Genomic DNA, 57,409 nt, shown 5'->3' with positions numbered 1-57,409 from the left:
GCTTCAATAGGGGCCCTCTAAATCAGAGGGCGATACGGCTCGCTCGACACGCGGGCAAGCACTAGCGATTTTAGCAGCTGTTGCGAGGGGTCGCGCGCCAGTACCCACAAGTGTTGCCGATGCATCGGCTGTATGTGCCTCGTATCCCCGCGTGGCAAGGGGGTCGAGCGCTCCCGCGTAGCACTCGCAGCAGTGGAGACCTCGCATCACACGATCACCGCTCCCGAACTGGGCAGATGTCGTGGGGTGCCAATAGTCTCCACCGGACGAAACCCGGGAGGTCCGAGATCGATGAGAACCACAGAATCTTCCACTTGTACGAGCTCGGGCACAATCTCGCTGCGCCACGAAAGAAGTTCAGACTGACTCAAATCACACAAGAAAACTGAGTACTGCAATCTTTGCCCGTATGCTTCCATGATTTTAACAACCCGGCGGAGCCTGCGTGGGTTGCAGATGTCGTAAGCAATCAGATAACGAGTTCTGCTCATCGGTCACCTCGTCACCACGGGAGGATAATCCTGCAGTTCACCGACGAACATCGCAGCCATGATACGGGCCTGTACCTCCAATGCTCTACGATAACTAATGCGATACCCGAATGTGGGATGCTTGAACTCCTGCTGCACTCGTCGCTCATAGGCCTCGAGAACTGCCTTGCGTCCCGCTGAGGTCAACTGGACACCAGCATTGCGTTCAATGAATGATTTCTCGTCGACCTCGTGATTGTTGAGCACCTGGATCACCACGGAGTCAGCGATGATCGGGCGAAACTCTTCCGCAAGATCAAGAGCCATTGCAGGACGACCATAGCGTGAACGGTGCAGCACTCCCAGGTAAGGATCAAGACCCACGGCCAAGCAGGCCACCACAAGATCTTTGACCAGTAGCGAGTAGCAGAAACTGAGCAGGGCATTGACTGGATCGGTGGGTGGACGCCGGGTCCGGCCAGCCTGCCGGAACGAATCCCGCCAGTGCTGGTCAGACAACATCATCGCGAAATACTCGAAATACATCCTGGCTGCTGTGCCCTCGTAACCCAAAAGCGATGCCGTATCGTCGCAGGCCGACGCATCCATCGCCAACTGTTTCAGGCTGGCAAGCACGTGGGTACTCACGCACTGTTTCGCATTGCGCATGAGCATCGTCCGCTGGTTGCGGATCTTTCCGGCGATGATCGCCGACGCGATCTGAGCTCCCCCTGAGGTGGCTCGTGCAACCTGCTGACGTCTTAGATCAACGTATTTTCCGGGATGAGCTTGCGACCACCCATTGAGCCATCCGCCGTAGCTCAGCCAGATCACCGTCGCACCCACGGCCCAAAGCCTCGTCAATGCCTCCGTCGTGATCTGCACATGACCGACGACGCACACATGCTGCACATCAATCAGGCGCAGATCGGCCACAACCTCATCCTTGAGAGTCACCTGGATGCGCCCGCCCTTCACCCGGACCACCGATCCCTGCTCCACCACGTACAACGGCCTGGCATTTGGGTTACGAGGAAGAATGCGGTGAAGCTCCGCCTGACTGCGATGCAGCAACGCGTTCATCTCATCCGGTAGACACAGACCTGCCAATGAGCACCTCGGACACCGGGGATCATCCAATAATGGAGCGGGTGCCTCCGTGCGGCCCATGGCCACTCGCATCTCCGACAGCATCGCACGCAAGCTCACCCGGGCCGTGTCATCCCACACCACCGGAATTCTGGTGTGCCCCTCGTCGTAAGAGACATGACCCTCATCGACGAGGAATCCTGCGGCCTCCAGCAGCGCCGCGTAGCACCATATCTGCGCCTGGTCTGCTGGCCACGCGGTGCCATCCATCCGTGGATGGCCCTTCTTCAAATCCACGGGTATCGCGCGGCCACCAGTGTGATCGACACGATCGATCACACCGCTCAACCCCCATTCAGGATCAGACAATGCAACCGAAAAGGTCGCATCCGGTGGAGATTCTTCTCCCGGGGCAGGCATTCGCCCGCCCTTCCCGTCGACGCTGTGGTGGCGGAAGGCGCCGAGGGCGGTGTCATCGTTGTGCTCCCAGCGTTGCTGGACCCACTGCAGGTAGCACAGGCGCGGACAATAGACATACTCGTTGACCATCCGCGCCGGTACGAGGTCGATCTGCTCATTCATACGGCATCAACCTGCCAAAGCCGAAATGACTCAACGCACCCAGGCACACGATGCCTGGTATTGGATTATCCAATACCAACCGATCCACCCAAAACGCTTTGTGAGCAGGCATTGCAGGGTCCCATCTTCGGGTGAAATAGCCCTTCTCCTCGGTCAGTTCAAGATCGACCAGGTGCGGCGCATCGTCACCGAAACGGTGCGCCAACTCCCTGGTGAGATACGCAGCGATCAACTCCCCCCAATCCTGGTGAGGCTTGCAATGCCAGGTGGTGAGCAGGGGAGTCGCTGATTCCCAGCAACTGCTCACGACCGAGTGCCCCATGTCCATCAGCACCATCTTGCCGGGCCCGACTTGGTACAGATGCAACTCACCTCCCACATACCCATCAGGTTCCTCCGGCCAGCGAGGTAGCTTGCTGACCGACAGCACCCTGCGTACCTGGGCATTCGGCAAACCAGTGGGTGACCACAGCACCAAATCTTTGATCCGACCGCGGTCCTCGGTCCATAACCAGTGGGCGTGCGCATGCCGCCCCCACCGTCGCCGGGTTCGCTCGTCGGCGTTATGCCCGCCCAGAAGGAAATCGTTCGGGTCAGTGGAGGTATCGAGCCCGTGCACCACCGCCTGTCTCAATCGGTCGGTGGCCAACACCGCATATTTCGCGCGGAAACCGCGGGGTGTGACCAAGCGCCAGCGGAACGCCTCGACACCCGATGGTCTGTGTTCTTCATGCAGATTGCTCATGCGATACCTCCGAGACATGGTGGAATCCCACGCCATAAGCGTAGGAGAGAACGAACCCTGGTCTTTTGGTCTCTGCGGCGTATGTGGCGCAATGAATCAGGTGCTCACCAATTGCACCTGCCAACCGAGGAGGGTGAAGCCTCGTACTTGATGGAAGAAGGCAGCGAAATCGCAATGCGACGTCACTCATGGCATCTCTCCGTGGGAGCCATCAGCCCAAAACCGAGGGTGCGCTGGCCTCCGACCAGCAACGGGCCTGCGACCGGATCAGCGAACTCGATACGCGCATGCACGAGCCTGCGTGGGCGCCCGGCTTGAACGACCTTCGGGAAACCACCGACCGGTCGTGCCCCCACGAGCAGCGGTTGGCCGGTGGTCTCAACGCTCACAGGGGCGGGCAACCCGGCCCGAGTACACGATCGGGTAAGCCATTCGGTGAGCCAGATGTCGTAATCGGCCGGGGACAGTTTGTGATCAGGCGATCCTGCGATCACCAGCGGAATGGCCGAATACCAGTATCGGGAGGGCTTCGACCACCTGGTTTTCTGCAAAGTTGCCGGGGTCTGCTCACCTGCCCGGGTGATGCGCGGCATACTCGCGCCGGTGACCGGCGACACCCCGTCGAGGGTTGCGAACAGTGCCCGCAGCAGGGGCGTGCGCTCCGTGGGGGTGAGGTCGCGAGGAAGAATCACCGCACCACCCAGCAGGTCGCCGGTTGCGTGGGGATTCCCGACATTAGGCAGCCCCAGCACGAACACATCGCGCCCCCGCGTCGCCCCGGTCACGGCACACGCCTTGAGGAGAGTCTGACGGATGGTACCGGTCAGGTTGGCAAGCCCATGGGCGCCGATGCGGGGCCGGATCTCGAAACCGAACCAGTGACCTCCAAGATCGCGATTGGTTGGAGGCTTGGGCGGCGTGGTCGTCGGCGTATACGGCGTGGAGACCGCTGGCAGTGCACGGGGCAGGTAGCCCTGATGACGCCGGAAATGTTCGATGAGCGCGTCGAGTTGGCCCGCCCCGGCGGTACGCAGCAGCTCGGTGGCACCTGAGGGCCAGTGGGTCGCTGCGACGGGATTGTCCAGGAGCCGACAGCTCACCAGCGACGACGAGTGCCCGAGCCTGGTGACCCGCATCAACAATGCGTCAAGAACATGGCGTTGGGCGTCGCTCAGTTCGGTGTCTGCCCACGTGTAGGTGACGATGCATCGCCCGTCGCGGTCAGGGATCAGGGTTATTGACCAGAACATACGAGATTGCCTGGGTCTGCCCTGCGGCATCACTTCCGGTACTAGGTTGGGCACGGCTGGGGTCTTCTCAGCCTGTTTGGCATCAACAAGGCAAAAAACCTCTCGTGCCTCGCCGACGCCGATCCGTGGGGCACCGCAGTGCTCAAGGTGACGCAGCAAGGCTTCTTCCTCGTCGGATACCGCGGGCGCTGTGGCCCACGCCGAGACCAATGCCGAGAACAGCCGTGCAGGGTGGGGCGGCCATTCGGGTTCATCCCGGTCATCGTGGGCCGAGGCAACATAGCGTCCGGTCAAGAAGTTGACTTCGATGGTCAGCATCATTCGCCTTGGCCGCTGGTGGGGGACTGGCGAGACTGGGCACGACTTCGTTTGATCAGTTCGCACAGCTTGGGCGCCGGAACCAACCGGATCTCATCAACCGGCCAAGCCATCCCAGCTTCGGCGCATTCCAGCGCGGCCTCCTCCAAGACCTTATTGGCGGCCTTCCGGTCAATGGTGAACACCGGCGGAGTCGAGCCATCACGTGGCACCAGTTCCATGTGTGCCTCCTGGGTAGGAACCAGCAGGCACCGGGAGCCGAGGTCATAGCCGAAGTCGCGTTGATGAGCGATTGCCGCCACCCCGAGTGCTGCGATGGCGGTGCGGGCAGCGATCTCGGCGCGGATGCGTGCCGAGCCCGTGAGTGCCGCACCAGATGCATCGGTGGGGAAGTGGAGTTTGCGAAGCGCAGCCAAGGAGATAACCGTGGTCTGGATGGCTGTTTCGATGGTGATCTCGCCCACCTGGTGGTTGATCGACGAGGCGATGCTTTCGTGATGGGCCCCCGATGGGTTGCTTGAATCCGCGACCTTGGCCCCCAGCCGTGCCCCCAATCCGACGATCTCGGAGACGAAAGCCCGTTCAAATTTCGAGCCCACCCCACCTTTGGGGTCTGTGGAATCCCACATGCCCATGAGCAACGCGACCGGATTGGCGAGGAATAAGGCGGTGGCGGAGTTCGGTGTGGCGTCGGTGATGCGATGGCCCAGCTCACTGAACCGGAACAGGGTGCCGTCGAGCATCGAGTCACCGAAGATGGCATCGGCGAGCCCGTATGGTGCCTGCAATGCGGTGACCCTGCCGATGTCCACGAGTTCCTCGTCGACGGTGAAATCGACATAGGGGTTCGGGAAAGTGATTTCTCTTGAGGCCAAGCCTTCTTGGAGCGCCAGATGATGACGGCTGGTGCTGGAGGCCACCGAATCAAGCAGGACACTGAGCTTTTCCACGCCATCCTCGACGTAGGCCTCCATCGCATACCCGGTGGGGGAGCCGACAGAAGGTGTGAAGGAAGAAGGGAAGACCTTGTCGTTGACTCCGTCGGCGGGCCGCAATTCTATGCGGCAGCGAATCGCCACATGGCTGGCCCGGACCGCTTCACGCAAGGTGCCGAAATCAAGGGTTTTCATCGTTTGTCCTCCTCTCGTGGTGCGGGCTGAGCAGTAGACATAGTGGCGAGGATGGTGCCACCTTGATCACCCACGACTCCGGATGCATGGTCAAAGCTTCGCAGAAGGCACCGGCAATTTTGGGGCTGTGGGGTCACGGGTCCCGAGGAGTATCTAATCTGCTTGTTAGCGCCCACATGGGGACACCGAGGCATTGCACACCGGGTTGGGCATCGTCAGCAGTTGCCTAACTTCGGGCGCATCCGCTAGGCCATGTACCGAGCCACACTCGCCGAAATAGACCAGGTCGGTCTTCTCCAGCATCGTCGTGTCCGTGCTATCTGGCACCACGATGTAGCCAGTGAAGGCGGTTTTGCTCTCGGTCATCTGCCGGGCGAACAGGTTTTTCTTGTTGGCGGTGTTCGTCTTCGGTATCAGCGTCGTGGTCACCGTGCCGCGAGCCGGGTATCGGGCAGGTTCTGCTGACTTGCCGCTGGGAGCGGACACGGCGACATCGTGCGGTGTCAAGTTGATGAGCTTGCGAACGTGCACGGCGCCCCCCGAAGTGGTTGTGCTCCGACGGCGGACGCTGCTCGTCGGGTCAACAACCGGCTTGGGATGACATTATCGCCATGGCTCGCCCGCGTGTGCTGATACCAACATCGTTATCGTTCCGATGTGTGCACTGCTGCTGGGCGCAGCCCCGGTGGGAAGATCAGCGTCTCCTTCTTCTCACTACAGAGTCGATCAGCCGTGACACCGGGTTGCGAGTAGCAAGCCGTGTTGGACGCGGATACGCCATCAGCCGCGACACCGGGCTGCAGCCCAACATCATCCAAAAGAAAATTAGTGGGCTCAGTAGCTTCAGTGTTTTCGGTGGTTCCTCGAACATCTCGTTGGTGGTCGACTCGAAGTCGAGCATGAAGGCCACCTCGTCAAGGGGCGGCTGGGCAGGATGAGCCCGGACGATGATCCAGCCTCTGCCTGGGTCTGGTTTCTCGAACTGTACGGTGATCAGGTTCTTCCATGGATTCCACGGCACGCGCTGGGGTCCAGGTCTGTCGAGTTTCTGAGCCAGACGCCAGCCGATGGCAAGTTGAACTGACTTCGGCAATCGAGTGCACAAGACGATGGGAGAATCAGGATGTTTTTGTGAGACCTCCCACAGGGAACGTGCGCAGCAGGCGGCGAATTCGTTGATCTGCCTGTTGCTCTTGGGTGATTGATCCTTCGGTATCGTGCATCCACTGTCTTCTGCCCATTCCAGCACGTAATGGTTAGATTCCGGGATGTTCCAGCACTCCGGGAGAGGGTGAAGGGGTTCTTTGGGTTTCGTTGTCCATGTGAGGGCCACGGGGGCGTCGCCAGTTGGCTGCGGTGGTGCATACCAGCCTTTCACGGGTGGCCAGCTGATAATGCCGTCGTCTTCATCATCATTGGTGGACACGGTCGGGGCGTCCTCGAAGACGGCCCACGGTTGCAATTCCCACTGTCCCAGATCCTTATTCTCCCTGCCGTCGGGTAGCTCGACGAAGGTAGTGTTGCCCATGAAATAGGTTTGATAACCAATCGCCAGCCCTGCAGGGAAGATCGCATTGGGGGCATAGGTGAACTGCGTGTCCAACGTGTCGTTGCTCATCGCCTGCTCAAGGGCATGAGCGCAACCAGTGACGCCAGTGGATATGTCCCGCATCTGCGGCCGGTAACTGGTTTCCTCATACATCTCGTCAAATGGCGGGAAGCTCCACGTGATGGTGCGAAGATCCATGTACTTATCCTTCGCTTCGCGAAGGGTCGACTCATGGACATCAGACATGGAACTGTCGAGGAAACGCAGATAGTACAGGGTTCCGCGTTTTTTCTGACGTTCATTGAGAAGATTTCTGATCATAAAGAAGAATGCAAGTGCGAATAGGACAATCCATAGGCTCATCCAGCTCGAGTACCACCTGCCGGGCGGAATGAGGATGCCGAGCAGTGCGGTGACAAGGGTGCCGGAGATGATGAGAAGAATAGAGATGAAACTTTCCCAGGAATGAAGCGAATTCCGTGATCGCTGCTTGGCGCGTGGTTGACCAGTTGTACCCATGTTGTCCTCCCAAGGGCCCTGCGAAGCAGGAGTGATATTCGGCTATGCCGGTAAAAACGCAGCACGGCCTCGGGAGGTGATGAGTGGTGCTGACTCATCGTGGGTGAGCGAGGCTGCGCCGCTACACCATCATCCACCATGCTCGTGCGCCACGCCACTGCTCAGCGGGTTTACTCGCCACGCAGTGAGCTCCCGCGACCGGTGGGGTGTCCTACAGCGACCAGCGCACTCCACCGGGGGTGTCCTCAATGGTCAGGCCTAGGGCGGTCAGCTGGTCGCGGATCGCGTCGGCCGCGGCCCAATCCTTGCGGGCCCGGGCGGCTGCGCGTTGGTCGAGCAGCGTATGCACCAGGCCATCAACGACATCGGTGAGACCGGCTGATGGGGCAGTCGCCCATTCGGGCGCGAAGGGGTCCAGGCCAAGTACATCCAACATGGCCCTGACCTGCTTCAGCACCCGGGCTACCTGGTCGGTATCACCCGCATCCAGGGCCCGGTTCCCCTGCTTGACGTGATCGAAGATGACCGCGACGGCGGCTGGGGTGCCCAAATCATCATCCATCGCAGTCACGAAAGTGTCGGGGAGATCCTCGAAACGAAAGTCCACCGCATCGGTGGCGCCTGCGCGTTCCAGGAATGAATCGATGCGCTCCAGTTGGGCCGTCGCCTCCACCAGCGAGGTGGGGGAGTACTCGATCGCCGAACGGTAGTGCGGTTGGGCCAGATACAGCCGCACGGCTCGTGCCGGATGCTGCTTGGTGATCTCGGTGACTGCCGTGCTATTGCCCAGTGATTTCGACATCTTCTCACCGGCCATTGTCACAAAGGCATTGTGCATCCAGTAGGTTGCGAAACCGTACCCGGCCGCTCGTGACTGGGCCAGCTCGTTCTCGTGGTGCGGGAAACGAAGATCCAATCCGCCGCCGTGGATGTCGAAGGACTCCCCGAGGTATTTCAAGCTCATCGCCGAGCACTCCAGGTGCCACCCCGGGCGTCCGGGACCCCATGGCGAGGGCCACGACGCAGTGAGCGGTTCCCCCGGCTTGGTTGCCTTCCACAGGGCGAAGTCGCGCGGGTCCTTTTTGCCACTCATGTCCGAATCGGCCGCAGGGACCATGTCGTCGACCCGCTGGTTGGACAGTTCACCGTAGTCCGGCCAGGAGCGTACGTCGAAATAGACGTCGGCCGAGCCGTCGGTGGCCTGGTAAGCGTGTCCCCGCTCGATGAGAGATTGCACCAGCGCCACCATCTCGGGAATGTGGCCGGTTGCCCGCGGCTCATAGCTGGGCGGCTGGCATCCCAGCGCCGTGTAGGCGCGATGGAGTTCGAGCTCGACCGCATAGGCAAGTTCGTACCATTCGATGCCCTGGGCTGCGGATTTGGCCAGGATTTTGTCGTCGATGTCGGTGACATTGGCCACCACCTTCACGTCGAAGCCTTGTACGCTCAGCCAGCGGCGCAGCACATCAAAGACGACCTCCTTGCGGATATGGCCCAAGTGCGGAGCGGCCTGCACGGTCATCCCGCAGTGGTAGATGGACACCTTGCCGGGCATCAGGGGAACGAACTCGGTCACGGTGCCGCTGCGCTCGTCGTAGAGATGGAAGCTCACGGACCGTGAGTCTACTGTGTACAGGTCGCCTGCTTCCGAAGCGGCATCATCAAGCATGGATATCCCGGTTGTGCAGATTTCATGAAGCTTGAGAGAAATTGGCCCGATGACGTCGTGGCGCAGGGCAGAACGATCACGATTTTGCCGATCGCTGTGGAGGCTTTGTCAAGCAATGCCAGGCATCCGAGGCCGGGTGGGCACGTGTCCACGAACCGGCGAGGGCTGCGGTTTTCACGGGCAGGCTCCACTTGGCCCATAATGATCCAATCAGGAATAGCGTTCCTGCTGTGACAAGCTACCCAGGGAGGGGAGCAGGTGAAAATAAGCGTCATCGGCCTCGGCTATGTAGGCATGGCAAATGCCGTGCTTCTCGCACAGCGTCACCCTGTCGTAGCAGTCGATACCGACCCACACCGAGTTGCTGAGGTGAACGCCCGCCGTTCGACGGTACGCGATCCGGAGATCGAACAGCACTTGGCTACCGGCTCTCTCGACCTGCGCGCCACCACGGATATCACCGAAGGACTTGATGGTGCCGAGTTCGTTGTCGTCGCCACCCCCACCAACTACGACGAGACCCGCGACTACTTCGACACCTCCAGTGTCGACGAGATCATCGACCGGATCGCCGCCACCAACCCACGAGCCGCCGCGGTCATCAAGTCGACGGTGCCGGTAGGCCACACCGAGGTGTTGCTCAAGCGCTACCCAGATCTCGAAATCATCTTCTCCCCGGAGTTCCTGCGTGAGGGCCGGGCCCTGTACGACAATCTGCACCCGTCGCGAATCGTTGCCGGCGGCAGCGGCCCCCGGGCCGGGGTCTTCGCCCAGCTGTTGCTAGAAGGATCCCTCGAACCGCAGACGCCGGTGCTCATCACCGGGCCTACCGAGGCCGAGGCGATCAAGCTGTTCGCCAACACCTATCTGGCCATGCGGGTGGCCTATTTCAACGAACTCGACACCTATGCGGCCCAGCGCGGACTGGATGCCCGCCAGATCGTCGAAGGGGTCGGGCTTGATCCTCGGATCGGGGGGCACTACAACAATCCCTCCTTCGGTTACGGCGGATACTGCCTGCCCAAGGACACCAGGCAATTGCTTGCGAATTACCGCGACGTACCGCAGACCCTCATCAAGGCAATCGTTGAATCCAATGAGACTCGCATGCAGTTCATCGCAGACGACGTTTTATCTCGGAAGCCCAAAATCGTCGGGGTACACCGGCTGACCATGAAGACCGGCTCCGACAATTTTCGTTCCTCATCTATCCAAGGCGTCATGATGCGCATCAAGGCGGTCGGGGTCGAGGTATTGGTCTATGAACCGACCTTGGAGGCATCCACCTTCCTCGGGTCGCGGGTCACCCATGACATGGCGGAATTGAAGTCCGCCTGCGATGTGATCCTCGCCAACCGGCTGTCGCCGGAGCTCGCCGACGTCGCCGACAAGGTCTACACCCGCGATCTGTTCGGGGCGGACTGACCTTCGTTCCCGCCGGGTGTGGCATCATCCAATTCGACCCCTTCGACAGGAGAAACAATGGCCGAGGTCCGCAAGCACCGTCCTCACAGCGCCGGTTCGATCGGCGACCAGGTTCGCGCCGTCGTGCCCACCGGTCCGAACGCAGTCGAGCCGGGCTCGGTCCCGGGTCCCGTCTTCGACCCCTATGTGGACGCGGAGGCTGACCAGGGGGTCAGCGTGGCAGACAGTGGATTCGCAGCCACCTCGTTCAATACCCACGGCTGGTTCTCCCTGGGTGACGATGCCGTCGAGGTGCTCAAAGCGGCCAACCGGAAACCGGTCCCGATGCCCAGCGCCGATGAAGACGAGGCGGACTTCGACGACTACGAGGAGAACGACGAGGACTGAATCCTGTCCAGGATGCCTTGATCGCTCATGGTTCACATCGGGGCCGTGACAGCCTCGCATTGAATCCCGCAGACCGCTTCTGGGCGGGAATCCCAGAACAACCGCACGGTTCGGGGTGCCAAGCACCCCCGGGAACTGTTCTTGACCGGAGTTGGCGTTCAGAATTCCTTGTTGCGCAGCGTCTCGAAAAAATCCGTTGCCGATTCATCGGCCTCTTCCCCGGGATCTTCCTCGGTATTCTCCTGATCACCTGAGGATGGATCACCTGTATCGACTGGAAGCCGGTCTGCGTAGGGGGATTCATCGATCGAACTCATCACTTCGTCAGGCAGATTGCGCAGCACATCCGCGACATAACCGGTGGTGGCTTCGGCCAGCGGTACTTCCCGACATTCGCGTTGCGAGGCATACCACCGGTAATCCAATACCTCGTGGTAGATCTGGGCCGGATCACGTTTCCCGTGTAGCTCGTGGGGCACATTGCGTATCACGGTCTCGAAGCACTCGGTGAGCCACCGGTGCGCCGCAATAGATTCCTCGAGCCATCCGAAATCACCTCGGGCGATGAAGGCATCCATGTCATTCAGCAGCCGCCGGGCTTGGTTCTCCTCGGTGTCTAAACCAGTCAACCGCAACAATCGCCGGGAATGGTGCCCGGCATCGACGACCTTCGGGCGGATGCGGACGGTCGTTCCGTCACTGGAGGTGTCGATGTCGAATTCGGCAACGTCGAAGCCCAGGGCATTCAACCGCCGCACCCGGGACTCGATACGATGCAATTCGGTGCCCGAGAACTCTTCGACGCCGGTCAGTTCGTGCCACAACTCGGCATAGCGCGCCTCAATGGTATCCACCAGGTGCATCGGATCTAGAGACTCGTCGAGTAGCCCACCGGCCTCCAAATCGCAGAAGTCCCCGAAGATATTCAACCGGGCGATGTCCAGGTCTTGGGCCCGTTGGCCGTCGGAGAGCGCATCGTGCAGTTCTCCGGTCTCGGCGTCCACCAGATAGGCGGCGAATTCACCGGCATCCCGCCGGAACAAGAGGTTGGACAGCGATGCGTCGCCCCACATGAAGCCGGCCAGATGCAGCCGGGCCAGCAGCACGACCATCGCGTCGAGCAGCCGCCACACCGTCTCCGCGCGCACACCAGGGGTGAACAACGAACGATAGGGAAGAGCGAAGTGCAGGTGCTTGGTGAGCAGGATCGGGTCCAGCGGATTGCCATTAGCGTCCATTCGACCGCTGACCACCGAGATCGGGACGACGGCCGGGGTATGCAGTCGCTTGAGATCATGCAGCATCCGGTACTCGTGCACGGCCAAGATCTCGTTGACCTCCTTGGCCGCGTAGACCTCATCGCCGACGCGGATGAAGCGCACGACGTGGCGGGAGATGCCCCGTGGCAGGGCGACCAGGTGCTCCTCCGGCCACTGCGCCAGGGGAGTGCTCCACGGCATCGGCAGCAGCTGGGCGTTCGGGCTTGTGGAAAGGAAACGGGGCATGGTTCAGTTCCCGGATACGGCGACCGCTCGGTCAAGAGCCGCGGTGAGATCGGTCACCAAGTCATCAATCGGTTCGATGCCCACCGACAACCGCAACAGTGACTCGCTGATCCCAGCCGCCAACTGGGCCTCGGGAGTCATCGACGTGTGGGTCATCGTCACCGGATGCGCCACCAGGGATTCCACCCCGCCCAGCGATTCGGCCAGGATGAACAACTCCAGCCCGCCGACGAAGGCCTCGACGGCAGGAAGCCCACCGATCAACTCGAAGGAAACCATGGAGCCGTAGCTACGCTGCTGGCGCGTGGCCAACTCGTGCTGCGGATGGCTGGTCAAGCCAGGCCAGTACACCACTGACACTGCGGGGTGGGACTGGAGAACCTCTGCTATCCGGGCAGTATTCGCATCGTTCACCCGCACCCGGGCATCAAGGGTACGCAGCCCGCGCAGCGCGAACCACGAATCGAAGGACGAGGCCGTGGTGCCGATCACATTGGCCCAGTGGGCCATGTGCTCGTGGGTTTCTCCAGTGGCCGAGACCACCGCCCCACCCACCACGTCGGAATGACCGTTGATGAATTTAGTGGTGGAATGAATCACCACATCGGCACCGAAATCCATGGGACGCTGCCGGACTGGGGAACAGAAGGTGTTGTCAACGACGGCGATCACCCCACGGTCATGGGCCGCGGCGATGCTGGCCTCCAGGTCGACCAGCCGCAGCAGGGGATTGGTCGGGGTCTCGATCAGCACCACAGCAGCCTGGTCAAGAGCAGCTTCCAGCGCGGCGAAGTCCCGCTGCTCGACGTAGACGACCTCCAACACCCTGCGGCTCGCCAATTCGTTGAGCAACCGCCAAGTGCCGCCGTAGCAGTCCTTCGGAGCCACCACGGTGCCGCCGTCGGTCACCAAAGCCAGCATAGCTACGGTGATCGCGGCCATCCCCGAGGAGGTGATCACCGCGCCTGCACCTCCTTCGAGGGTGGCGATCGCATCACCCAGCACATCCCTGGTCGGATTGCCGCATCGTGAGTAGTCATAGGGGGGTTTGGGGCCGATTCCGTCGGGGAAAGAGAAGGTCGTGCTCGGATAGATCGGGGGGACCACCGCCGCGTGGCGCGGGTCGGCGTTCAAACCGGTGCGCAGGCCACGTGCCAAGGCGGAGAAATCAGGGCTCATGGCCCCAAACTACCGCAGCGCCTCGTAGTGATCATGCTGTGACGCAGGGAAACCGTCGCATGCATCCGGTAGGCAGCGACCGCGTCCGCTGCTCATCGGATGTCTGTTCAGGGGATTCGCTGTTGGGTGGCTGCATCGAAGACGTGCAGTTTCGCAGGATCAGCTGTCAGACGGATCTGCGCGCCACGAGGTGGGGGGGTCTGGTTGGTCAGCCGGGCCACCACCTGCTGGTCGCTGGAGCCAGGAAGGGTGGCGTGGACGAAGGCATCGGCACCTGTCTGTTCCACCGTGGTGACATTGACGACCACCCCATCATCCTCGGTCACCGCCAGGTGTTCGGGACGCACACCCAGCACCACCTTGGCGGTGCTGGCCTTTGACAGCACGTCGCGGGCCACTGGGATCAGGGTGTCACCGATCTGCACCCCGCCGTCGACGGCGGTTCCTTTCAGCAGGGTCATGGCCGGGGAGCCGATGAACCCGGCGACGAAGAGGTTCGCGGGTTCCTCGTAGAGCGACAGCGGGGAGGCCACTTGCTGCAGCAGGCCGTCCTTCATCACCGCCACCCGATCGCCCATGGTCATTGCTTCCACCTGGTCATGGGTGACGTAGACGGTGGTGACCCCGAGCCGGGATTGCAGGGCAGCGATCTGGGTGCGGGTCTGCACACGCAGTTTTGCGTCGAGATTCGACAATGGCTCATCCATCAGGAAGACCTGCGGGTTGCGCACGATGGCGCGGCCCATGGCCACCCGCTGGCGCTGACCGCCAGAGAGATTCTTGGGCTTGCGGGCAAGCAGATCGGTGAGGCCCAGCAACTCTGCTGCCTCCTTGACTCTACGGTCGCGTTGGTCCTTGTTGAGCCCGGCCATCTTGAGTGCGAAGCCCATGTTCTCTGAGACCGTCATGTGTGGGTAAAGGGCGTAGTTCTGGAAAACCATCGCGATGTCGCGATCCTTAGGGGGCAGGTCGGTGACGTCGCGGTCACCGATCCACACCGAGCCGGAGTTCACGTCCTCAAGCCCGGCCAGCATCCGCAATGATGTGGACTTGCCGCAACCCGATGGGCCGACGAGCACCATGAACTCCCCGTCGCCGATTTCGAGATGGAGCTTGTTGACCGCCGGATGGTCCGCGCCGGGGTAAACGCGGGTGGCGTCCATGTAGGTGACAGAGGCCATGTGCCGATCCTCTCCATGGGCAGGAACGTGCCCAACGATCCATTGTGGCGGGACGAACGTCGTCCCTCCCCATCCTGCCACGTGAATGAGGCGGGTGGTTGATCTTGGAGTAAGGCGTGTTCTTAGCCGAGCGGTCCGGCGAACCAGGAGAGTAACTGCCAGCGGTCGTCGGTGAAGACGAAGAACCGTAGATTGTCGAAGTAGACGACCTTCTCAGAGGCAGGCCAGGTCACATTTGCGGGTGATGATGAGGCGGTGGCCATGAACTGGCCTCCACACGGATTGATTCGATGACGGTCTCGCGCTCGGCAGCGGTGTGCAGGGGCGATGAACCCGGGCTTGGTGGCCATTTCACCATTCGGCTTGCGCATGGTGAAGCGCTCGTGCGACAGCCGGGCGAGATACTTGGCGCCGGTGTTCTCTACTTCCCCGATCTCTATGGGGATCCGGGTCAGGGTCTCGAAGACCTCGGTCGCGACCAGAGTTTATGGGCTGGGTGCCCGGCACTGTGGCTGGTGTGATGCTCTAAGGGATGTGGAGGGCTCCGCCTGGCAGCTTCATCTGCTGACGAGTTCTTCCCGTGGCAGGAAGACTGTGGTTGGTTATTCGCCAGGGAGAAAGTGGACTGCGGAAGTACCATCGATGTGAACCTAACGGGTAATATAATTGAGCATAAAGTGACTCAGATATCGGGGGCCTCTTTCGTTTGAGTTGCTTATTCTTTCGAGCCTGCGTGCTGTACCTCAGCCACCCCAACACATGAGGAGAAGAAGATGCCATCTTTTTCAGTAGACATTGACGCACTGCGTGACGCCAGAGACGGCGTCTACGCGACCATGAACTCGATGAAGACGCGTTCGGTTGAAGATATGGCGCCATCCAGTGGTGATGTGGGGCACGACGATCTGGCTGCGGCCGTCAAAGATTTCTGCGACCGCTGGCAGATCGGTGTAGAGAACTTGGAAAAAACCACCGATGAGGTTGCCTCCAGACTGGATTTCTCCTACCGCGCCTACGCCGCGACAGAAGAAGTCAACGAACTCGCGGCAGGTCAACTTTTGACCGGCTCCTCGGATCCGGCGGCCTGATATGGCTGAGCTAGGAGAGACAACTGATCCTAAGCAGCTCGTGCCAGGAGACCCTGCCAAGTGCGCGGGCCTGTACTGGGATCTGTCGGCTATGTCCACCGATCTGGAGACCGCTGGCAGAGGATTGTCGAAAATTGATACCTCAGCTGGCTGGGCTGGGCCGGCGGCTGAGGCATTCCAAAAGGTGTATGAGGGGCACCCCCAGGAGTGGCTGAAGGCGGCAGATTCCTTTTCAACAAGTTCCACGGAGATCAACAGTTATGCCGACATGCTCCGGTGGGCGCAATCCAAGGCTCAGCAAGCGATCGATGAATACCAGCGGGGCAATGATCTCACGACACAGGCGAGGAACAAATACGACGAGGATGTCAAACGGAACAAGCAGAGTGGCGGTACGAACCCCATCCCGCCCTTCACCGACCCGGGAGAATCGGTTCGCCAGGCAGCCAGGGAAGACTTGGCCGATGCCCGCCGACAGCTGAAAGAGGCTGGGGACAAGGCTGCGAGCGTGTTCCGTGCCCAGACCGAAGGCGCGCCGCAGAAACCCGGACTGCTCGAACAGATCGGCTCTGGTCTATTGAACGGTCTGCAAACAGTTGGTGCTGCACTGGCCAACGGAGCTATGCAACTCGGAGCCGGTATCATAAACGGGACCTTGTCATACCTGAATGCACTGGCTCACCACCCTGAAGATGTCGTCATGATGGCGATGGGTGTCGCTGGGATATTGGTGTCCGGTGGAGGTGAAGCCGGAGGGCTTGCACTCAGTGCAACCGGACTGGGCGCAGTGGCGGGAGTCCCGGTAACCGCCGCGAGTGGTGCAGGTCTTGCGGCTTCTGGGGGGCTCCTGATGGCTGCTCTCGCTGACGCAGGTCACCATGCTGCGGGTGAGGATGCCGTGGAGGCGGTCGAGCCCGGTCACGTTTCTGGTCCCTCCGAGCCCGGCGCTTCCGGAAGAGCAGGCAGACCGACCGATCGGCTCAAGGAACACTTGACTGAAAAAGATCTCGATGCTGCTCGCAGAGAACTGGATGGTGAAGTCGTGGCGCGTAAGCCAGATGGGACTCCGTGGAATCACGTGCACGAGGTTCGAGATGCGCAGAATGGTCTGCGCAATCGAATCGAGGTACTCAAGCGCAGAATCGGCGACACCCGGTTGACTGAAGCCCAGCGTAACGAAGCACAAGCCGAACTCAGCGAAGCAAGCAGGCTACTGGATCATTCGAAGGGGTATGTCCCATGACGGGAGGCAAACCATGACCGACGAAGCGACGATGGCATCGCTGGAGGCGATGCGTGCTGCGAGTCTGGACGAACTGGAGGAGACCACCTGGCCCCCACCACCCGATGGTGCGGGGCATCTGCAGCGGCGCTGCCATGAGTTGCGACGCGTGCCGTTGGGGCAATTCGGGGTCGAGGATGTCCGGATCATGCTCAGCCAGCAGATCGGTACCCAGTTCTTGCTGCCGATGGCCGTCGGCATGCTGGCGGTGAGCCCGCTGGCCGAAGGCGACTACTACCCGGGCGACCTGTTGATGGCTGTGCTCCAGCTACCGAAATCGGCTTGGAACGGTCATGAGGCTGCCGCCGGGGTGCTGGGCCAGGTGCTCGCCCACATCGACTTGTCCAATCCCGATTTAGGCGAGGTCGCCGACGCCATCCGGGGCTGGTTAGCCAACCGTCCGGTGTGAGAACCGTGCCGCATGGCAAGGGCCTCCGCAAGATGAGGGGCCGATTGTGGGGTCAGGGTAGGCTCATCGCGTGACTCCAGGCCTTAATGACGCGGTGAGCCCACACCATGGTGACGACCAGACCGGCATCGCACCCACCGACGAGAGCGCCGTTGACCGCACAGAGGCCAATGGGGACACCGCCGGGGCCTTGATCGCCGATGAAACGCAGACAACCGAAATCGGTGGGGTGCGCAGCACCACCGAGGACTCCGCGGCCGATGGCAAGGAGTGGTGGGATGACCCGTCGATGCCTTGGAAACGCAAACCGGGCCGCAGCGACTACCTGTGCATGGGCTGGTTTGCCTTCGCCGGGCTGTTTTCCCTAGGGATGATGCCGGTGCGGGCCTGGCTGCTGGGTGCCCCCGAGCGGCTCCCGTGGCTGGTTACCTTCATCGGCTCCCGGTCCGGAACTGCGGCGCTGGGCTCCAACATCGCCGTCGGCACCGGCCTGCCTTGGGTCTGGCCGATCCTGGTGGGGGCCCTGTTGTCGGTGAAACTCGACTGGGTCTACTGGTGGGCTGGAAAGCTGTGGGGACGCGGGATGATTGATGTCTGGGCCTCCCAATCGGAACGTGCCAGACGCAACTACACCCGCGTTGAGCGCTGGGCTGACAAGATGGGATGGGTTGGCATGTTCGTCGCCTACGTGCCCATTCCGCTGCCCATCATGGCGGTGGTCTTCGTGCTGGCCGGGGCCCAGGGAATGAAGATCACCCGCTTCCTGGTGCTCGATTTCCTGGCCTCGCTCACCTGGTTGATCGGCTACTTCATATGCGGGTACATGATCGGTGAACCAGCCGTTCGGGTGCTGGAAATCTACGCGAAATTCGCCAACTACGTCGCGATCGGGTTGGTCGTGGTGATCATCGTTGTCTCGTTCATGCGTGGCAGCAAGAAGACGACGCCAGCAGCCAAGTAATCGCCATCGGCTGAATCAGTGTTCGATACGGAATCTGTCGTGAATCCATCGCAGAGGGGCCGGTGCCCACCAGTTCCACCTGCCGAGAACCTCCATGGTCGCTGGAACCAGCAGTAACCGCACCAAGGTGGCGTCGACGGTGACCATGATCGCTAAGGCAACTCCGATCTGTTTGATGGCGATCATCTGTCCGGAGATGAAACCGATGAATACTGCGACGATGATCGCTGCCGCTGAGGTGATGATGCGCCCGGAGCGTTGCAGCCCCTGCGCGACGGCCCGGTCATTGGGCAGCCCGGCATCCCAGTACTCCTTCATTCGGGCGACGAGGAAGACCTCGTAGTCCATCGACAGACCGAACCCGAAGGCGATCATGATAGCGACAATATAGGTCTCCAGGCCGTTGGTCGGGGTCATTCCCAGATGGCCTCCCTCGAAGATCCATACCGTTGCACCCAGCGAGGCCATCAGTGACAAGGAGTTGACGATCAATGCCTTAAGCGGGATAGCCAGGGAGCCTGTCATCAGGAACAACAAGATGAACACGGCCACCGCGACGACGAGTAGGGCCAGCGGTGCTCCGTCGGCCAAGGATGCGGCAAAGTCTTCCTGCATGGCTGCCGCACCGCCGACCAGGATCTCATACCCCGGATCGTGGTCACGCAGTTCGTGGACCAGGGATGAGACCTCGGCACCGGTGGGGTCACTGGTATCCATGTGGACACCAAACTCAGTCATGCCATCGGCCAGCGGTCTCTCGGCGGGAAGGACATGGGCGACGTGGTCCTGCGCGGTCAGGTACTGGACCAGCTGTGCGGATTGAGCCTGGTTCACCTTTGCGGCCACGATGATCTGTGGCGTGGCGAGGGCGGGATAGCCGTCCTGGAGTTGGTAATGGGCGATCAACGCCGGGGAATCGTCGGGGAGGTATTCGATGAATGACGACCTCATCCGCAATCCACTCAGTGGGGAGGCCATGACGGCGAGCATCATCCCGATGAGCAGGATCATCGCCCATGGAATGCGGTGCACCCAGCGGGCAACCGAGGAGAAGAAACCCTCTTCGGCCGAGGAATCCCCGACCAACCGGGTGAGCTGGGCGAGACCGGGGACCCGTGAGGTGCGGGAGGGCCGGATCAGCACGACACCGAGCAGGGTGATTAATGCTGGTACGACGCTGATCGAGGTGAGCACGGCCAAGATGGTGACCAACATTCCGCCGATGGTGATGCCGCGCAGGGTGGGGGAGTCAAAGACCAGAAGACCGGAGATGGAACAGGCGATGGTCAGGGCGGAGAAGAAGACGGTACGTCCGGCGGTACGCACGGTGCGTTCCACGGCGGCACGTACCAGGGTGTGTGTACTGGCACGATCCGGCAACGAGGAACCGTCGGCAGGAAGGCCGCGCCGGGTCAATTCGATGGCGAATTCCTCGCGGCAGCGGCTGACCACGAGCAGGCCGTAGTCGATGGACAGGGCCAGGCCGATGATGGAGACGACGTTCAAGATGAACGAGTTGAAATCCATGAAAAAGGTCGAGGCCCAGATGCCAGCCATCCCGAGCAGGATCGATATGACCGCTCCACCCAGCGGCAGCCCGGCGGCCACCAGCCCGCCAAACACCACAAGCATCAGCACCAGTGCGACCGGCAGCCCGATCGTTTCGCCCCGGACCAAGTCGGACTGGATGAGGGCAATGATGCCATCGGAGACCAAGGCCTGGGAAATGGCGTTTACCTGGGCATCTGGAAATTTCTCGGTGAGAGCAGCGGTGAATGTGCTGATTGCCTCATCGATCTTGGTCTTGGTGGCCTTGGCATCGGCATCGCTCGTCTGTTTCTCGGCCGTGATAACTACGGCGAACCCATCCCCGCTAGTCGATAGCAGGGCCTGGTTGTGCGGATCGGTGAGGTCGGGAACCGGATGAGCCGGGCTAGTAATGAACGGATCGATGACTGAGACCACATGGTCGATTTCAGAGAAGTTGCTTCGGTGCTCGGCGGTGAAGGCGACGAGATCGGGGAGGTTGTGCTGAATGGGGATGCCGGAGACGACGACCGTGGTCACCGGGCCGGTGTCCTCGTCGGCGATGAGCTGAGCGACGCGGTCGGATTGGCTGCCCGGAGTGGATGGGGCGGTGACGGCTAGCCGGGAGAACAGGTCGCCGTGCCCGAAGCCCCAGAAACTCGCCATCAATCCGAGAGCCGTGATCAGGGCCCATGTAGACAGCACCGCCCACGGATGGTGGGTGGTGATGCGACCCAACCGGTTGAACATGGTTTCCTCTCGCCGATGTGGACGGATACGCTGCTACACCGATCCCAGAACCTAATCCCTTTGCTTCTAAAGTTCTAGTTTGTCTAATCCGGGCTCGCCCTGGCGCGCTGGTCAGATGCTCGTGCGCGGGTATCGGATGACCGCATTGTTCGGAAGATCCGGCACAAACTTCCATTGCTTTTCTCTGAAGGGCTAGGAGAAAAGACCCGATCCGTACCCGAAAGGACATTCCTATGGTCTTCCGGGTACGGATCGTGGTATGTGTCACAGTCACTTATACCGTGACTGGTGGGTAGTTTAGATGAGGTTGTCGTTTTTAAGTGCGTCGAGGCCTGTGTCGAATCCGAGTTCTTCGAAGACGTCGGTACCATCAAGCATGTAGGCGCTCATGAGTGCATCGAGTGCCTGGGGCTTGCGACCGCCTTGATCTTTGAGGGCCATGCCCAATACGCACCATATCATGGGGTTGTCGGTTCCTCCGGGGCATGTGAGTGCTTCGCGCGAAGCTCGCTCGGCTTCTTCGAGCTGGCCTTCGCGATAGCAAGCTTCTGCGAGTAGCCCATACAGTTGTGTGGCGACTTCCCAGTGGGAGAGCGGTTGTGGCAGGAGGTTGAGTGCTTCGATCGCCAATGGAATGACATCCACGTACACTTCTTGGTCGGCGAGGGCTTCCATCCGGTCCCACAAGGCGGTGATGCGCTGGTACAGATCGTCTGGTAATTCATCGGGCAGTGCTGTGTCAGATCCGGAGTTCACTACCGGTATGCGTGGATGAGCGGGCCCCGATGGGGAGTAGTTACGGAACCACTTTTCGTATTTTTCCTCGAATTCGTCGCCATGGAACAGTGCTGCGCCGTGAATGTCGTAGAGTTCCTTGGCGCGTTGGTAGGCCCCTTCGAGGTCACCGGATTCATAGGACAATGCGATGTCGTAGATCGCTGATGTCGGGTCCATTGGCCGGTCGGTGCCCAACACCTGGTGGTAGCGTTCCACCCACACCCGGGCACGGGCAGGCTGACCATTTGTGAGGAAGTACTCGGCCAAGTCACGGCACCCGACTTCGAGGTAGAAGCGGGCGTCTTCCTCGCCTCGGCGTGGCCATGCCGCCTGCCACAACCGCTCGAACAACTCCAGGCCACGATCGATATCTCCATCGACGATCGCGGTCCTGGCATCGTCGTCGAGTGCTTTCAGGTCAACATCACCAAAATCGATCATGACACCATCCTTGCCTTGTTGTGGATCCTTGTCTTGTTGAGAATCTTGTCAGCCTGCTCAGACATCATCAATCCCCGCCCGCGCTGCCTCAGGGCTTGTGCTGGTTGGGTCGGTACTTGTCGAAAGGGTTCAAATTCGGAGTTGAAGTTGCCCCGGTGGGGGTGGTAGTGGGTCTGATCTTCCGATTTCCGTCACCAAAGATCTTGTCCAGTGTATCTGGGTCGACACCGCTTGCATCGGGCTGGTACCGGGCGCCAGAATTGCCGAGGTCTCTTCCTTCTGCTTGGTTATACCACTTGGGTTGCATCTCGTAGTTGTCAGGGTTGTTCATCCAATCCCTGACGTGCTGGGACCGTGCGCCATAGAAACGTCCCTCGTTATTCCAGAAATCGACCGCATCCACCGGATGATGCCCAAAATCGCATTTCTTAGAGTTCACCCATTCGGTTTTGAATTTCGAGTCGGTTGATGTTGGATCGTAGGCAGGATTTTTTACTTCCCACACCTCTTTGCCGTTCAATTTCTTGACTCTTCTGGCTTTGCCTTCGCTTTCCATCCGCTTAAGGATGTCCTGCTCTATCTTTTTGCCTTTCGCGCTGCTTCGCGAAGGATTTGCCCCAAGGTATTTCCGCCTGGCTCGCTTTGGGCGCAATTTCTTCGGCACGCCGTCAAGCTTGGTCGCCGCCTTTTGGGTTAATTCGTTTAGGTCCTTCGCGTCGATCTTCGGGAAATGAAGCTTATCTGCAATGAATCTCCGAAAAAGCCCGCCATTAACATCGCTAATGAATTTACTCGACTTTGCCACCCAGGTACTCCATTCGTGATCGACTTAACTGCGTAATTGCCAATCGCGCAATCAGCTAATAATACAGTACGCAACGAACCTGACACGTCAAACCCATCTCGCTGCTCTCGCAAGACCTATGAATGATCGATGAAATCCGGCGCTGCCAGCCTTCATCGCTTCGTGCATGCCGCCGGTGGCCTGATGTATCTGCCCTTGTCTACCAACTATCTGGTAGATATCCCACAAGACTGAAGCACCATCAGCGCAACCACGCGCGCCTACATCAAACACCCAAGTCGGCAGGGGAAAAATCTCCATACTCCTCAAGATCGAACCAACAACAAAAGCACTAACATTCACAATGTTACGTCACCCAAACGGCAACAACCACCCCACCAGACCCCGGAGTTTGTTCCGGTCTTCTAGACAGCGGATGCCGTGTGGTGATCACACCGTGGTCTTGGAAGGTGTGACAAGGCTTTACTTCTTGCAAGGACGAGTGGTCGGTCTCTGAGCGGGCGCAGCAGCCCTCGATCCACGCGCAATAGTGTTGCAGTAGTGCCGAGGCCAGTACCTTCCTGAGGTCCACGACCTGTGGCCGAGGAGCTTGCGGTCTATGGAGAGCCACAATGATTCCACGACCTCGGTGTCTTGGCTGGAGATGATCCTGCCTGCCGACCTCAACTACCTGGCATCTGGATGGTGCGCCGGACAAGCAGCTGGCCACTGGCTGCCTTTTCGCACTCATGCTCGTCTCCATCGAGCCAATGAGTTGCCAGGCAGTCACGTATAACCAATCTGTGGTAGCGAGATCGTCTGGGGTACGCCAATGAGCAATTCCTTGCCTCCGGTGTGAGTCCGCACGGGCATCCTGGAAGGAGTCAACGCGCCGGTTTCCGGAATCGGGGGTACTCCAGGCAGAATGGGGTTGTCGCGTGCCTCCATAGCTCAGCGGCCAGAGCATCCGCCTTGTAAGCGGAGGGTCCAGGGTTCGACTCCCTGTGGAGGCTCCACCTAGTTGGCTACCTCGACTGTGGTAGCCAAGGCCACTGGGACATCGCCAAGAGGTCCTGTATACCTGCTCAAGATGCCAAGCCCTCAGTACAGAACCTCAGGCAGGTAATGAGTCTGCGCCAATGGATTTCTCAGCTGTCGATGGCAGTGCTGCGGCCGCTGAGTTGATCGACGGCATACCGTGCACCTCACATGCAGCGGCACCCATCCCCGGATGGGAAAGGGTGCCGCTGCATTGTGCATGGGATCACAGATCTGCGAGAGCATCCATCATGTCGATCTGGAACTCAACTTCCTCGCTCTCCAGCCTGCGCCAGCCGTTCGGGGCGCCGAGAGCCTCGTTGAGGTCCTGGTCCACCGGGCTGGTGTTCATCGCCTCGAGCCCACGCCATAGTGGTTCCACCAAGTGCGCGATCTTGGGGCTTGCCAAGAAGTTGTGGTGGATGACGTAGATATGGCTGGCGATCAGCACGCGAAGCTCGCGAGACACCAGCTTCGAGAGATTCTCGAAGGCGTCCTGCGGGAAGAAGCCCACCTGGGTCTCTCCATTGATAACCGCCTTGGCAACGAGAACCGGGTTGGGCCGGTGCTCCACCTTGATCGCCTCGGGAGACAGATCGGTGGGTTCGAGCAGGATACGTCCGATGCGTTCCACATCGGGAGCATCGGTGGCTGCGACGGTGAGGCTGTCACCAATGTCATTCACCGAACTCAACGGGCTATCGTTGGCGACAGCGATGGTCATCTCCGTCGAGATGCCCGCAGCAGCTGCCACCGGGATGAAACCCCTCTTACGTACCAGCCAAGAGGTATCGGCCGCATTCGCGTAGACGAGATCGACTCCGTCAGTCTCGAAGGCGGCATGCATGTCGGCGAAGTCAGAGTAGGACGTCGCATGGAAGCCCTCCCCCGTGATCCGCTGAATGCGGGTGTTGAAGACATACCACTCGGAGATGTCCTGGACGTTGACGTCCGGCCCAATGGCCAACTGGTACACCATCAGTCCATCCCTCTCTTCGCGCGCAACTCGGCATATGCGGCTGCGGCCTCAGCGATCTTCTCACGTGAGGGTTCGCGGCGAACCGATGTGTGCCCGATAATCACCCCATCGCGAATCTTCGGGATGACAACGGCATGCACCCAGTAGAAGCCCCCGTCCTTGCGGAGGTTCTTCACATAACCATGCCAGCGCTTGCCTGCTTGAACGGTCTCCCATAGATCCGCGAAGGCCACGGCCGGCATGTCCGGGTGACGCAGGATCGAGTGCGGTGCCCCGATCAGTTCCTCCTTCGAATACCCCGACATCAAGACGAATGCATCATTGCAAGTGGTGATGATTCCTCGTGCGTCGGTCTGTGAGACGATCAACTCGCCCCGTGGGAACACGGTCTCCTGATCGGTGACCAGAGCTTCCCTGGAACTACCATCGTAGTAATGAATCGTCGTGGTGTAGCTTCTCGCTGCACCCTCGGAACTCATGTTCATTGAGCTGTCCTCCACGCTCATTCGGGCCCGGACGGCACTACCTCCCCGACACGGTTGTCATGCAGTCCGGGCACAGTGATCAATCGCCGAGAATCCGCTTGATCTCGACGGCGGCCAAACGTGCCTCGATCCGCATGAGTCCCAGGTTCGAGTTGATCGGCCCAGAGAGAACCAGCACGGCCTCGTCGCCGGCGGAGTACACCACCAAGTAGCCACGGTCACCGCGGATGACCGATTCGGCGAGCTGCCCGAGATTGGTGCGCTCAGTGATCCTGGTGCCCAGGCCCAATGCGGTGGCTGCCATTGCGGCGACGCGGTCGGCGTCGCCCTCCGAGAAGTCGTGGGCGATGGCGAGGCCGTCCACGGAGGCGATCATCATGCCGTGCAGTTCCGGGATGGCCCGGCGCATGTTGGCGATGACTTGGTCAAGCTGCGCGGATTTACTCAGCTGGTTGTCGCCGATTGTCATTATTTCCCCCAGTGTTCATCGTGATTGTGCGAGCCGTCCGTGAGCGGAATCGCGGTGGGCTGCGCGGGACCAAGATAGCTATCGGTTGCCCATCAGTTCAACGAGATGGATGCAGTTGTGCACTGACTGTGTCAGTATTGACCCTGCTCCGAGAGAACTCACTAGTGGGATGAAATATGGGGACAAAACTCGCTGGGCTGTGTTCGGGGATGGTCGTGGTTGCATGTGTGGGGCCAGGTGCCGTATGGCTCACACAGCAACAGGATCAAGCTCTGCTCAGCCAGATTAATCAGGCTTTGACAAGCAGAAACGTCGATGCGACGGTTACTGTTCGTGGTCGCGTTGCGACCATTGAAGAGGTCGATTCCGCCAACGCGGAGAAGGCCTCGTCGGTGGTTAGTGGGGTTCCGGGGGTGGCTGGGGTGACCACTTCGCAGGCTGCCGAGAAACCCTCTTCCGAATCGTCGGGCAGCGTTTCGCCAACCCCTGAGGTCGCATCAACCTCAACTTCACCCTTGCCTTCGGCGACCCCCACTCCTTCTGTGCAACCAGTTCCGCAACTCGACCCCATCTTCTTCGAAGGAGGTTCCTCACGGGTCCCTGCCTCGGCCGCTTCCAGGATTGACGAACTGGTGGCGATCCTCACCTCGCGACCGGAACTCGTTGCGACCTTGACCGGTCATACCGACAACGGTCTCACCCAGCAACGACGCGATGCTCTTGGGCTCGCGCGTGCCCAGTCTGTGAAGGACCAACTGGTTTCCCGAGGAATATCGGCTGATCGACTCACGGCCGAGAACCGCGGTGATCGGGATCCTCTGGGTGACAATGCAACTGAGGAAGGCCTCGCGCTCAACCGGCGTGTGTCGATTCGTTTGGAGGTTGCAGGTAGATGAGGGATGCCCTGAATTTGGTCATTGTCCAGTTTGCCATCGTCATCACGGTAGCGGCTCTTGCTGGGGGCGTGCTCGGTTGGGTCATCGGGAGGGGCCGCCGCAGACGTTCCCTGGCCGTGAATGAGACCGGGGATCAGCAGACTGCTGCCCCGGCGGCTGGCGTAGCGGATAATCAGGCCGAAGATCAAGGTACAGACCTCAGGGTCAGGATGGTCGCTCCCATGCAGTCCCCGGAGCATGAGGTCGTGCCTGTGCCGCTGGCTCCGGTGGAACCGTCGGGGGATGCGATCGAAGCCACGCTGACGGATGCCCGGGAGGTACCGCATGAGGGCATTGAGTCCATGGCAGTGGGTACTGCGGAGGCTTCGTATGAGTCCGCCGAGTCTGCCTTGGCGGGGGGCTCGGAGCTGTCGCCGGAGGTTTCGTATGAGTCCGCCGAGTCTGCCTTGATGGGTGCATCGGAGTTGTCGTCGGAGGTTTCGTATGAGGTCATTGAGTCTGCCTTGATGGGGGGCTCGGAGCTGTCGCCGGAGACCATCGAGCCCACGGGCATTGCGACGCGCTCGGAATTCACCGATCTCGGGGCTACGCATCTGCTCCCGGATTCTGGCGATGCGGTGGTCCCTCAGTCGGATGCCGGTCTGGCACCCGAGGTGCAGAACCTGTGGCCTTCGCTGCCCGCTGAGGCCAATACCCCGGTCATTGCTCCGGCCACCTATGGGATCGATGAGCCCGGCGTTTCTGCGGTGCGCTTGGGTGCGGAAGACGACCGGTCAACGGATGAGTTGTTGGGGCCGGATTCCCTGGCTGAGTACAACAACGAGTTCGATACACATGTGGATCTGAATTCGCATTTCACCGGAACTGGCGAGCTCTTCGAGGCAACTGCCGTGGTGGGAAGCGGTCCGGAGGGACTAGGCGGGGATGTCCCGGATTCAGTGTTGGATTTTGATGGGGGCGAAACCCCTGATTCCGACACCCTTGCTCCCTACACTAGCGGGAAGGTCGCCTCCGCGACTTGGCCGTCCCCCCTCGACATGGCTGCCGATGCGCAGTCCGAGGCCGATCCCGCAACGAATGTTGAGCACATGACGAATACTGATGCACAGGTCGATCCCGCAACTTGGCCATCCCCCATCGACACGGGTTCCATGCAGCCCGTCGTCCGGTTCCCCACAGCCAATGCTGTTGCCGAGTTCGATGAGGCTCGTAGCCAGGATCTCTTCCCATCAACCACGCCTGACCAGGAGAGCGACGACCGCTTCGGTCACCTTTCCAAGGCAGGGATTTCCGAACCTGAGCAGGACGGCCCCTTCGCTTCCGAGCCTTTTGCGGCGCCGGTCGATGACGTGGCGACGGTTGCTGTAGATCCGGGCGGGGTCCCGGAGCCCGAGCCGGACCCCGGTGCCTTCGAATCAGGGTCCGACACTTTTACAGCTACCAGTGAGAAACCCTTTGATGCGACGGCTTCTGTCGCAGACAAGCACTTTGACGAGAGCGAAGGAGCGACTCCTGCAGATCATCAATCGGTGACGGAAGAGGGCCTTGCGCCGAGTGAGATGCCCACCATTGAGCCCGGGAATGAGATTTCTGGTCCTGAGACGTCGGCTGCTATCGAGGCTGATGACCCGCCTGTTGATTTCCTGACCGGGGACCTCGGATCCGAGGCGCACGAAACGGATTCCCCGGTCACCGGAAGTGCCGGTGAACGACTCAATGATCCCGGCGCAGAGGCCAGCGTGCTCGCCGGATCCGGGGAAATCGCCTCGGGTCTGGCAGCTCCCGCCGCCGTAGTTGCGGCTGGACTTGTTGCTGCCGCATCGGCAGATCAACCCATCAATGCCGAAGCTTCGAGCGACGGGATCCCGGGCGTCGGGATGGAGGACACCGAGGCTGCAACTGAGCAGGCTGGGGATCCTGATCGCTTGGAGATGGAGAACTCTGAGATCATTCCTGCTGTGACGGACACCGCCGATGCCTCTGATGAACGAGACGGGCAGGGCGCCGAGATCTCCGTAGAGGAGGCTCTTGACGAATCGGTAGAAGCTGTCGGCGTCGCCGATGCCGAGGTGGTCGAGCCCGGGCTTGCGTCTGATGAGACCGAACCTCAGACCGAGCTCAATAGCACCAAGGCAACTGTTAAGCGGCTCGTCACCTATGAACAGCTCTACGACGAATGGGGAACCGAGACCATCGCGGCGGTCAGGGACCCGGAACAATCTGCTGATTCCGACATTGGGCACCTGCGTGCGCAGGTCGCCGCGCTGAAGGAACAGATCGTCCAGAAGGACGTGGAAATGATGAGGCTGGAGACCGGCGCCACTGCCGCTTGGGACACCACGGTGCCCAGTCTCCAGCAGACCATCACCGAGCTTCGTGAGGACAACGGTCGTCTGGCCACTGCCCTCCGCGAGGCGCGGAACAATTTGGAAAGCATGGCGCTGGAACTGGATCGGATGCAGAAGCCGCGTGGGCCTCTGCTGCCACCCGAGCAGTCCAACTGAACAATATAGGAGATGACTGAAGTGAGTGCAGCGCCTCTGCTGTCCATGCGCGGTCTGTGCAAGTCCTTCGGGGACCTGGAGGTTTTGCAGGGCCTTGATCTCGATCTCAAGGCGGGTGAGGTTCTGGGCCTGGTCGGTCGCAATGGCGTCGGCAAGTCGACGCTAGCGGCCCTGCTCGCCGGCGAGTCGGAATTTGAGAGCGGCGAACTGTCGATGGAGGGTGGACCGTGGGACCCGGATCGCGTCATGCTGATCGATCCGGAGGCCACCTTGGATCCGGACCTGACTGTGGTCAGGGCCATGTTTCGCCATGCTTTGGTGGAGCCCAATATCGGCGAGATGATGAAGAAGGCTCGCAAGGTGCTCGCCGAATCCGGTGTCGCCCTCATGGCGGCTGATCGCCTCGGTGATCTCACGGGCTCCGAGCAGCGCATGGTCGAGGTCGTGCGCATGCTGGCGGATCCTCGTGATGTCATCGTCATTGACGAGTTGAGTAACACGCTGAACGCTCGCGAAGTCGAGGACCTGCGGTTCACACTCAACCGCAGTATCGAAGCCGGACGTGGTGTGCTCTACGTGACCCACCGTCTTGGTGAGGCGCTGTCTTTGTGCGATCGGATCGCGGTCATGCGCGAGGGCCGGATCGTCGAGATCTTCAATGCCAAGGAATCCACCGTCGATGACCTCAGCGAGGCGATGTTCGGTCAGGCAGTCGAGTCCACGCCGCGTGTCGTGAATACCACCGAGGACGCACTGTTCGAGGTCGAGGGGTTGCGCTGTGACGACTGCAAACCGATCTCCTTCACCCTGCACAAGGGTGAGATCCTGGCGGTGTGCGGGGCTCGCAACTCTGGGGTGAAGCAGCTCATGGCTGCTTTCACCGGCGAGAGCCCATGCCCGGCCGATGCGATGCGCATGCTCGGTATCCCGATGGCCATCAATGGGGTATCGGATCTGCCGCGCAACCGCATCGCAGTGCTGTCCAGTTCGACCATCCCCACCGGTGACACCCATGCTGCTTGGAACCTTTCCATGCTCAACGAGGAACAGGAGGACGACGAGTCGGAGATTGAGGAGACTATCCACATTCTCAAGACCCTGCGTTTTCTGGAAGAGAAGGGCAACCGAATTCTCAAGCGCCCGGTGCGTTCCACCGGCCAGCGCAGGTGGCTCCAGCTTCAAGAACTGGCCGCCGAGAATGCCCGGATGATGGTTCTCGTGGAGCCGATGCAGGGTTTGGATGCCTCCGCCCGGGAGCGTTTCGTGCGCATCATGGAGGCTGCCACTCAGCGCGGCGCCGGGGTGCTGTTGTTCTCCGGTGACGAAACCGAGATCGAAGCCCTTGCCGACCGAGCCTTGGTGGTGCGCGACGGTGCAGTCGTCATCGAGATGCAGCGCGCAGACCTCAACCTCGAACAGCTCAAGCGGATCAGCTTGGAGACCGAGCTGGCGAGCAAGGGCCCAGTGATTCGTACTCGCAAGAAGCGTAGGCTAGAAGAGCCCGCGGAGGATGGGGTCGGGGAGACCTCGGAGAAGGCCGCTAGGACCGCCAAGGCCGAGCAGAACTCCGATGCGAAGAAGGCGGACAAGGCTTCTGCTGAGCAGAAAGACGAGGAGGCCGCCGAGCAGGCGAAGGCTCCGAAAGCTGAACAAGCTGCAAAGACTGAATCGGACAACTCGGAAAAGACCACTGCGAAGCAGGAGAAGACTCCGAAGGCCAGACCAGGCAAGGCTGTCGCCAAGCAGGAGACCAAGGCTGAGCAGACCTCTGCCAAACCAGGCAAGGCTGTCGCTAAACAGGAGACCAAGGCTGAGCAGAGCCCTGCCAAGCAGGAGGAATCGGAGGCCAAACCGCAGCAAGCGGCAGCCGAGCAGCCGGATAAGCGTCCCGCCGAGCAGAACGACCAGGAGGCCGCCGAGGTTCAGGTCGTGGCTGATCAAGATAACCAGACCAACATGGAGCAGGAGAAAACCTCGAAGGCTGAGCAGCAGGCGCAGGATTCCGTCAAGCAGGATAAACCTTCGTCAGGGCAGGGTGACCAGGCCGTCGTGGAGCAGGTCAACCAGGCCGAGTCTGACGAAGCTGAGGCCGAGAAGACCGACAAGGCTTCTGCTGACCAGCAGGAGCAGCCCAGGGCCGGGCAGCCAGAACAGGGCGGTGGCGCATGGCATGCGAACCCGGAGACCATCATCCACGGCCCCGAGAAGTCGCGGGTCCACGGTGGTCACCGTCCCAAGGTCGGGGCGGGTGGCGCTTTCGGCGCTTTCAGCACCGCTGAATGACAGCACATGGCCGGGCCTAGATGGATCATCGTCTGGGCCCGGCCATGTGCCTGCGTATCGTGCTCTCATTGTTCGTGACGGATCAGTGTTGGAGCCCATTTGCCACTCGGGAATGGTGGTGCTCTGGTGCGGATGGATAGAATCCCTCCATGGATGCTGCTGATTTCTCGGCACTCGCCGCCGCCAGACATTCGGTGCGTAGCTTTCTCCCAGATCCGATTCCCCAGGACGTGTTGGTGAAGATCCTCGTCGACGCGACCTCGGCCCCATCGTGGTCGAACACCAGGGCCTTCAAACTGGCTCTGGCTGCTGGGGATCGTGCGGAGCGTCTGCGGGCTGCCTATGGTGTTGCTTTTGACAGAACCCTGACAGGTGATGGCGCGGGCGTTGACGGTGACTTTGATGTCCAGGCTCGTTACCCGGACGCACAACGAGCCCACCAGATCGCCATCGGCAAGGCTTTGTACAAGCACCTGGGTATTGAGCGTCAGGACCGGGAGGCCCGGTCCGCGCACGCTCGTCGCAATGCGGAGGCCTTCGGCGCCCCGGTCATCGGCCTGGTTTTCGTGCAGGAGGGGATGCTGCCATTCTCGGCCATGGACGCTGGACTCATGCTGCAGACCCTGTTCTTGTCGGCCAAGGCCAATGGTGTCGACTCCTGCCCGATCGGTAATCTTGCGGTGTGGCGTAGCCCAGCGGACCAGGAATTTGAGGTGCCTCAGGATTACAAGCTGATCACTGGATTCGCCTTGGGATACGCCTCCGACGAGCGGATCAATGACTTCCGGGCGGAGCGTCGGCCGATAGAGATGCTCACCCCCAAATAGCGCTGACCCTGAGTAGTACTGGGCAGGCTTCCCAAGTTGCACATGGTTGTCGATGCCCTTGACCGATCACGGTGGGAACCGGTTGCATATGGCTCATCGTGGCCGTTCACGTCCGCAAGGAAGCGGAGTTCCCCTCGTGTCGGTCCTGCCCCTCGGAGGAATGCATGCGCAACCCACGCAGAACTGTGCTGGGGGCCGTGGTCATCGGCATGGCCATGGTCGCCCCCGGCGCGCTGATTGCCCCGGCCGTCGCCCAGGAACAGCCGGCTCTCGGTACCCGGACTAAGGCCGTGATCAATGCCGACGGACTCCGCTTCCGTGATCTCAATGCCAACGGTCAGCTTGATCCTTACGAGGATTGGCGTCGCGACGTCACCGAGCGTGCCGCTGATCTAGTCGACCAGATGACCCTGGAGGAGAAGGCTGGGCTGATGCTCATCGACACCCTCAACGCTGGGTGCCAGGGATCATTGCTGCCAGCGGCGAACGACTATGTCAACACCCAGAAGATGCATCGGTTCATCTTCCGCAATACGGTGACCGGAAATCCCACCTGCGGACCCGACACGGGTTTCCGTGCCGGCTCCTCGGTGACCCCTTCCGAGGCAGCGAAATTCATGAACTCCATGCAGGAACTGGGGGAATCGACCCGGCTGGGCATCCCGGTGCTCTACAAGTCGAATGCCCGCAACCATATTGACCCCGATGCGCGGGCGGGAATCAACGAATCGGCTGGTGCCATGACTGCCTTTCCCAAGGAGGCAGGCATCGCTGCGGCTGCCTTGGGCGATGCCGCCCGTAACGGTGGCGACGGCATGAATGTGGTGCGTGATTTCGCCGGGGTGATGGGTGAGGAATGGTCTTCCTACGGGCTGCGCGGCATGTATGGCTACATGGCCGATCTGTCTACCGAGCCTCGCTGGTACCGTGACCACGAGACCTTCACCGAGAACTCCGGCCTCAACGCCGACATCATGACCACTTTGGTGCAGACCTTGCAGGGTCCGGTCGATGCCAACGGGGTATCGCTGAGTCCCAACACCGACGTTGCCCTGACGATGAAGCACTTCCCGGGAGGCGGGCCCCAAGAACTCGGCCTCGACCCGCACTACTCCTTCGGCAAGACACAGGTCTACCCGGAACACGATGGTGACAACCACTTTGGCTATCACCTCAAACCTTTTGCCGCGGCCATCGACGCGGGCGTTGCCTCGATCATGCCCTACTACGGTGTCCCGATGAACGTCACCCATAACGGCACCACCTACAAGCAGACCGGGATGGCCTTCTCCGACGAAATCGTCAATGGTCTGCTGCGCGATGACCTGGGCTTCAAGGGCTATGTGAACTCCGACACCGGCATCATCAACGACCGGGCTTGGGGGCTGGAAACGCTGACTGTCCCACAGCGAGTGGCGGCGGCCGTCAATGCGGGAACCGACACCTTGTCCGGATTCCACGACGTTGCGACGATCACCAGTTTGGTCAATGATGGACTGCTCACCACCGAACGCATCAATCTGGCCGCGACCCGCCTGCTCACCCCGATGTTCCAGATGGGATTGTTCGAGAACCCCTATGTCGACGAGGCCGCTGCCGATGCCGTTGTCGGCTCTGCGGACAATCGGGCCGTCGGCCTGGATGTGCAGCGCAAGTCTGCGGTGCTGCTGCAGAACCGGGATACCACCAATCCCGATGACTGTGACAAGGTGCTCCCGCTGAAAGCCAACAGCACCCTGTACTTGCTGGGTGATTTCAATCTCGACACCATCCGCGCCTATGACAACGCCGGATTCACCGTCATCGACGGTAATCAAACCCCGCGCCCATCCGCTGCCGGCGCCGACTACGTCCTGGTGTCGATGACCGCCAAGACGAAGAATACCCGGGCTTACGGCTCGAAGGATCCGGCCACTGGGGCTAATCCGGCGCATACCTCACCGATCGTCTTCCCCGGGGTGAACGGGCTTGATGGCAAGTCGCCTTACGGTGCTGCGGATGCTTGCAATGCCTACGGAGCCGCCGAATGCACAGATGACGGGCTGATCTTTGGTGGGTCCTATCCGTGGGAGTCGTCAACCTTGGATTTTTCCGGCATGGAATCTTCGGAATCCTGGCAGGTTGTTCCTTCACTGGGTACCGTCCAGCAGGCGATGGCCGAGGTGGGCGATCCGAACAAGGTCGTGCTGAATGTCTACTTCCGTCAGCCCTTTGTCCTTGACCAAGCTTCCGGGTTGCTGGATGCCGGTGCCATCATGGCCACCTTCGGCATTTCCGATACCGCGTTGATGGACGTGCTCACCGGCAAATTCGCCCCCCAGGGCAAGATGCCCTTCGCACTGGCTTCCAGTCGGCAGGCGATCGAGAACAATCTTTCCAACGTCCCGGGCTATCCGGAAACCCCGGGTGGGGAGCTCTTCGGCTACGGGTACGGGTTGACCTATCAGAACGCGATCTGCACCCCGAGCTCGGTCCCCTCCGAGCGACCGAGGAAACCCGGGAAGCTGCCCGCGACCGGAGTGAAGCTGCCCCTAGCGACCACCCCGGCCCAAGCGGAGGAACTGGGATGAGATGCGTCGGGGGACCGCGCCGATGGTGCGGCCCCCGACGGTTTGTCTGCAGCGAGGCATGCCCCAGCGTCCGGTACCGGCCATCGGTTTGATACCTGCGGAGGGAGACATATGACTGATCTGAACCCCGTCGAGTCAACCCTGTTCGTGCCGCTGCAAGGACGTGTGTACGCGACCCGTCGATTCCCGCACATCCTGGAGGATGAGAAGGCAGTCAGGATCGCCGACGAACTCGACCCCTTCCTCATGGACATGTCCCGGCAGAGTCAGTACACCTTGATGGCGTCGGCAATCAGATCGGTGAACATTGATCGCTGTGTGCGAAGGTTCTTGGCCGAGCACCCAGCCGGCTCGATTGTGAACCTGGGTTGTGGCCTCGACACCACCTCGAACCGGACCGACAACGGGATGGCCACCTTCTTTGAGATCGATCTTCCCGAGATCATCGAGATGCGTGGAAAATACCTGCCAGCCGGGGAGCGGGAGGTGTATCTCGCCAGATCGATGTTTGACCCTGCGTGGATTGACGAGGTAAGGAACCATGCCAGTGATCCATTTCTGGTAGTCGCGTCCGGACTGTTCCACTACTTCCATGAACCGAAGGTCGTCGAGCTGATGAATCGGTTGGGTGAGCTCGGTGGGTGCGAACTGATCTTCGACGCGGTGAGTTCGGCAGGCCTGAGGCGTATGCACGCCTATATGAAGCGACTCGGTCACGAGGACGCATCAATGTTTTTTCATGTCGATGACGCGTACGAACTTGTTACGCGTCTCGACGTGTCTGCCTCGGTGATCGAGGAACGGGATTTCTTCGACGTACCGGGTTCCCGGAAGGGATTGAGGGCAGCGACCCGGCTGAGCATGTGGGTGTCGGACAGGTTCCACATGGTCAAGATGATCCATCTAGCAATACCTGCGTGGTGACGTAGAACATGTGGCGGATGTGTGGGCACCATCATCACCAGCGGCTCTACTGACCACTGACCGTTGGTATGCAGCCGATACCGGGACGCCGGTCAGCTCAGGCATCCAGGCCGGTGGCAGCCAGGAAACCGGTGCCTTCACCGGTTATCTTCACCTGTTCACCGGCCGCCAGCCAGGCGGCCTGCCCGCGGGCCAGGGTGAGGTGCCCGGTGCCATCGGTCAGGGTGAGCCCGCCCTCGGTGACCAACAGGATCCTCGCCGAGGTGTATGCCGGACAGGTGACCTCACGGCCGGGCATCAGGTCGAGACGCCAAGCAGCGAAGGCAGCTTCTTCGGCAGGGTAATACCACAGGCCATCGCCGCGGGGCACTGGGCTCATTGGATGCATCTCGACAGCGGTGAAGTCAACCACTTGGACCAGCCCGGGGGCGTCGATGTACTTGCTGGTGAGCCCACCGCGCAGCACGTTGTCGGAATTGCCCAGCACTTCCACCCCGGTGCCGCTGAGATATGCGTGCATCGTGCCGGGCTCCAGGTGAACTGCCTCGCCCGGTTCCAGATGCACCCGGTTGAGCAACAGGGCCGCCAAGAGCGAGGTGTCATTGGGGAAGTGCTCATCGAGTTCGACGGCGGTGCGGGCGAACAGGCCTACCTCGCCCTCGTCATCTACGTGGGTCACCGCAGCGGAGACCACCTCCACTAGCGCATCTTGACGCTGTTCGTCAGGGACAAGCAGATTGAGGAAGAGTTCTGCCATCGCCGCCGAACCGCTGCGTAGTCGCAGGGCGTCCAGCAACGACAGCGTTGCCGAGCTGACTCCCAACGCCTCGAATAACTCGATGCTGTGGGCCGGATCCCGGAAGCCGACCAGGGCATCGAAGGGAGTGACTGCGATGAGCAGTTCGGGTTTGTCCCACGGATCCCGGTAGGTACGGTCTGGGGCGTCGAGAGCGATCCCGGCGACGTTCTCCGCATCGTAACCCGCCTGGGCCTGGGGAAGTGTGGGATGGGCCTGCAGCGATAGAGGGCGTGCTGCGGACAACAGCTTTATCAGGAAGGACAGTCGTCCCTCGAAGTGGGTGCGTGCGTTATCGCCGACCACCGAGGGGTCATTGGTGATGAGCTCGTCTAGGCAGAGGTCGTCTAGGGTCGACGGAGACGAGGGATGAGCCCCAAGCCAGTACTCGGCGACCGGCTCCCCGGTGGGTTCCAACCCTAGGATCCTGGGGATCGTATCGCGCGATCCCCAGTCGTAGTGCCGGAATTTTCCCATCAGCGGACGCATGCAGGGTTCCCCTCGGTTCGGAATCGATGCCGAACAAGCATAGCCGTTCCACCGTGCCAACTAGCGGGTCCGCAGCAACCGCAACGGAGCCGTTGTTGCGGTCTGCCTAAGGGTTCGCAGAAGGCTGGGTACTACCGGGGGACCGGTACTGCCGCCGTCGTGGCCTTCCTGACCACTGCATCGCGTGGCAGGGCACTTGATAACCGGAGTTGCGCACAGGGCGAGGCGTCACAATGACGTTGCCGTGATGCGCCGAGTAGGCTGCGGGTTATGGCTCAGGCACTTCAGTCCACGACGACCCCCCCATCCACTCCGCTCACTGAACAGGAGATGGCCATTCTGGATTTCGAGAAGTGCTGGTGGCAGGCGAAGGTCTCCAAGGAGACCGAGATACGTGACCGCTTCGGCATTACCATCGCCCGTTACTACCAGATTCTTAACTCTCTGCTCGATCGCCCTGAGGCGCTGTGTCACGATCCGCTGTTGGTGAAGCGGCTTCGCCGATTGCGCGAGCAGCGTCAGCGCGAGCGCTCCGCATCGCGGCTCACCTCCCGCTGATCAGCAACTTCAACAACGTGGTCACTGCTGTGGGCCCCGCTTGCCAGGGCGCAGATGTTTGCACTCGTTTTGGGTGAGTGCTAATAATTGATCTGGCACTCCGAGCCAACGAGTGCCAACGTTCACTGGCAGCCGGTGAGACCCAAGGGTCGTCCGTCGCGGGCATCAGCCGCCGAGTGGGCGGGCCCGAGCGGCCACAACCACAAGACAATCCAACGGGGCCTGGCCCCTGAATGCCAAAGGATTTTCCAAGAACCATGGCAAAACTCATTGAATTCGACAGTGAGGCCCGCAAGGGTCTCGAGAAGGGCATGAACACCCTGGCCGACGCGGTCAAGGTGACCCTCGGCCCCAAGGGTCGCAACGTCGTGCTCGAAAAGTCCTGGGGTGCCCCGACGATCACCAACGACGGCGTGTCCATCGCCAAGGAGATCGAACTCGAGGATCCCTTCGAGAAGATCGGTGCCGAGCTCGTCAAGGAGGTCGCCAAGAAGACCGACGATATCGCTGGCGACGGCACCACCACCGCGACCGTCATCGCCCAGGCGATGGTTCGCGAGGGTCTGCGCAATGTTGCCGCAGGGGCCAACCCGATGGAACTCAAGCGCGGCATTGAGGCGGCTGTGGCCGCTGTCTCCGATCAGCTGGCCGCCATGTCCACCGAGGTGGAGACCAAGGAGCAGATCGCCCAGACCGCGTCCATCTCCGCTGGTGACCACCAGGTTGGCGAGATTATCGCCGAGGCCATGGACAAGGTTGGCAAGGAAGGTGTCATCACCGTCGACGAGTCCAATACCTTCGGCATGGAGTTGGAGCTCACCGAGGGCATGAACTTCGACAAGGGTTACATCTCCGGCTACTTCGTCACCGATGCTGAGCGGATGGAGGCCGTCCTGGACGACCCCTACATCCTGATCGTCGACGGCAAGGTGTCTTCCCTCAAGGAGCTCCTGCCGGTGCTCGAGAAGGTGCAGCAGACCGGTCATCCGCTGATGGTGATTGCCGAGGACGTCGACGGTGAGGCCTTGGCAGGCCTGGTCGTCAACAAGATCCGCGGCACCTTCAAGTCGGTTGCGGTGAAGGCCCCCGGCTTCGGCGACCGTCGTAAGGCGATCCTGGCTGACATCGCCATCCTTACTGGTGGCCAGGTCATCTCCGAGACCGTCGGACTGTCTCTGGAGACCGCCGAGCTTGACCTGCTGGGTCGTGCCCGCACCGTCACCGTCACCAAGGATGACACCACAATCGTCGAGGGCGCGGGCGAGAAGGAGCAGATCGACGCACGGATCAAGCAGATCCGCACCGAGATTGACAATTCCGACTCCGACTACGACCGGGAGAAACTCCAGGAGCGTCTCGCCAAGCTCGTTGGTGGCGTGGCCGTCATCAAGGTCGGTGCCGCCACCGAGGTCGAGATGAAGGAGCGCAAGCACCGCATTGAGGACGCCGTGCGCAATGCCAAGGCGGCTGTCGAGGAGGGCGTGCTGCCTGGTGGCGGTGTAGCTCTGCTCCAGGCTGCAGGGAAGGCCGACATCTCCGGCCTGAGCGCCGAGGAACTCGTTGGTGCTCAGATCGTGCTGGCTGCTGTGGAGGCCCCGCTGAAGCAGATCGCCACCAATGCTGGGCTCGAGGGTGGCGTCGTGGCCGAGAAGGTTAAGTCCCTGCCCGTGGGTGAGGGCCTGAATGCGGCCACCGGTGAGTACGCCAACATGGTCGCATCCGGTATTCTCGATCCGACCAAGGTGACCCGTTCCGCGCTGGCCAACGCGGCCTCCATCGCCGCACTGTTCCTCACCACCGAGGCGGTCATCGCCGACAAGCCTGAGAAGGCTCCCGCGATGCCGGGTGGTGCCGAAGGCATGGACGGCATGTACTGATCCGAAGCACTGTAAGCCCGCGGGGCGGGGAGCCGATTGGTTCCCCGCCCCGCGGCATGTTGGGCTTGTGGCGTACGTGCGTTCTCGCAGCAGTTCTTCTCATATCGGGGACATCCGTCGCGATCGTTTCGATGCATTGCGGGTGCCCTCATGATGTCTGGTGACAGGGCAGCGATAGGTTTGGATCATGGTTGATGCAGCAGCGATTCGTGAACGTCTTACCGCGGTTCTCCCCAAGGTCACCGACGAGTTGGTCGAGTTGGTTGCGATCCCCTCGATCAGCGCCCAGCCCCAGTACGCCGCCGAGGTGGCCCGGGCTATCGACGTCATCGCTGCTCACCTTGACGAACTGGGTGCCACTCGGCTGGATGTCGTCTCCGCCGGTGGGCATCCTGCGTTGATTGCCCACTTCGACGTTGATCCCGCACTGCCCACCGTCTGTCTGTACGCGCATACCGACGTCCAGCCCACCGGCGAGGTCTCCCAATGGACTTCCGCGCCCTTCGAAGCCACTCGGCGCGGGGACCGGCTGTATGGCCGCGGAACCGCCGACGACAAGGCCGGTGTGGCGGCCCACTTGGCTGCCTTGGGAGCCTTTGACGGTAAGCCGCCGGTCAATGTGATCGTCTTGGTCGAGGGTGAGGAGGAGATGGGCTCACCCACCTTGGGCAAGATTCTCGCCGAGCACCGTGACGAACTTACGGCCGACCTCTACATCATTGCCGATTGTGGTAACTGGGCCATCGGCCAGCCCGCTTTCACAACGTCGTTGCGTGGTGTTGTCGATTGTGTTGTCGAGGTGCGCACGTTGGAGCACGCGGTGCATTCCGGCCAGTTCGGTGGGATCGTCCCCGATGCTCTCACCACCCTGTGCCGCCTGCTCGCCACCTTGCACGACGAACAGGGCAACGTTGCCGTCGAAGGCTTAGTATCCAGTGACGAGGTGGCTGTCGACCAGGATGAGGCCACCGTACGCAGCGAATCCTCTCTGCTCGACGGGGTACAGCTCATCGGCACCGGGGCATTCACCTCGCGCACCTGGACCAAGCCGTCGATCTCGATCATTGGCTTGGACACCACTTCGATCGCCGATTCCTCTAACACCCTCATTCCGATGGCCAAGGCACGGATCTCGCTGCGTGTGGCCCCCGGGGACACCCCGGCCAATGCCTGGAACTGCCTGAAAACCCACCTGGAAAGTCATGTCAGTTGGAATGCCCAGCTCACCGTCACCAATGGCGAATCCGCTTCCCCAGCCCTGATAACTCTGGAGCATGGACTGCAGGAGAAGGCTAATCGTGCTTGGCGCGCTGCTTTCGGCGTGGACCCGCTGCTGATCGGTACTGGTGGAACAATCGGGATGATCGCCGAGTTCCAGGCCGCCTTTCCCGATGCAGGGGTCTTGGGCACCGCCGTGTCCGACCCCGACTGTCGCATGCATGGCATCGACGAGTCGTTGCATGTGCCGGACTGGGAGAAGGTCTGTCTGGCCGAGGCGCTGCTCCTGGCCGAACTGGGGGAATGAATCGCATCTGGCGCCGCGGTGCCATGGACATGTCCGGCAGGAAGGCATTAGGGTAGCCTCACCGAATAGTGGGAGGCTGCACATGGACGACGTTGTCGGGTGCGATGGGCTGAATGCGAACGCAACCGCCTTGTCGATGGTTCTGCGGATGCTGCACGGGGATGGGTTTGCCCAGCTGATCGACTATCGACAGGTGATCACCATCAACTCCTTGGTTCACGGGATGACGTGCGACGGGCGGCTCGTCGTGGCTGTCAGCCCACAGCCGGGCGATCCGGTCGATGAGATGCCCTTCGCCCAGGGCATTGATGTCCGTCTGGATATCACCAAGGAATCGCCCGAGCCCGATCTCCAGATGATCGTCGCGACCTTGCACGGGTTGGGGGTGCTGCGCTGGGCCCCCGAGGCCACCCGCACCGCGATGATCGAGGGCAACATCCTTCCTCCGGAGGTCGAGATGGTTGCCTCCCTGCCCAACGGGCGACTCGGATTGGTTGAGGTACCGCGACTGCTGTTGCATGACGCCGAGGGAGTGCGCTCCTTTGATCATGAGCTGTTGCGTGCCGATGGCATGCTCGGTTCTCCTCGTTTCTTGCAGGGAGTCGACCAGATTGAGGCATTCCACATGGTGCAAGCCATGGGCACCGATGCGGTTCATGCGATCCACCGGTGTGTGCTCACCGGCAAGCTGACCGGCAGGGTGCGTAGCCACAGCGCCGAACGGACCGACTGCGCGCATGTGTGGGGGCAGATGTATTGCGCCGACATCGACGCCACCGGGATCACGTGGCTGCAAGTGCTTCCCGAGGCGACCACCTCGATCTTCGTAGCCTTCGACAAGGGCGTCACGACCCTGGAGGATCTCACCGGGCAACTCGACCGGCTCTTGCTCGTTGCCGTGGTACACGATGGGGTTGTCTGAGCCGTCATGGGCGGCCCCATGGCGGGCACGAAACATGCCTCAGGCAGGATGATGTGCTTCAACCCTGTGGGTGTAGGGCCGAGTCTCACACCCACGTGATGCTCAATCGAGCACCAGATCTGCCGAGGCGCGCAGCGCTTCCAGCACCAATGGTGAACCATCCGAGTGCAAGGTGCAGTTCGGCGCGATGATCAGTTGGTCGTCGGCTTGACGGCGGGCATCCAGCACCTGCTCAAAGACTTGGCTGGGAGTCCAGTACAAGGATGTCACCTCGTCGAGGCCGAGCATCGGGATCCACCCGAAATCGCTTTTTGCTGTGGCGATTGTCGGAGCTGAGTCCTTGTCCGACCAACTCAGTACTTCCACCGGGTAGTCGCGGATCAGCTCGGGATCAGCCTCCATCCCGTGCAGGTGAGCGATGCGCACCAATGGGGCCGCAGCCTCAAGGACTTGCTTGTCGTAAGGGGCGATCCAGTCACAGAATTCTTCGGGGGACAACCCCCAACTGGTCGGATCCTTTGAGGCCCCGTTGACCGCCAGGAAGACCGCATCCACCTCAAGTTTGCCGAGCTGTACGGCCCAGGCTGACAACTGGGCGGCCACCCGCGAGATGGTGCGATGAGCCAGTTGCGGGTCGGCTCTGAAGAAATCAACCACTCGATCACCTAGAGCACGCACCAGTGTCTGGTTCGGGGAGAAGATCGTCTCAATGATGGCCCTGTCGGGTTCTTCCGCCCGGATGATCCGCAGTACTTCGGACTGCTTGACCAGATTGGCCGGAACCGCCTCGGGATCTGGACTGATCAACTCGAACTGTGCTGGATCGGTGATCTCGGTGAGACCGGCAGGAATTTCCAGCCGAAAATCATCCATCACTTTGATGTAGTCCCAGTCATAGTGGCGGATGAAACGCAAGTGGGCCTCGGCCACCTGCTCCGGGGCCCAGAATGAGGAGCCGTGGTGGATCCACCCACCGACCGGCGGCCGGTCGGCCTGCTGGCCGCTGGCGGCACTGAGGAATCGTTCACGCCTGGTGATCATTCTGTTTCTCCGTTCGCAATCGTGCGGCCCAGGTAAGCCTCCTGGACCCGAGGGTTGTCAAGCAGTTCTGCGGCTTCACCGGACAGCACCATGTCCCCGGTGGCCAGTACGTAGCCTCGATGGGCGATGGACAGGGCGAGTTCAGCCTGCTGCTCGACCATTAGGATCGTGATACCCAGATCACGGTTCAGGTCAGCAATACTCGCGAGCACCTCGTCGACGAGCTTGGGGGACAACCCCATCGTCGGCTCATCCATGCAGATCAGTCGGGGACCGCTCATGAGAGCGCGGGCGAAGGCCAGCATCTGCTGCTCACCGCCTGACATGGTTCCTGCTGTCTGGGTGCGACGCTCGGCGAGCCTGGGGAAGCGGTCATATTGCTCGGCTAGGCGCTGTCGGATGAGGTGCCGGTCACGGCAAGTGTAGGCGCCTATCAGCAGGTTCTCCTCCACAGTCATCGGGCCGAAGATCCGACGGGCTTCGGGAACCGAAGCGATACCGGAAGCGATACGCCGTGGGGTGGGCCAGGTGGTGATCTCATGACCATCCCACCTGATGGCTCCCGATGTGGGATGCACCAGGCCCAGGATGGTCTTCATGGTCGTTGATTTGCCTGAGGCATTGCCACCCAGCAAACAGACGATCTCTCCGGAATTCATCATCAGATCGATGCCGTTGAGTGCCTTGACCATCCCGTAGCTGACCTTGATCTGGTTCAACTCGATGAGGCTCATGACTTCCTCCCCAGATAAGCGTCGATGACCGCAGGATCTGTGCGCACCCGGGCCGGAGGGCCGGAAGCGATCACCTGACCCCCATCCATCACGTAGACCCAGTCGGACAGGGTCATCACCAGATCTAGCTTGTGTTCAACGAGTAGCATCGCCTGCCCTGATGCCTTCAGTTCCAGCAACTGTTTGAGCATCTCGGCAGTCTCTGACTGGTTCATCCCGGCGGTCGGTTCATCAAGCACCAAGAGCTCGGGGCCTGCGACCAACGATCGGGCGATCTCGGTGCGCCGACGATTGGCATAGGACAGGGTGTGGGCCAAGTGATTCTGCCGGGGGCCGAGCCGCTCCGGGAAACGGTTCACCTGTTCGTTGACACGTTCTTGGGCCTCGGCGAGTTCTCGTCGTGCAGCAGGGGTCGGAAAACAGGCGAGCAGAACCTCAGCGAGCATTGGCAGCCAGGCCATCAGCGGGTGGGCGGCGAAGACCTTGAACGGACGGTTCGCACGTAGCCCCAGATGGGTTCCGATCTCAATGTTCTCGTTGACGCTCAGATTGCCGAAAACCCGCCCGTTCTGGAAAGTACGCAGTATTCCCGAGGCTGCGACCTGTTCCGGGTGCCTGGCAGGCAGCGGGTGTCCGTTGATCAGGATCGTTCCTGCGTCGGGGCGCAGCACCCCGGTGACCAAGTTGAGGGTGGTGGTCTTGCCCGACCCGTTGGGGCCGATGATTGATACCGTCTGATGTTCGGCAACCCGCAGGCCGACCCCGTTCACGGCTCTCAACCCGGAGAAGGATTTGCTCAGTCCGGTGATCTCGAGCACATTCATGATGCCCTCCTCATCCACAGTCCCTGCGGGCGGAAGCGGATCATGACAATCATGATTACCCCATAAGCGAGAATCCTAACGTCGTTGGCTATGCGCAGCGCCTCGGGCAATCCAACCAGCACAACGGCCCCGATGACCGCCCCGAAGGGGGAGTTCAGTCCACCGAGCACGACGATGGTCAACACCAGAATCGACATCTGAATGGTGAATACCGTGGGATCAATGTAGTTGTATTGATGGGCGAGCAGCGCGCCTGCGACACCCGCGCAGAAGGAGCAGACTGCATAGGCCAAGGCTTTGTAGTCCCGGGTGTGGATTCCCAGGCACCGGGATGCGGTCTCATCAGAGCCCACCCCGGCTAACACGGTACCCAAGTGAGAGTGCTGGATGCGCAGCACCACCCACAGCACCAGCATCACGATCACTAAGTCCAGCAGATAGTGCTGGACAGGGGTGATCAGTACCGTACCGAAGAACTGCGGTGCCGGAATCCCAGCGATCCCATAGGCGCCGTTGGTCACTGGTTCCCAGTTCAGGATCACCCCGACGACGACATAAGCCAGGGCCATCGTCGCCATGGAAACGTAGTGCCCGTTGAGCCGCCAGATCGGCAGAGTGATTAGGGTGGAGATCACCATCGCAGCTGCTCCGCCAGCCAGCAGGCCCATGGCGAATGGTAGGTCAAGTTCGGTCGTCAGTAGTGCTGAGGCATAGGCTCCGATTGCCACGGGTGCCGCTTGCCCCAGCGAGACCTGCCCCACCGACCCGGCAAGCAGAACCATCGGAATGGCCATGATCGCGTAAATGGCGACCTGTGAACCAGCCGAAGCGACCACCGGTCCGGCGACGAATGGCAACCCGATTGCTGAGGCTCCCAGACCGGCCCATCCCCACTTGCCGATCGGGATGGACCGACCCGCTCCCAAGAAGGTCCCAGTCATTGGTTCGGTAGTCACGGTCCTGCGTGAGCCGAACAACCCGTGCGGGCGCACCAGCAGCACGACGAGGAACAGACCGAAGATGAAAACGTCACGAAAACCTCCGCCGAACTGGTAAATACCCAAGGCTTCCAGCAGCCCGATGAGCAGCCCACCGGCCACCGCGCCGCTGATGGAGCCCAGCCCGCCCAGGGCGGCCGCGACGAATCCGACGGTGCCGGTGAACGAGGCCGAGGTGGGGGTGACTATTCCCGAGTACATACCGAAGAAGACCCCGCCGATCCCACCGAGTACTGAAGCCAGAATGAAGGACAGGTTCTGCACCCGGCGCACCTCCACCCCCATCTGCTGGGCTGCGTCCGGATCGGCTGCGGAGGCTCGGATCGCCCGCCCGTCGCGGCCAAACCTGAGATAGGCGCCCAGGGCCAGCATCGTCACCAAAGTGAAGCCGAAAGTGACCAGGTCGCTGGTGCCCAATGACAGCCCAGCAAGTTGGATGTTATCGGTGGGCAGCGGCTCGGGGTAGGCACGGGTCTCGGTGGAAAACACCATCTGCGAGAAATTGTCTAGAACCATGGAGGCTGCGAAGGTGGTGAGCAGGGCCGCGATCGGGGGCGCCTTGATGAGCGGGCGCACGGTCGTGAGATTGACCAACCAGCCGATCACCGCAGCCGAGACGCCCACGGCCACCAGAGAGAGCCACCATGGCCAACCAAGCACTCCGATGTACCACCAGCCGAGCATTGCCCCGAACCCCATGATGGAGCCCTGGGCGAAGTTCACGACGTTGGTGACGCCGAAGATCAAGGAGATGCCCACGGCAACGAGCGCGTACACGTTGCCGTGGACGAGTCCGGAGATGATTGTGTCAAGCATTAGGTCAACTTTTCGTAGGCGCCGTTGCGGACCACCAGCGGCAACAGCGGAACATTGTTGGGACGCCGGTCCTCGCCGAAGGTGAACTCCCCGAACTGGGCGGAGGTGAAACTACCGCCCTCGTTGAGTCCTCGGAATACGCCTTCTCGAGTGGCTCCGCCGCGCTCGGCGGCCTGGGCCAGGATGCGTAAGGCATCGTAGGCGTAGACGGAGAACACCGAAGGGTCATGACCATAGGCGTCTCGGAACTTCTGGTACAGCTGTGTGACGGTGGCCGAGTCATTGCCGATCAACAGGTTCTCGCTGATGATCGTGCCTTCTGCAGCATTCCCGGCCGCTTCAATGAATTGCGGGGTTGACTGTCCGCCGAAGAACTCCTTGTCCCAACCCAATTCGCGGAGCTGACGCACCACCCGTGCGCCGTCGGGGGCATAACCGATGTGGACGATGGCATCGGGTTGGGCGTCTCTAGCCTTGATCAGCACGGGGCGGTAGTCTTCAGAATCGGCCTGGATTGCTGATTCGTAGGCGATGTCCAGACCGATTCTTTCGGCCTCCTGCTTGAAGGCATCGAAGGAGGACTTGCCCCAGTCGGACTGCAAGTAGACGACGGACACCTTATCGGAGTGCTGTTTCACGAGTTCTGCGGCTTTGGTTTGGTAATAGGCCTGGGTGAGGATGGAACTCCACATGTGGTCACCGCCCTGGGTGAACCCTGCCGCCGAATTGGTGAAGCCAAATTGCACCATGCCTGCCTGCTGGTAGGTTGCCGAGGCCGCCATTGAGGCCGGCGAGCTGAAATCCCCAAGTTCGGCGACGATGGTCTTGTCAGCGACGAATTTCTGCGCGATTGGCACCGATTGCTTCGGGTCTGACTGGGAATCTTCCCAAACTAATTCCAGGGGGACGCCATTGATGCCGCCGTCGGCGTTGATCTCCTGGAGGGCCAGATCGAAGCCTTCTCTCCAGTAGGTGCCGTACTCGGCGCTGGGTCCGGTGATGGGACCGGACACCCCGAAGCGCACGTTATCGCTGCCGGAGGAATTTGATGAGGAACCGTTGGTGGCCGAGCAGGCCCCGAGCAGACTGAGTGTGGAAATGGCCAGGGCAGCCATCAATTTCTTGCTGAATGCGGGCATGGGTGATCCTGTGTTCGGGTGAATGACAATGACATCCGACGACAACTCCGCAAGGAACTGCCAGCGGAGGGAAAAGTCGTTTAACGGAGGTGACTCAAACCTTTGTCATCCCGGCCATGACGGGCCGGGGAGTGAATACGCGCTGGTCAGATCAACGACAGCAGCGACAACAACAAGGACAGCTGCACATGGTGAGGCCCTGATCGACCATGATGGCCAGGCCTGCAGATGCGTGCATGATGCCTCCTTGGGGTATGAACAATTTTCAATCTATGATGCTCGACGCCATGTGTCAAAGTCGTTCACGATGTGGACGTACAGATGCCGAGGTGAACCAGAAACCACGTCGTTTCGGTTATTCGCCGCGGTGAGTATGGGAACAGGCATCAGCTGACACGACGAGGGCCGCACCCGAATGGGTGCGGCCCTTGAAGGTTCTGCGATGGGGGTGAACTCCTGTGAGCCCGATCCCCCCGGGATCAGCGTGCCTCGTAGGAGGCGCAGTTCGCCACGTCGTCGAGATTAATACCGGCAGCGGTGCACAGCAGGTCGGAGTTGTGCTTGCATTCCAGACGCTTGCAGGCACCGACCTGACCGTTGGCCGAGGAGAGCCCGGCGCGGGCGTCGATGATGGTGAGAGTTTCGCAGGCTGCCTTCTCGGCGCCTCCGATGGTAACGGCGACGGCGGTGCAACCGTTGTTGTTGAAGGCGCACTTGGTGGCGGCGCAAGCCTTAACTGCGGTGATGGTGCTCATAAGATCAGAACCTTTCAGATGTGTTCATGGTGGCGGTCAACCACCTCGATGAACACGACGCTAAACCGTCCCGAATCGACTGGCAACAAAACTCAGGGCAGCCTTGGCGAGGGAAGTTGCCCCTTGCTAAGGCAAGCCTGAACTCGGTCCTTGGCATTCTCAGCCTTGATTGGCGAGGGCGATCTCCTCATTCTCGATCGCGGCGATCTTTGCGAATCGTTGTTTGAATTCTTCGTCGGTCTCGCCCTTGAAGCGTGCGCTCAGGAAGGCATCGCAGATTGCCTTGGCCATCTCCGGTCCCACGACGAAGGCCCCGAAGGCGATGATCTGGGAGCCGTTGTTCTCCCGGGTGTGCCGCGCGGTGAACGGCTCTGAGCAGACCGCAGCCCGGATACCGCGCACCTTGTTCGCCGAGATCGAGATGCCGATCCCGGTGCCACAAATCAGTACTCCACGCTCGATCTCGCCGTCACGAATCGCGTGGGCCACACGACGGGCATAGGTGGCCGAGTATTCGGGGGTTTCGTCCTCGGCAGGACCATAGTCGATGACCTCATGCCCTTGCTCGGCCAGGTGCTGTTTGACGATCTTCTTCAGCTCGAACCCCGAGCCGTCGCTGCCAATGCCTACCTTCATTGCCGCTCCCAGTGTCGTATTGCCGTATTCAGCACCCCTCATGGTGCCAGACGTTCCCTGTGCCAATTCCCGTCGACCAGCCGGTAACGCAACCGGTCGTGTAACCGTGACGTGCGGCCCTGCCAGAACTCCCAGGTATCCGGCACCAGCCGGAACCCTCCCCAATGCTCGGGCCGTGGGGGATTCAGTCCGAATTTCGTGGTGAGCGTGGCGACGTTCTTCACTAGCACCGCGCGATTGGCGATCACCTCTGACTGCGGGGAGGCCCAGGCGCCCAGACGTGAATCGAGTGGACGCACGTTGAAATATGCGTCGGATTCCTCGGGCGAAACCTTCTCCACCCGGCCCTCAATGCGCACCACCCGTTCCAGTTCCACCCAGTGGAACTGGAGGGCTGCCATCGGATTCGCCGCAAGTTCCTGTCCCTTGCGGGAGTTGTAGTTGGTGTAGAAAACGACTCCCCGCTCGTCGATGTCCTTGATGAGTACCACGCGAGTTGAGGGTCGGCCGTCAGCGCCTACAGTGGCCAAGGTCATGGCATTGGGCTCGGGCACCTTGGCCTTCTCGGCTTGGGTGAACCATTTCTCGAACATCTGCAGTGGGGCGCTGGTGGCCTCGGATTCGTCGAGTTCCCCGCGCTCGTAGTTCTTGCGTTGATCAGCCAGCCTTCTCACGCCCTCATGATAGGCCGACTCCTTCACGGGTGGCGGGCGGGCCTATCCGAAGCGAACAGCCCCGGAGCGGTCCGGGGCCGTTCAACGATCCGTCAGTTCATTTGACACGAGGGATGACGATGTTCTCGCACTTGCGTCCCTTGAGAACGTCGATCGGGTTCTGCACGGTGCGGCGCTTCAGCTCGGCGTAGGATTCCTCCGAGTAGAAAGCGGCGTGCGGGGTGATGATGACTCGTTCGCAGGATGCGATCGGGTCACTCGGGTCGAGCGGCTCGGTCTCCAGCACGTCGAGCCCCGCCCCCAGCAGTTTCCCAGAGGCGATCGCCCGGTGTACCGCCGCGGTGTCGACAACCCCGCCACGAGCGGTGTTGACCAGGATAGCGCCATCCTTCATTGTCGCGATGGTCTCGTCGTTAATCAGATGCTTGGTGGATTCCAGCAGCGGTACGTGGAGGGACAGCACGTCGGAATTGGCCAGCACCTCCTCAAGAGTCGTGGTGGTGAACCCGTCGATCTCGGTACCCGGTGCCATCAGGGCGTCGTAGGCGATGACTTTGAAGCCCAGCCCGCGGGCCTTCTCGGCGGTGGCGCGGCCGATGAGTCCGAAGCCGATGAGACCGAAAGTCTGGTTGCGGAACTGGCGGATCGGTGCGGCCTTCGCGACATCGGCTGAGGATGCACGAGCCACCTTCTCCAAGCCCGGAAGATTACGGACCAGGGAAACGGCCAAGGCAATCGCGTGATCAGAGACCGAATGGGTGCCGAAATCCGGCACATTGACCACGGTGATGCCGCGCTCCTCGGCAGCGGCCAGGTCGACGGTGTCCAGGCCCACACCGTACCGGCCGATGACCTTCAACTCCGGTAGGAGAAAATCCATCACCTCGGCATCAATGGTGGCGTACTGGGCGACGATGGCGTCGGTGCCCTTCGCGCGCGGGTCCAAACCGGCACCGCGATCCCCATCGAGGAAGGTCAGCTCGACACCCTCGTTTGCGCAGATCTCCTTCTCGATGTCATGGCTTTCGTGGTCAAGATCGGTGATGGTCAGACGCATTGCGGTCCCTTCAAAACGGTTGTGGCTCAAATCGCCACCATGGTATCGGCCGGGGATACGCCCCGAATGCGGTTGCCATTCCCGGGCAACAAGGCCGCCAGCATGGACGAGCAGTTGCCGTGGGCGTAGTGTGTCGCCCGACAACAGCGTGTACACGCCCCGATCCCGTCGATGCTGACGGTGGCGTGCCCGCAGTCTGCCGACACCATGGCGGTATCGGATCTGATGAAACGCGAAAGGTATGTCGATGAGCAACACCCCGGTTGATGAAACCAGGGCTGAAGTGCCGGGTTCCCTGGTGATCCCCAAGGCCCCGCAGAGCCTTCGCTCCAAGGCGGGTATGTTCAAGTACCTCGGCCCGGGCCTGATCATGGCCTCGGCCTCGATCGGTTCTGGTGAGTTGTTCTTCTCCTCCAGGGGTGGGGCCATCTTTGGCTATACCTTGTTATGGACCTTCCTGGCCTGTGCGATGCTCAAGGGAGTGGTGGTCTACTCCGGAACTCGCTACATCACCTTGACCGGCGAATCACCCTTCGCCCGCTTCGGCCAGGTGTTGCCGGGGCCAAAGAACTGGTTCCCAGTTTTGCTGGGCGTCTTCGCCGTGGTTTCCTTCCCCTCCTGGTGTGGTGGTTTCGCATCCTTCCTAGGACAGTGGAGTGTGTGGACCTTCGGCTTCGGATACCCCAAGGTGTGGGCGACGTTTTGGATCCTGCTCGCCTTCTCCTCCCTGTTCATTGGGGCTTACAAGTACATTGAGGGATTCCAGACCGTGGTTGTGGCCACCATGGTGCTGTTCGTGCTCATTGCCGTGGTCGTATGTAACCCAGACTTCCTTGATGTGCTGCGCGGCCTGGTCCCGTCGATCCCCGACGGTTACCAAGCCTGGGTGCAGGAGAAATACCCCAAGGTGGCGGCCAAACCGATCTCCTTGGAGATCATCTCCTACTTGGGCGCTATCGGCGGTGGCACCTATGACTACATCGGTTACATTGGCATGTACAACGAGAAGAAATGGGGCATGTTGGGTACCCCTGACCTTGAGGAACTGCGTGCGAAGCTAATCACTCTCAAGGCCGGGGAGCGTATCCCCATGGATGTTTCCGAGGAGAACGCCGTCGAGGTCAAGACCTGGAACCGGGCTCCGGTCTTCGATACCGTAGTTTCCTTCGTTGCTGTTTTTGTTTTCTCTGCGGCCTTCATGATTCTGGGAAATGTGATCTTGGGTGCTGATGGACTGCAGGCACTGCCCGACAACGACGCCATCATGCAGAACCAGGCTTCTTTCTTCTCTCAGATCACCCCGGCTCTGGTGTACTTCTATAAGTTGGCAGTTTGGGCTGCTTTCTTTGGCTCGATGCAGGCCTCGGGCACCGTGATGTATGCCCACACCTTCTACGAATGCTTCGCTCCCGCTATCCGCATGGTCCGTACCATGGATTGGTTTAAGTTACGGTTGCTCGTTGCGTGTATCTATTCCGGTGGCGGGGTGATCTTGGTGTGGACCGGTCTCAAATTTGAGACCCTAGTCTCCTTTGGATCGCTGATCGGTGGGGTGTTGTCGATTGGTTTGTGGGCCATCGCGATGTTCTACACCGATGCCAAGTTCCTGCCGAAGCGCTATCAGATGCACCCGGTGATGAGGGTACTGCTACTAGTGAGCGGCATTGTCATGACCGCCATGGGTGTTGTCGCCACTTTGCAGTTCTTCGGTGTCTTCTGATCGTCGGGTTATCCGGATGATATTGAGCAATCTGCCGGGTTGGTGTGTGGGGTGGTGAACCGCGTACCGCACACCAACTGCAAACGGAGGAAACCATGAGGAATGCCGTCAACTTGATCACCGCGCTGTCGTGCATGGTGATCTCGGCCGGTTTCTTCTCCCGGCACAATCTGTTTGTCGGCGGGGTCGTCGCCGGGGTTGGAGTGCTCTACGTCTGGAAGGCGGTCGCGCAGGGACGCCGAAGGGGCATCGGGGCGGGTAGCGATGCCCCCAAGCCGATTCCGAATGATGCCGAGACCGCGGCCCTGCGTGCTGAACTCGAGGGTTCCCTCGTCGAGTACCGCAGCAGAATGAAGCTCACTCGTGGCCTGTTCATCCTGTTATCCGGGGCCGTAGCCTTCGTCCTTGTCGTTTTCGGCAACATCGCCTTGGGGCTGGGCATCTGCCCGTTTGCTGCTGGGGCCGGTTGGCTGTTTTGGCGAAACGCCAAGGCGGTGCAGCTGCTGGAGGAGAATCTCTGATCGCTGCTGGTGGCTTAGGATTGCCGTGTGATTTCCTGCATGCCCGATGACGGTCCTCACGAGGAGTGCGGCGTCTTCGGTGTATACGCACCGGGCGAGGTCGTCTCCAAGCTCACCTACTACGGGTTGTTTGCCCTGCAGCACCGTGGCCAGGAATCTGCGGGCATGGCCGTTGGTGACGGCGAGCGGATCACTGTCTTCAAGGACATGGGGCTGGTCTCCCAGGTGTACAACGAAGCCACCCTCAACTCTTTGACCGGTCATCTTGCGGTGGGGCACACTCGTTACTCGACTACTGGCTCCTCGGAATGGGTGAATGCCCAGCCAACCTTCCGGGAGGTGGCCGGCGGGTCGCTGGCCTTGGCTCACAACGGTAATCTGACGAATACCGACGAGTTGGAACGGCTGGTCATGGCCGTCTCGGGAGACTCCGAGGTGCCGCGCAAACTGCGGATGGACTCCTCCAACGACACCGCCTTGATCATCGCGTTGATGGCCGCGATCGGCTACCACGACCCCGGTCGCTCCATCACTTCGATCGCTGTTGAGGTGCTGCCAAAACTCGTTGGGGCGTTCTCATTGGTCTTCATGACGGAGAACTCGCTGTTTTGTGCCCGCGATTCGCATGGGGTGCGTCCCTTGGTGCTCGGTCGCTTGGAGCATGGCTGGGTGGTTGCCTCCGAGACGGCTGCCCTAGACATCGTCGGTGCGGTGTTCGTGCGTGAGGTGGAACCGGGAGAACTCATCACGATCGACGAGGCCGGAGTGCATTCACGGCGTTTCGCCGAGCCTACCCCCAAGGGCTGCCTATTCGAATATGTCTACGTTGCCCGCCCTGACACAGTCATCGCAGGAAAATCGGTGCAAGCGGCCCGGGAACGAATCGGACGCAGGCTTGCCGTTGAGCACCCGATCAACGCCGACCTGGTGATCCCGGTACCCGATTCGGGCACTCCCTCGGCTTTGGGGTATGCCCACGAGTCGGGCATTCGTTTCGGGCTGGGCCTGGTCAAGAACAACTACGTGGGCCGTACCTTCATCCAACCGACCCAGACGATTCGTCAGTTGGGCATCCGGCTGAAACTGAACCCGCTGCGTGAGGTCATCGAAGGCAAACGCCTGGTGGTGATCGACGACTCGATCGTGCGCGGTAACACCACCCGCTCGCTGATCCGCATGCTGCGCGAGGCGGGGGCGGCCGAGGTGCACGTCCGGATTGCATCCCCGCCGGTGGAATGGCCCTGTTTCTACGGTCTTGACTTTGCCACCCGGGCCGAGCTGATCGCTCCCGGGATGAGCATCGAACAGATCTGCCAGGCGATCGGCGCCGACTCCTTGGGCTATATCTCCTTAACCGGTTTGCAGGAGGCCGTCGGCTTATCGGCCCAGGTGTTGTGCTCGGCGTGTTTCGACGGTAAGTACCCGATCCGGATACCCGAGAAGGTAGCTACCACGCTCGGCATTGACCAAGACGACACATGAGTGAATCGGCCTATGCCCGCGCCGGAGTCGACATTGAGGCCGGTGGCCGGGCCACATCCACCGACGGGGTGGGCACCAAGGTGGCCATCGCCCAGGCGCTCGGTATTCACAACACCGTTGGCTGGGATTTGGTGGGCATGCTGGTCGACGATCTCGTCGTGTGCGGCGCCGAGCCCTTGTTTCCTAACCGACTACAAGTCACGTGTCATGACCTGGTGTCAGTATGCGGTCCTCGCTCGAACCACGGATCGATCTGTTGGTGAGCAATGAAGAGTACTTTCGCAAAGTAACGCTTCGTTTTATCGGGGACGCCTGCCAAACTAGCTGTGGCGGGCCTGACAAGGTTGCCCCTCAAGTCGATCTGTGAAGCTACTGAAAGGAAGCACACAATGACTCCCGAGAACCAGCCCTCCGATCCGAATTCGATCGAGCTCAATCCGATCTTCGCCCGCCCCGGTGAGGCGACCGCCCTCCCCAAGACCCGGCTTCCCGAGGAGGAGTCACTACCGGAGACGGCCTACCAGATCGTCCACGACGAGGCGATGCTCGACGGGAACGCCCGCCTCAACCTCGCCACCTTCGTCGGCACGTGGATGGACGACCATGCCCAGCGCCTCTACCTCGAGGCCGCCGACAAGAACATGATCGACAAGGACGAGTACCCCAAGACTGCGGAGATTGAGACCCGCTGCTGGACGATGCTCGCCGACCTCTGGCATGCCCCCAGTCCCGAGGGCACCATCGGCACCTCGACCATCGGTTCCTCCGAGGCGGCCATGCTCGGCGGCCTCGCCCTCAAGCGCCGCTGGCAGCAGGCGCGCCGCGCCGTCGGCAAGCCGACCGACAAGCCCAACCTTGTCATGTCCAGCGCCGTTCAGGTCTGCTGGGAGAAGTTCTGCAACTACTGGGATGTCGAGGCTCGCTACGTGCCCATCAGCGAGGATCACAAGGTTCTCGATGGCTACCGTCTCGAGGACTACGTCGACGAGAACACCATCGGTGTCGTCGCCATCCTCGGCGTGACCTACACGGGCATGTATGAGCCAGTCAAGCAGATCGCCGAGGCCCTCGATCGCATCCAGGAGAGCACCGGCCTCGACATCAAGATCCACGTCGACGGCGCATCCGGAGCCATGATCGCGCCCTTCATCCAGCCCGATCTTGAGTGGGACTTCCGCGTCGAGCGCGTCGCATCCATCAACACCTCCGGCCACAAGTACGGGCTCGTCTACCCCGGTCTGGGCTGGGTCGTGTGGCGCACCGAGGAGGACCTGCCCGAGGACCTCATCTTCAAGGTGTCTTACCTCGGCGGTGACATGCCCACCTTCGCCCTCAATTTCTCCCGCCCAGGCGCCCAGGTTCTGCTCCAGTACTATCTTTTCCTCCGGCTCGGCTTCGAGGGCTACCGACGTGTCCAGCAGAACAGCCAGGACGTCGCCACCTACCTCTCGAGTGAGATCGCGAAGATGGACGCCTTCGAGCTCTGGAACGACGGCACCGACATCCCCGTCTTCGCCTGGCGGCTCAAGAAGGGGCACACGAGCAACTGGAACCTCTACCACCTTGGGGAGCGTCTGCGCACCAAGGGCTGGCTCGTTCCCGCCTACCCCATGCCTGACGACCTCACCGACCTCACCGTCCAGCGCATCGTCGTGCGCAACGGTTTCAGTCACGACCTCGCCGAGGATTTCCTTGAGGACCTGCGCGCCGAGGTCGCCTACCTTGACTCCCTCGACGGGCCGCTCCCCTCGCCGAGCGCCGGCGCCGGCTTCCACCACTGAGGAGGCCTAGCGCATGACTCACTATCGTGCTGACGGAACCGTCGCCCCCTCACCGGAGCACGTCGCCCCCCACCCCTTCGGGCACCCGCGCGAGCGCACCCCCAAGGGTCACACCGGACCGGCGATCGGTGCACCTGCCGTGGGGCCACGAACCCACATGTCCGTCTTTCAGCTGGCGATGCTCACGGTCGTGGCCGTGGCCTCGCTCCGCTCGCTCCCGGCAATGGCCGGGTACGGGCTCGCCTCGGTCTTCCTGTTCGTGGTGCCAGCGGTCCTCTTCCTTCTCCCGACGGCACTCGTCGCCGCCGAGCTTGCCACCGGCTGGAAGGGTGGCATCTACGTCTGGGTCAGCGAGGCCTTCGGCCAGCGCTGGGGGTTCTTGGCGATTTGGCTCCAGTGGATCCAAAATGTCGTCTGGTACCCGACGCAGATCGCCTTCATCGCCGTGAGCCTGTCCTACGTTGTTGACGGTCAGCTTTCCTCCAGCGGCCTCTATACCGCTGTCGTCATCATCGTCCTGTACTGGGGCTCCACCCTCATCAGCTTGCGCGGCGGCAGCCTCTTCGCCAAGGTTGGATCCTGGAGTGGCCTCATCGGCACGCTGTTTCCAGGTCTTCTCCTCATCATTCTTGGCGCCGTCTGGCTCGCCACGGGCCAGCATTCCCAGACCTCCCTCTCTGGCAGCGCCGTCCTGCCCGCGTGGACGGGCGTCGCCTCGATCGTCCTCGTGGTCTCCAACGTCCTCGCCTACGCGGGCATGGAGGTCAACGCTGTGCACGCCAATGACCTCAAGGACCCTGGCCGGGGCTTCCCCAAGGTCATGCTGGTTTCTACGCTGCTCATCCTCGGGGTCTTCATCCTCCCGACGGTCGCCATCGCCGTCGCCGTCCCCAGCTCCAAGCTGGGCGTCATCAACGGCATCAATCTCGCCTTCGACCAGTTCTTCACGCACTGGCACCTCGGCTGGGCGACGTCTGTCATCTCTCTTCTCATCGCCCTCGGCGCCTTCGCCTCTGTCGTCACGTGGATCGCCGGTCCATCCCGAGGTCTCCTGGCGGCGGCGCGCTCCGGG

General features: G+C 61.0%; 49 protein-coding genes, 1 tRNA gene and 1 pseudogene (1 of these 51 only partly in view). 23 read left to right on the top strand and 28 right to left on the bottom strand.

Annotated elements, in window-relative coordinates:
* Window positions 1-206: 206 nt before the first annotated feature.
* From cas2 to cysS, 8 genes are all read right to left on the bottom strand, one after another.
* On the bottom strand, window positions 207-491 hold the full coding sequence (cas2, locus tag HMPREF1531_RS13160; RefSeq protein WP_016668146.1) for a CRISPR-associated endonuclease Cas2: 285 nt from the start codon (window positions 489-491) through the stop codon (window positions 207-209).
* Between the two features lie 3 nt (window positions 492-494).
* On the bottom strand, window positions 495-2,141 hold the full coding sequence (locus HMPREF1531_RS01630) for a CRISPR-associated endonuclease Cas4/Cas1 (protein WP_016668145.1): 1,647 nt from the start codon (window positions 2,139-2,141) through the stop codon (window positions 495-497).
* Window positions 2,134-2,886 carry a CRISPR-associated protein Csb2 gene (locus tag HMPREF1531_RS01625; RefSeq protein WP_016668144.1) on the bottom strand — a complete coding sequence of 251 codons (753 nt, stop codon included), beginning with the start codon at window positions 2,884-2,886 and terminating at the stop codon, window positions 2,134-2,136. Before HMPREF1531_RS01625 ends, HMPREF1531_RS01630 begins: the two co-directional genes overlap by 8 nt.
* 182 nt (window positions 2,887-3,068) lie before the next feature.
* The gene (gene csb2, locus HMPREF1531_RS01620) at window positions 3,069-4,454 is read right to left on the bottom strand and encodes a type I-G CRISPR-associated protein Csb2 (RefSeq protein WP_016668143.1); all 1,386 of its coding nucleotides are present in this window, start codon (window positions 4,452-4,454) and stop codon (window positions 3,069-3,071) included.
* The gene (gene cas7g, locus HMPREF1531_RS01615; protein ID WP_016668142.1) at window positions 4,454-5,584 is read right to left on the bottom strand and encodes a type I-G CRISPR-associated RAMP protein Csb1/Cas7g; all 1,131 of its coding nucleotides are present in this window, start codon (window positions 5,582-5,584) and stop codon (window positions 4,454-4,456) included. Before cas7g ends, csb2 begins: the two co-directional genes overlap by 1 nt.
* Before the next feature lie 165 nt (window positions 5,585-5,749).
* Window positions 5,750-6,070, bottom strand: coding sequence for a hypothetical protein (locus tag HMPREF1531_RS01610; protein WP_156860129.1), 321 nt, complete (start codon window positions 6,068-6,070; stop codon window positions 5,750-5,752).
* A 208-nt stretch (window positions 6,071-6,278) separates the two neighbouring features.
* Window positions 6,279-7,652 carry a hypothetical protein gene (locus HMPREF1531_RS01605; RefSeq protein ID WP_016668140.1) on the bottom strand — a complete coding sequence of 458 codons (1,374 nt, stop codon included), beginning with the start codon at window positions 7,650-7,652 and terminating at the stop codon, window positions 6,279-6,281.
* Between the two features lie 211 nt (window positions 7,653-7,863).
* Window positions 7,864-9,264: a cysteine--tRNA ligase gene (cysS, locus tag HMPREF1531_RS01600; RefSeq protein WP_036897984.1), complete on the bottom strand. Its 1,401-nt coding sequence runs from the start codon at window positions 9,262-9,264 to the stop codon at window positions 7,864-7,866.
* 315 nt (window positions 9,265-9,579) lie between these two features.
* Here cysS and HMPREF1531_RS01595 point away from each other — a divergent pair, with 315 nt between their 5' ends.
* Window positions 9,580-10,746, top strand: a complete 1,167-nt coding sequence (locus HMPREF1531_RS01595) for a nucleotide sugar dehydrogenase (protein ID WP_016668138.1) — start codon at window positions 9,580-9,582, stop codon at window positions 10,744-10,746.
* A 57-nt stretch (window positions 10,747-10,803) separates the two neighbouring features.
* Window positions 10,804-11,133 carry a hypothetical protein gene (locus tag HMPREF1531_RS01590; RefSeq protein ID WP_016668137.1) on the top strand — a complete coding sequence of 110 codons (330 nt, stop codon included), beginning with the start codon at window positions 10,804-10,806 and terminating at the stop codon, window positions 11,131-11,133.
* 158 nt (window positions 11,134-11,291) lie between these two features.
* On the opposite strand, the gene HMPREF1531_RS01585 is transcribed toward HMPREF1531_RS01590, so the two are convergent.
* From HMPREF1531_RS01585 to HMPREF1531_RS13475, 4 genes are all read right to left on the bottom strand, one after another.
* Window positions 11,292-12,638 carry a DUF4032 domain-containing protein gene (locus HMPREF1531_RS01585; protein WP_016668136.1) on the bottom strand — a complete coding sequence of 449 codons (1,347 nt, stop codon included), beginning with the start codon at window positions 12,636-12,638 and terminating at the stop codon, window positions 11,292-11,294.
* A 3-nt stretch (window positions 12,639-12,641) separates the two neighbouring features.
* Entirely contained in the window at window positions 12,642-13,817 is a 1,176-nt protein-coding gene (gene metB, locus HMPREF1531_RS01580) for a cystathionine gamma-synthase (RefSeq protein WP_016668135.1), read from the bottom strand.
* A gap of 107 nt (window positions 13,818-13,924) precedes the next feature.
* Complete coding sequence (locus tag HMPREF1531_RS01575; RefSeq protein ID WP_016668134.1) at window positions 13,925-14,998, bottom strand: ABC transporter ATP-binding protein; 1,074 nt, start codon at window positions 14,996-14,998, stop codon at window positions 13,925-13,927.
* 122 nt (window positions 14,999-15,120) lie between these two features.
* The gene (locus HMPREF1531_RS13475; protein WP_016668133.1) at window positions 15,121-15,261 is read right to left on the bottom strand and encodes a hypothetical protein; all 141 of its coding nucleotides are present in this window, start codon (window positions 15,259-15,261) and stop codon (window positions 15,121-15,123) included.
* A gap of 510 nt (window positions 15,262-15,771) precedes the next feature.
* On the opposite strand from HMPREF1531_RS13475, the gene HMPREF1531_RS01565 reads away from it, so the two are divergent.
* The 4 genes from HMPREF1531_RS01565 to HMPREF1531_RS01550 all read left to right on the top strand — a co-directional run bounded on the left by HMPREF1531_RS01565 (window position 15,772) and on the right by HMPREF1531_RS01550 (window position 18,738).
* A complete protein-coding gene (locus HMPREF1531_RS01565; RefSeq protein ID WP_016668131.1) occupies window positions 15,772-16,086 on the top strand; it encodes a hypothetical protein in 315 nt (104 codons plus the stop codon).
* A gap of 1 nt (window position 16,087) precedes the next feature.
* On the top strand, window positions 16,088-17,329 hold the full coding sequence (locus HMPREF1531_RS01560) for a putative T7SS-secreted protein (protein ID WP_016668130.1): 1,242 nt from the start codon (window positions 16,088-16,090) through the stop codon (window positions 17,327-17,329).
* A 13-nt stretch (window positions 17,330-17,342) separates the two neighbouring features.
* Window positions 17,343-17,777, top strand: coding sequence for a contact-dependent growth inhibition system immunity protein (locus tag HMPREF1531_RS13805; RefSeq protein ID WP_016668129.1), 435 nt, complete (start codon window positions 17,343-17,345; stop codon window positions 17,775-17,777).
* 70 nt (window positions 17,778-17,847) lie between these two features.
* The gene (locus tag HMPREF1531_RS01550; protein WP_016668128.1) at window positions 17,848-18,738 is read left to right on the top strand and encodes a DedA family protein; all 891 of its coding nucleotides are present in this window, start codon (window positions 17,848-17,850) and stop codon (window positions 18,736-18,738) included.
* 15 nt (window positions 18,739-18,753) lie between these two features.
* Here the strand turns inward: HMPREF1531_RS01550 and HMPREF1531_RS01545 are convergent, their stop codons facing one another.
* The 3 genes from HMPREF1531_RS01545 to HMPREF1531_RS01535 form a co-directional block, all read right to left on the bottom strand.
* Window positions 18,754-21,015 carry an MMPL family transporter gene (locus tag HMPREF1531_RS01545; protein ID WP_016668127.1) on the bottom strand — a complete coding sequence of 754 codons (2,262 nt, stop codon included), beginning with the start codon at window positions 21,013-21,015 and terminating at the stop codon, window positions 18,754-18,756.
* A 297-nt stretch (window positions 21,016-21,312) separates the two neighbouring features.
* Window positions 21,313-22,233: a hypothetical protein gene (locus HMPREF1531_RS12665; RefSeq protein WP_016668126.1), complete on the bottom strand. Its 921-nt coding sequence runs from the start codon at window positions 22,231-22,233 to the stop codon at window positions 21,313-21,315.
* Between the two features lie 88 nt (window positions 22,234-22,321).
* Window positions 22,322-23,038 (bottom strand): hypothetical protein, encoded by a 717-nt coding sequence (locus HMPREF1531_RS01535; protein WP_016668125.1) that lies wholly within the window; start codon window positions 23,036-23,038, stop codon window positions 22,322-22,324.
* Between the two features lie 919 nt (window positions 23,039-23,957).
* On the opposite strand from HMPREF1531_RS01535, the gene HMPREF1531_RS01530 reads away from it, so the two are divergent.
* Window positions 23,958-24,033: transfer RNA gene (locus tag HMPREF1531_RS01530), tRNA-Thr, on the top strand.
* A 248-nt stretch (window positions 24,034-24,281) separates the two neighbouring features.
* Here the strand turns inward: HMPREF1531_RS01530 and HMPREF1531_RS01525 are convergent.
* The 3 genes from HMPREF1531_RS01525 to HMPREF1531_RS01515 form a co-directional block, all read right to left on the bottom strand.
* The gene (locus HMPREF1531_RS01525; protein ID WP_016668123.1) at window positions 24,282-25,034 is read right to left on the bottom strand and encodes a PhnD/SsuA/transferrin family substrate-binding protein; all 753 of its coding nucleotides are present in this window, start codon (window positions 25,032-25,034) and stop codon (window positions 24,282-24,284) included.
* Window positions 25,034-25,513 (bottom strand): PAS domain-containing protein, encoded by a 480-nt coding sequence (locus tag HMPREF1531_RS01520; RefSeq protein WP_036897975.1) that lies wholly within the window; start codon window positions 25,511-25,513, stop codon window positions 25,034-25,036. The genes HMPREF1531_RS01525 and HMPREF1531_RS01520 overlap by 1 nt, the downstream gene beginning before the upstream one ends.
* Window positions 25,514-25,598: 85 nt before the next feature.
* Entirely contained in the window at window positions 25,599-25,988 is a 390-nt protein-coding gene (locus tag HMPREF1531_RS01515; protein ID WP_016668121.1) for a roadblock/LC7 domain-containing protein, read from the bottom strand.
* A gap of 176 nt (window positions 25,989-26,164) precedes the next feature.
* On the opposite strand from HMPREF1531_RS01515, the gene HMPREF1531_RS12660 reads away from it, so the two are divergent.
* The 6 genes from HMPREF1531_RS12660 (at window position 26,165) to HMPREF1531_RS01485 (ending at window position 35,992) form a co-directional block, all read left to right on the top strand.
* Entirely contained in the window at window positions 26,165-26,884 is a 720-nt protein-coding gene (locus HMPREF1531_RS12660; RefSeq protein WP_016668120.1) for an OmpA family protein, read from the top strand.
* Window positions 26,881-29,388 (top strand): hypothetical protein, encoded by a 2,508-nt coding sequence (locus HMPREF1531_RS01505; protein WP_016668119.1) that lies wholly within the window; start codon window positions 26,881-26,883, stop codon window positions 29,386-29,388. The genes HMPREF1531_RS12660 and HMPREF1531_RS01505 overlap by 4 nt, the downstream gene beginning before the upstream one ends.
* A 12-nt stretch (window positions 29,389-29,400) precedes the next feature.
* Window positions 29,401-31,671 carry an ATP-binding cassette domain-containing protein gene (locus tag HMPREF1531_RS01500; protein WP_084669236.1) on the top strand — a complete coding sequence of 757 codons (2,271 nt, stop codon included), beginning with the start codon at window positions 29,401-29,403 and terminating at the stop codon, window positions 31,669-31,671.
* A 149-nt stretch (window positions 31,672-31,820) separates the two neighbouring features.
* Window positions 31,821-32,498 (top strand): nitroreductase family protein, encoded by a 678-nt coding sequence (locus tag HMPREF1531_RS01495; protein ID WP_016668117.1) that lies wholly within the window; start codon window positions 31,821-31,823, stop codon window positions 32,496-32,498.
* A 164-nt stretch (window positions 32,499-32,662) separates the two neighbouring features.
* Window positions 32,663-35,068 (top strand): glycoside hydrolase family 3 protein, encoded by a 2,406-nt coding sequence (locus HMPREF1531_RS12655; RefSeq protein ID WP_016668116.1) that lies wholly within the window; start codon window positions 32,663-32,665, stop codon window positions 35,066-35,068.
* Between the two features lie 111 nt (window positions 35,069-35,179).
* Entirely contained in the window at window positions 35,180-35,992 is an 813-nt protein-coding gene (locus HMPREF1531_RS01485) for a class I SAM-dependent methyltransferase (protein WP_016668115.1), read from the top strand.
* A gap of 97 nt (window positions 35,993-36,089) precedes the next feature.
* On the opposite strand, the gene manA is transcribed toward HMPREF1531_RS01485, so the two are convergent.
* Window positions 36,090-37,277, bottom strand: a complete 1,188-nt coding sequence (manA, locus tag HMPREF1531_RS01480; RefSeq protein ID WP_016668114.1) for a mannose-6-phosphate isomerase, class I — start codon at window positions 37,275-37,277, stop codon at window positions 36,090-36,092.
* Window positions 37,278-37,547: 270 nt separating this feature from the next.
* On the opposite strand from manA, the gene HMPREF1531_RS01475 reads away from it, so the two are divergent.
* The 4 genes from HMPREF1531_RS01475 to HMPREF1531_RS01460 all read left to right on the top strand — a co-directional run bounded on the left by HMPREF1531_RS01475 (window position 37,548) and on the right by HMPREF1531_RS01460 (window position 42,159).
* Window positions 37,548-37,835: a DUF3263 domain-containing protein gene (locus HMPREF1531_RS01475; RefSeq protein ID WP_016668113.1), complete on the top strand. Its 288-nt coding sequence runs from the start codon at window positions 37,548-37,550 to the stop codon at window positions 37,833-37,835.
* Between the two features lie 257 nt (window positions 37,836-38,092).
* On the top strand, window positions 38,093-39,712 hold the full coding sequence (groL, locus tag HMPREF1531_RS01470) for a chaperonin GroEL (protein ID WP_016668112.1): 1,620 nt from the start codon (window positions 38,093-38,095) through the stop codon (window positions 39,710-39,712).
* 187 nt (window positions 39,713-39,899) lie between these two features.
* Window positions 39,900-41,237: a M20/M25/M40 family metallo-hydrolase gene (locus HMPREF1531_RS01465; RefSeq protein WP_016668111.1), complete on the top strand. Its 1,338-nt coding sequence runs from the start codon at window positions 39,900-39,902 to the stop codon at window positions 41,235-41,237.
* An 82-nt stretch (window positions 41,238-41,319) separates the two neighbouring features.
* Entirely contained in the window at window positions 41,320-42,159 is an 840-nt protein-coding gene (locus tag HMPREF1531_RS01460) for a hypothetical protein (RefSeq protein ID WP_016668110.1), read from the top strand.
* A gap of 102 nt (window positions 42,160-42,261) precedes the next feature.
* Here HMPREF1531_RS01460 and HMPREF1531_RS01455 read toward each other — a convergent pair whose 3' ends face one another.
* The 9 genes from HMPREF1531_RS01455 to HMPREF1531_RS01415 all read right to left on the bottom strand — a co-directional run bounded on the left by HMPREF1531_RS01455 (window position 42,262) and on the right by HMPREF1531_RS01415 (window position 50,833).
* Window positions 42,262-43,200, bottom strand: a complete 939-nt coding sequence (locus HMPREF1531_RS01455; RefSeq protein ID WP_016668109.1) for a uroporphyrinogen decarboxylase family protein — start codon at window positions 43,198-43,200, stop codon at window positions 42,262-42,264.
* The gene (locus HMPREF1531_RS01450) at window positions 43,197-43,934 is read right to left on the bottom strand and encodes an ABC transporter ATP-binding protein (RefSeq protein ID WP_016668108.1); all 738 of its coding nucleotides are present in this window, start codon (window positions 43,932-43,934) and stop codon (window positions 43,197-43,199) included. The genes HMPREF1531_RS01455 and HMPREF1531_RS01450 overlap by 4 nt, the downstream gene beginning before the upstream one ends.
* Entirely contained in the window at window positions 43,931-44,758 is an 828-nt protein-coding gene (locus HMPREF1531_RS01445) for an ABC transporter ATP-binding protein (RefSeq protein WP_016668107.1), read from the bottom strand. Before HMPREF1531_RS01445 ends, HMPREF1531_RS01450 begins: the two co-directional genes overlap by 4 nt.
* Window positions 44,755-46,572, bottom strand: coding sequence for an ABC transporter permease (locus tag HMPREF1531_RS01440; protein ID WP_016668106.1), 1,818 nt, complete (start codon window positions 46,570-46,572; stop codon window positions 44,755-44,757). The genes HMPREF1531_RS01445 and HMPREF1531_RS01440 overlap by 4 nt, the downstream gene beginning before the upstream one ends.
* Window positions 46,572-47,711, bottom strand: a complete 1,140-nt coding sequence (locus HMPREF1531_RS01435) for an ABC transporter substrate-binding protein (protein ID WP_016668105.1) — start codon at window positions 47,709-47,711, stop codon at window positions 46,572-46,574. Before HMPREF1531_RS01435 ends, HMPREF1531_RS01440 begins: the two co-directional genes overlap by 1 nt.
* 479 nt (window positions 47,712-48,190) lie before the next feature.
* Entirely contained in the window at window positions 48,191-48,484 is a 294-nt protein-coding gene (locus tag HMPREF1531_RS01430) for a DUF1540 domain-containing protein (protein WP_036896946.1), read from the bottom strand.
* Window positions 48,485-48,625: 141 nt separating this feature from the next.
* Window positions 48,626-49,144 (bottom strand): ribose 5-phosphate isomerase B, encoded by a 519-nt coding sequence (gene rpiB, locus HMPREF1531_RS01425; protein WP_232210207.1) that lies wholly within the window; start codon window positions 49,142-49,144, stop codon window positions 48,626-48,628.
* The gene (gene pdxH / locus HMPREF1531_RS01420) at window positions 49,141-49,776 is read right to left on the bottom strand and encodes a pyridoxamine 5'-phosphate oxidase (RefSeq protein WP_036897967.1); all 636 of its coding nucleotides are present in this window, start codon (window positions 49,774-49,776) and stop codon (window positions 49,141-49,143) included. The genes rpiB and pdxH overlap by 4 nt, the downstream gene beginning before the upstream one ends.
* Before the next feature lie 97 nt (window positions 49,777-49,873).
* Entirely contained in the window at window positions 49,874-50,833 is a 960-nt protein-coding gene (locus HMPREF1531_RS01415; RefSeq protein WP_016668101.1) for a C-terminal binding protein, read from the bottom strand.
* Window positions 50,834-51,080: 247 nt separating this feature from the next.
* On the opposite strand from HMPREF1531_RS01415, the gene HMPREF1531_RS01410 reads away from it, so the two are divergent.
* The 6 genes and pseudogenes from HMPREF1531_RS01410 to HMPREF1531_RS01385 all read left to right on the top strand — a co-directional run.
* The gene (locus tag HMPREF1531_RS01410; RefSeq protein ID WP_016668100.1) at window positions 51,081-52,553 is read left to right on the top strand and encodes an Nramp family divalent metal transporter; all 1,473 of its coding nucleotides are present in this window, start codon (window positions 51,081-51,083) and stop codon (window positions 52,551-52,553) included.
* Between the two features lie 95 nt (window positions 52,554-52,648).
* The gene (locus HMPREF1531_RS01405) at window positions 52,649-53,074 is read left to right on the top strand and encodes a hypothetical protein (RefSeq protein WP_016668099.1); all 426 of its coding nucleotides are present in this window, start codon (window positions 52,649-52,651) and stop codon (window positions 53,072-53,074) included.
* A gap of 39 nt (window positions 53,075-53,113) precedes the next feature.
* Window positions 53,114-54,556 carry an amidophosphoribosyltransferase gene (gene purF, locus HMPREF1531_RS01400; RefSeq protein WP_036896940.1) on the top strand — a complete coding sequence of 481 codons (1,443 nt, stop codon included), beginning with the start codon at window positions 53,114-53,116 and terminating at the stop codon, window positions 54,554-54,556.
* Window positions 54,553-54,783, top strand: a pseudogene (locus tag HMPREF1531_RS01395) (AIR synthase related protein); the annotation flags it as partial. The gene purF and the pseudogene HMPREF1531_RS01395, both read left to right, overlap by 4 nt.
* Before the next feature lie 162 nt (window positions 54,784-54,945).
* Window positions 54,946-56,337, top strand: coding sequence for a glutamate decarboxylase (locus HMPREF1531_RS01390; protein WP_016668096.1), 1,392 nt, complete (start codon window positions 54,946-54,948; stop codon window positions 56,335-56,337).
* Window positions 56,338-56,350: 13 nt separating this feature from the next.
* Window positions 56,351-57,409, top strand: the 5' portion of a protein-coding gene (locus HMPREF1531_RS01385) for an amino acid permease (RefSeq protein WP_016668095.1). Its footprint extends 489 nt past the window's final position; the window shows 1,059 of its 1,548 coding nt (coding positions 1-1,059); it begins with the start codon at window positions 56,351-56,353; its stop codon lies beyond the right edge, outside the window.

The sequence above is a fragment of the Propionibacterium sp. oral taxon 192 str. F0372 genome, from assembly GCF_000413315.1.
Lineage (GTDB): Bacteria > Actinomycetota > Actinomycetes > Propionibacteriales > Propionibacteriaceae > Brooklawnia.
This window is presented reverse-complemented; position numbering and strand designations above follow the sequence as displayed.

What these genes read in the sequence shown, in the direction of transcription:
- cas2 (WP_016668146.1), bottom strand. Translation starts at nt 491, where the DNA reads ATGAGCAGAACTCGTTATCTGATTGCTTACGACATCTGCAACCCACGC.
- HMPREF1531_RS01630 (WP_016668145.1), bottom strand. Translation starts at nt 2,141, where the DNA reads ATGAATGAGCAGATCGACCTCGTACCGGCGCGGATGGTCAACGAGTAT.
- HMPREF1531_RS01625 (WP_016668144.1), bottom strand. Translation starts at nt 2,886, where the DNA reads ATGAGCAATCTGCATGAAGAACACAGACCATCGGGTGTCGAGGCGTTC.
- csb2 (WP_016668143.1), bottom strand. Translation starts at nt 4,454, where the DNA reads ATGCTGACCATCGAAGTCAACTTCTTGACCGGACGCTATGTTGCCTCG.
- cas7g (WP_016668142.1), bottom strand. Translation starts at nt 5,584, where the DNA reads ATGAAAACCCTTGATTTCGGCACCTTGCGTGAAGCGGTCCGGGCCAGC.
- HMPREF1531_RS01605 (WP_016668140.1), bottom strand. Translation starts at nt 7,652, where the DNA reads ATGGGTACAACTGGTCAACCACGCGCCAAGCAGCGATCACGGAATTCG.
- HMPREF1531_RS01590 (WP_016668137.1), top strand. Translation starts at nt 10,804, where the DNA reads ATGGCCGAGGTCCGCAAGCACCGTCCTCACAGCGCCGGTTCGATCGGC.
- HMPREF1531_RS01585 (WP_016668136.1), bottom strand. Translation starts at nt 12,638, where the DNA reads ATGCCCCGTTTCCTTTCCACAAGCCCGAACGCCCAGCTGCTGCCGATG.
- metB (WP_016668135.1), bottom strand. Translation starts at nt 13,817, where the DNA reads ATGAGCCCTGATTTCTCCGCCTTGGCACGTGGCCTGCGCACCGGTTTG.
- HMPREF1531_RS01575 (WP_016668134.1), bottom strand. Translation starts at nt 14,998, where the DNA reads ATGGCCTCTGTCACCTACATGGACGCCACCCGCGTTTACCCCGGCGCG.
- HMPREF1531_RS13475 (WP_016668133.1), bottom strand. Translation starts at nt 15,261, where the DNA reads ATGGCCACCGCCTCATCATCACCCGCAAATGTGACCTGGCCTGCCTCT.
- HMPREF1531_RS01565 (WP_016668131.1), top strand. Translation starts at nt 15,772, where the DNA reads ATGCCATCTTTTTCAGTAGACATTGACGCACTGCGTGACGCCAGAGAC.
- HMPREF1531_RS01560 (WP_016668130.1), top strand. Translation starts at nt 16,088, where the DNA reads ATGGCTGAGCTAGGAGAGACAACTGATCCTAAGCAGCTCGTGCCAGGA.
- HMPREF1531_RS13805 (WP_016668129.1), top strand. Translation starts at nt 17,343, where the DNA reads ATGACCGACGAAGCGACGATGGCATCGCTGGAGGCGATGCGTGCTGCG.
- HMPREF1531_RS01545 (WP_016668127.1), bottom strand. Translation starts at nt 21,015, where the DNA reads ATGTTCAACCGGTTGGGTCGCATCACCACCCACCATCCGTGGGCGGTG.
- HMPREF1531_RS12665 (WP_016668126.1), bottom strand. Translation starts at nt 22,233, where the DNA reads ATGATCGATTTTGGTGATGTTGACCTGAAAGCACTCGACGACGATGCC.
- HMPREF1531_RS01525 (WP_016668123.1), bottom strand. Translation starts at nt 25,034, where the DNA reads ATGGTGTACCAGTTGGCCATTGGGCCGGACGTCAACGTCCAGGACATC.
- HMPREF1531_RS01520 (WP_036897975.1), bottom strand. Translation starts at nt 25,513, where the DNA reads ATGAGTTCCGAGGGTGCAGCGAGAAGCTACACCACGACGATTCATTAC.
- HMPREF1531_RS01515 (WP_016668121.1), bottom strand. Translation starts at nt 25,988, where the DNA reads ATGACAATCGGCGACAACCAGCTGAGTAAATCCGCGCAGCTTGACCAA.
- HMPREF1531_RS12660 (WP_016668120.1), top strand. Translation starts at nt 26,165, where the DNA reads ATGGGGACAAAACTCGCTGGGCTGTGTTCGGGGATGGTCGTGGTTGCA.
- HMPREF1531_RS01505 (WP_016668119.1), top strand. Translation starts at nt 26,881, where the DNA reads ATGAGGGATGCCCTGAATTTGGTCATTGTCCAGTTTGCCATCGTCATC.
- HMPREF1531_RS01500 (WP_084669236.1), top strand. Translation starts at nt 29,401, where the DNA reads ATGACTGAAGTGAGTGCAGCGCCTCTGCTGTCCATGCGCGGTCTGTGC.
- HMPREF1531_RS01495 (WP_016668117.1), top strand. Translation starts at nt 31,821, where the DNA reads ATGGATGCTGCTGATTTCTCGGCACTCGCCGCCGCCAGACATTCGGTG.
- HMPREF1531_RS12655 (WP_016668116.1), top strand. Translation starts at nt 32,663, where the DNA reads ATGCGCAACCCACGCAGAACTGTGCTGGGGGCCGTGGTCATCGGCATG.
- HMPREF1531_RS01485 (WP_016668115.1), top strand. Translation starts at nt 35,180, where the DNA reads ATGACTGATCTGAACCCCGTCGAGTCAACCCTGTTCGTGCCGCTGCAA.
- manA (WP_016668114.1), bottom strand. Translation starts at nt 37,277, where the DNA reads ATGCGTCCGCTGATGGGAAAATTCCGGCACTACGACTGGGGATCGCGC.
- HMPREF1531_RS01475 (WP_016668113.1), top strand. Translation starts at nt 37,548, where the DNA reads ATGGCTCAGGCACTTCAGTCCACGACGACCCCCCCATCCACTCCGCTC.
- groL (WP_016668112.1), top strand. Translation starts at nt 38,093, where the DNA reads ATGGCAAAACTCATTGAATTCGACAGTGAGGCCCGCAAGGGTCTCGAG.
- HMPREF1531_RS01465 (WP_016668111.1), top strand. Translation starts at nt 39,900, where the DNA reads ATGGTTGATGCAGCAGCGATTCGTGAACGTCTTACCGCGGTTCTCCCC.
- HMPREF1531_RS01460 (WP_016668110.1), top strand. Translation starts at nt 41,320, where the DNA reads ATGGACGACGTTGTCGGGTGCGATGGGCTGAATGCGAACGCAACCGCC.
- HMPREF1531_RS01455 (WP_016668109.1), bottom strand. Translation starts at nt 43,200, where the DNA reads ATGATCACCAGGCGTGAACGATTCCTCAGTGCCGCCAGCGGCCAGCAG.
- HMPREF1531_RS01450 (WP_016668108.1), bottom strand. Translation starts at nt 43,934, where the DNA reads ATGAGCCTCATCGAGTTGAACCAGATCAAGGTCAGCTACGGGATGGTC.
- HMPREF1531_RS01445 (WP_016668107.1), bottom strand. Translation starts at nt 44,758, where the DNA reads ATGAATGTGCTCGAGATCACCGGACTGAGCAAATCCTTCTCCGGGTTG.
- HMPREF1531_RS01440 (WP_016668106.1), bottom strand. Translation starts at nt 46,572, where the DNA reads ATGCTTGACACAATCATCTCCGGACTCGTCCACGGCAACGTGTACGCG.
- HMPREF1531_RS01435 (WP_016668105.1), bottom strand. Translation starts at nt 47,711, where the DNA reads ATGCCCGCATTCAGCAAGAAATTGATGGCTGCCCTGGCCATTTCCACA.
- rpiB (WP_232210207.1), bottom strand. Translation starts at nt 49,144, where the DNA reads ATGAGGGGTGCTGAATACGGCAATACGACACTGGGAGCGGCAATGAAG.
- HMPREF1531_RS01415 (WP_016668101.1), bottom strand. Translation starts at nt 50,833, where the DNA reads ATGCGTCTGACCATCACCGATCTTGACCACGAAAGCCATGACATCGAG.
- HMPREF1531_RS01410 (WP_016668100.1), top strand. Translation starts at nt 51,081, where the DNA reads ATGAGCAACACCCCGGTTGATGAAACCAGGGCTGAAGTGCCGGGTTCC.
- HMPREF1531_RS01405 (WP_016668099.1), top strand. Translation starts at nt 52,649, where the DNA reads ATGAGGAATGCCGTCAACTTGATCACCGCGCTGTCGTGCATGGTGATC.
- purF (WP_036896940.1), top strand. Translation starts at nt 53,114, where the DNA reads ATGCCCGATGACGGTCCTCACGAGGAGTGCGGCGTCTTCGGTGTATAC.
- HMPREF1531_RS01390 (WP_016668096.1), top strand. Translation starts at nt 54,946, where the DNA reads ATGACTCCCGAGAACCAGCCCTCCGATCCGAATTCGATCGAGCTCAAT.